Genomic DNA, 57,671 nt, shown 5'->3' with positions numbered 1-57,671 from the left:
GCTGCTTGTAGTGGATTTGTATTTGCGCTTGCGACTGCTGAAAAGTATATTCGCTCTGGCCAGTACAAACGAGGAATCGTTATCGGAAGTGAAACCTTATCGAAAGTGATCGATTGGGAAGATCGGACAACAGCAGTCTTGTTTGGGGATGGTGCTGGCGGTGTTTTATTGGAAGCTTCCGAGCAACAAACTTTTTTAGCAGAAAGTCTGTTTTCAGACGGTTCCCGTGGAGAAGTTCTTCAATCATCATCTGTTGGTTTATCTTCACCATATTCTGATAAGGAAGAAGATAAAAAATATTTGTCAATGGATGGGAGAGCAGTCTTTGATTTTGCCATTCGGGATGTGGCTAAGAGTATTAAAAATACGTTAGCAGATGCTCCAGTGCCTGTTGAAGAGATTGATTTTTTTCTTCTGCACCAAGCAAATGACCGTATCTTAGATAAAATGGCTAAGAAAATCGGGGTTGATCGGGAAAAACTTCCTGCAAACATGATGGAATATGGTAACACGAGTGCCGCAAGTATTCCAATTTTATTATCGGAGTGTGTCGACCAAGGACTGATCAAATTGGATGGAAGTCAAACAATTCTTCTGTCTGGATTTGGTGGAGGTTTGACATGGGGCTCACTTCTTGTTACAATCTAGTTAAACATGTGGTAACACATTTTAAAAATTTTTTATTATTTTAAGGAGGCCAATCATGGCAGTATTTGAAAAAGTACAAGAAATTATCGTTGAAGAACTTGGTAAAGAACCATCAGAAGTAACACTTGAGTCTACTTTTGAAGATCTTGAAGCTGATTCATTGGATTTGTTCCAAGTGATTTCAGAAATTGAAGATGCATTCGACATTCAAATTGAAACTGAAGAAGGATTGTCTACTGTAGGTGACCTTGTTGCTTACGTAGAAGAAAAAACTAAATAATAATGGATGAGAGTATCGAAAGATATTCTCTCTTGTTTAGGTAATAGTTTGACGCTCAAAGCAAAGAACCGCTTTCAAACTATTACTTAAGCGAAAATGAGGAAGGTACTATGCAAACACGAATTACAGAATTATTAAACATTAAATATCCAATTTTCCAAGGTGGTATGGCTTGGGTAGCAGATGGAGATCTTGCTGGAGCTGTATCCAATGCAGGTGGTCTTGGGATCATCGGTGGAGGAAATGCACCTAAAGAAGTTGTCAAAGCGAATATTGATCGTGTCAAATCCATTACTGACAAACCTTTTGGAGTGAATATCATGCTCCTCTCTCCTTTTGCAGATGACATTGTTGACTTGGTTATCGAAGAAGGGGTTAAAGTTGTTACCACTGGTGCAGGGAATCCTGGGAAATATATGGATCGTTTCCACGAAGCTGGCATTACCGTTATTCCAGTTGTACCTTCAGTAGCTTTAGCAAAACGGATGGAAAAACTAGGTGCGGATGCTGTGATTGCTGAAGGAATGGAAGCAGGTGGGCATATTGGTAAATTGACTACCATGACCCTGGTTCGTCAAGTGGTCGAAGCTGTTTCTATTCCCGTTATTGGTGCTGGTGGTGTGGCTGATGGTGCTGGAGCAGCTGCAGTCTTCATGCTTGGAGCAGCTGCTGTTCAAGTGGGAACACGATTTGTCGTAGCTAAAGAATCAAATGCTCACCAAAACTTTAAGAATAAAATCTTGAAAGCTAAAGACATTGATACAGTAGTGTCTGCGTCAGTTGTTGGCCATCCAGTTCGTGCGATTAAGAATAAATTGGCTTCTGCCTATAACCAAGCGGAAAAAGATTTCTTGGCAGGTAAGAAGACTCAAGAAGAAATTGAAGAATTAGGAGCAGGTGCTCTTCGCAATGCTGTTGTGGACGGAGACGTTGATAACGGATCTGTGATGGCAGGACAAATTGCAGGTCTCGTAGGTAAAGAAGAAACCTGTGCTGAAATCTTGGAAGATATCTATTTTGGAGCTGCTAAAGTCATTCAGAAAGAAGCAGCTCGCTGGGCAGATGTCAAATTCTAACAAGTAAAGGAAAGGAAGAGGACAGTGACAAAACGTGCTTTCTTATTTGCTGGTCAAGGTGCCCAAAAATTGGGGATGGCTAGTGACTTGTATGCAACTTATCCGATTGTTAAGGAGACATTTGATACTGCAAGTCAGATTTTGGGCTATGATTTACGAGAATTGATTGATTCTGATGAAGACAAGCTCAATCAAACACGCTTTACCCAACCGGCTATTTTGACAACTTCAGTAGCTATTTATCGTCTATTAGCAGAAAAGGGCATGACACCGGATATTGTTGCCGGTCTTTCTCTAGGAGAATATTCTGCTTTGGTTGCTGCAGGTGCTCTTTCTTTTGAAGAAGCAGTCGCTTTGGTAGCCAAGCGGGGTGAATTTATGGAAACAGCTGCGCCTGCTGGAAGCGGGAAGATGGTAGCTGTCATGAATACTGATCCTGCCTTGATTGAAGAAATCTGTCAACAGGCTTCTGAAAAGGGAGTTGTAACACCAGCTAACTACAATACTCCTGCCCAAATTGTGATTGGTGGAGAGGTTGAAGCTGTGGATTATGCAGTTGAATTATTACAAGAAGCGGGCGCTAAGCGTCTAATCCCACTCAATGTCTCTGGTCCCTTCCATACAGCTTTACTCGCTTCTGCTAGTGAGAAACTAGCGACTGAACTTGAAAAAGTTACTTTTAAGGACTTTACCTTGCCTTTGGTTGGGAATACAGAAGCGCAGATTATGAAATCAGACGAAATCAAAACATTATTGGCTCGCCAAGTGATGGAGCCCGTTCGTTTCTATGATTCGATTGCGACGATTCAAGAATTTGGAGTAGATGAAGTGATTGAGATTGGTCCAGGGAAGGTCTTGACTGGCTTCTTGAAAAAAATCGATAAAACTCTTCCAACAAAAAATGTTGAGGATCAGGCTAGCCTTGATGCTCTACTGAACGAATAGATGAGGTGACTATGGAACTGAAGAATAAAAATGTATTTGTTACTGGCTCAAGTCGAGGCATTGGATTGGCTATTGCTCGTAAATTTGCTTCAAAAGGTGCTAACATTGTCTTAAATAGTCGTGGAGAGCTCCCAGCAGGCCTAGTAGATGAATTTGCCTCTTACGGTGTGAAAGTTGTTGGCGTTACTGGGGATGTATCCCAAGCTGCGGAAGCGAAGCGAATGGTGGCGGAAGCGATTGACGCACTTGGGTCAGTAGATATTCTTGTCAACAATGCTGGGATTACCAATGATAAGCTCATGTTAAAATTGACGGAAGAAGATTTTGAGCAAGTCTTGAAGGTGAATTTGACTGGTGCTTTTAATATGACACAATCAGTCTTAAAACCGATGACCAAAGCACGTGAAGGTGCTATCATTAACATGTCGAGTGTTGTCGGTCTGACAGGAAATGTTGGACAAGCTAACTATGCTGCCTCAAAAGCTGGATTGATCGGTTTTTCTAAATCGGTAGCGCGTGAAGTAGCCGGAAGAAATGTTCGAGTCAATGTCATTGCTCCGGGCTTCATTGAGTCTGATATGACAGAAGGACTTCCGGAAAAAATTAAAGAAATGTCTCTCGCTCAAATTCCAATGAAACGATTTGGAAATACAGAAGAAGTGGCAGATGTTGCAGTCTTTCTTGCAACTCAAGAATATCTAACAGGGCAAGTCATCGCAATTGATGGTGGCTTAACCATGCAATAAAAAGAGGTAGGTTTTGAAATGAAATTAAATCGTGTTGTTGTAACAGGCTATGGCTTGACATCTCCAATCGGAAACACTCCAGAAGAATTTTGGAATAGCTTAAAAGAAGGAAAGATTGGAATTGGTCCGATCACAAAATTTGACCACAGTGACTTTGCTGTTCATAATGCAGCTGAAATCCAAGATTTTCCATTTGATAAGTACTTTATCAAAAAAGATACAAATCGCTTTGATAACTACTCTTTATATGCCTTGTATGCAGCTCAAGAAGCTGTGAATCATGCAGGTTTAGACGTAGAAGCTATTGATAAAGATCGTTTTGGTGTCATTGTTGCTTCTGGTATCGGTGGCATCAAAGAAATCGAAGATCAAGTGATTCGTTTGCATGAAAAAGGACCAAAACGTGTCAAACCAATGACCCTTCCAAAAGCTCTGCCAAATATGGCATCTGGGAATGTTGCGATGCGTTTTGGAGCTAATGGAATTTGTAAATCAATCAACACAGCTTGTGCCTCTTCAAATGATGCGATTGGGGATGCTTTCCGCGCTATTAAGTTTGGTTTCCAAGATTTGATGTTGGTAGGTGGTTCAGAAGCTTCTATTACGCCATTTGCAATCGCCGGTTTCCAAGCCCTAACAGCTCTTTCAACAACAGAAGATCCAACTCGTGCTTCTATTCCATTTGATAAAGATCGGAATGGATTTGTAATGGGAGAAGGGTCAGGAATGTTGGTGCTTGAAAGTTTGGAACACGCTGAAAAACGTGGTGCAACCATTCTTGCTGAAGTCGTGGGCTACGGAAATACCTGTGATGCCTACCATATGACTTCTCCACATCCAGAAGGCCAAGGAGCTATCAAGGCAATGAAGTTGGCTTTGGATGAGGCAGAAATTGAACCAGCTCAAGTTGATTATGTCAATGCCCATGGTACCTCTACTCCAGCAAATGAAAAAGGAGAAAGTGGTGCAATCGTTTCTGTATTTGGTACAGAAGTTCCAGTATCTTCTACAAAATCATTTACAGGTCACCTCTTGGGAGCAGCAGGAGCAGTTGAAGCCATTGCAACGATCGAAGCAATTCGCCATCAATATGTTCCAAAAACTGCCGGAACACAAGAGTTATCAGATTATATTGAAGCCAATGTCATCTTTGGTGAAGGCCAAGAGCGTCCGATTTCTTATGCTATTTCCAATACATTTGGATTTGGAGGACACAATGCTGTCTTAGCCTTTAAACGTTGGGAGGGATAAAGTGAATATTCAAGAAATTAAAGACTTGATGAGTCAATTTGACCAATCCAGTCTTCGTGAATTTACCTATCAAAATGCAACTGATGTGCTATCATTTAGTAAAAATTCTGGCAGTGTAGCTAGCCCGCAACCGGCTACTCCAGCTCCTGTCGTTCAGGAAGCAGCACCCACTGTTGAGAGCCCTGTGGTTCTTGCAGAAGAACCGGTTGCTCCTTCAGTACCAGCTCCAGAAGCTGCTCCAGCAGTGGTAGTAGAAGGGGAAGTAGTTGAAAGTCCTCTTGTCGGTGTAGCTTATTTAGCTTCAGGTCCAGATAAACCAGCCTTTGTTCAGGTTGGAGATAGTGTCTCAAAAGGGCAAACTCTATTGATTATTGAAGCAATGAAAGTTATGAACGAAGTTCCTGCACCAAGGGATGGAATTGTAACTGAAATCCTTGTTTCAAATGAAGAAATGGTTGAGTTTGGGAAAGGATTGGTACGGATTAAATGATCGATATTCAAGCTATTAAAGAGGCTCTTCCGCACCGCTACCCTATGTTATTGGTGGACCGCGTCCTTGAAACAAGCGAGGATACGATTGTAGCCATCAAGAATGTTACGATCAATGAGCCCTTCTTTAATGGGCACTTTCCAAGCTACCCAGTTATGCCAGGTGTTCTCATTATGGAAGCCTTGGCACAAACTGCGGGTGTCTTAGAATTGTCCAAACCAGAAAATAAAGGGAAATTAGTCTTTTATGCTGGAATGGATAAGGTTAAATTTAAAAAACAAGTTGTTCCGGGAGATCAGCTCGTGATGACAGCTACCTTTGTTAAGCGTCGTGGCTCGATTGCGGTCGTAGAAGCAAAAGCGGAAGTCGACGGGAAATTAGCTGCTAGCGGAACCCTAACATTTGCAATTGGTAACTAGGGAGGTTTCTATGTTCCGAAAAATTTTAATCGCGAATCGTGGTGAAATTGCGGTCCGGATTATTCGAGCTGCTCGTGAATTAGGAATTGAAACAGTCGCTGTCTATTCAACGGCTGATAAGGAAGCCTTGCATACCTTACTTGCGGATGAAGCAGTTTGTATTGGGCCTGCCAAGTCAACAGAGTCGTATTTGAATATGAATGCCGTCTTATCTGCGGCAGTTCTAACTGGTTCAGAAGCTATTCACCCAGGTTTTGGATTTTTAAGTGAAAATTCGAAGTTTGCAACCATGTGTGAAGAAGTCGGAATTAAGTTTATCGGACCATCAGGATCTGTCATGGATATGATGGGAGATAAAATTAATGCCCGGGCGCAAATGATTAAAGCAGGTGTGCCTGTTATTCCAGGATCAGATGGAGAAGTTCATTCTGCTGAAGAAGCCTTGAAGGTTGCAGATCGGATTGGTTATCCTGTCATGTTGAAGGCCTCAGCTGGAGGTGGAGGTAAAGGAATACGTAAAGTGGAACGGGCAGAAGACCTGGTTCCAGCCTTTGAATCTGCTTCAACAGAGGCTAAGGCAGCCTTTGGCAATGGTGCGATGTACCTAGAACGCGTCATCTATCCTGCTCGTCACATTGAGGTGCAAATTTTAGCTGACCAATTTGGACATGTGGTTCATTTGGGTGAGCGGGATTGCTCGCTTCAGAGAAACAATCAAAAGGTTCTTGAAGAATCCCCGTCCGTTGCAATTGGAAAGACGATTCGAGACCAAATAGGCTCTGCAGCCGTCCGAGCAGCCGAATCTGTTGGTTATGAAAATGCTGGGACGATTGAGTTTCTTTATGATGAAGGAAAAGGCGAATTTTACTTCATGGAGATGAATACTCGGGTTCAAGTTGAGCATCCCGTGACGGAATTTGTCACAGGAATTGATATCGTGAAAGAGCAAATTAAGATTGCTGAAGGCCAAGAATTGTCTGTGCGTCAAGAAGATATCCAAATTTCCGGTCATGCCATTGAATGCCGGATCAATGCGGAAAATCCTGCCTTCAACTTTGCACCAAGTCCAGGAAAGATCACCAATCTCTACCTTCCAAGTGGAGGGGTTGGCTTGCGCGTGGATTCTGCAGTCTATCCTGGCTATACGATTCCACCTTACTACGATAGTATGATTGCCAAAATCATTGTCCATGGAGAGAATCGTTTCGATGCCTTGATGAAGATGCAACGCGCCCTCTATGAGTTGGAAATTGACGGTGTAATGACCAACAGTGATTTCCAATTGGATTTGATTTCAGATTCGAATGTGATTGCTGGAGATTACGATACCGCCTTTCTGATGGAAAAATTTTTACCAAATTATCAGAAAAATCAATAAGCATTGAACTTTGTAAATGTGAGATTCATTTTCACAAGGAATGAACGCGCACAATTACAAAGTTCTTTTACCAAGTAAGGAGAAGTTGATGGCTTTATTTTCTAAAAAAGATAAGTACATTCGAATTAATCCCAATCGGTCGGCCATTGAAGCACCTCAGCCGAAACCAGAGGTTCCAGATGAGTTGTTTTCTCAGTGTCCGGGCTGTAAACATACCATTTACCAAAAGGATCTAGGAAGTGAACGTCTGTGTCCTAAGTGTGGCTATACCTTCCGTATTTCTGCTGTAGAACGGCTTCAATTGACAATTGATCCAGGAAGCTTTATTGAACTGTTTACGGGTATTGAGACCAAGGACCCGCTTAAGTTTCCAAACTACAAGAAGAAATTGGCGACTGTTCGTGAATTAACAGGGCTTGATGAGGCTGTGTTAACAGGAACTGCAAAGATTGGGGGCCATAAAGTCGCTCTTGGTATTATGGATTCCAATTTTATCATGGCTTCTATGGGCTCTGTGGTCGGTGAAAAGATTACCCGCCTATTTGAATTGGCGACAGAAGAAAAGCTCCCAGTCGTGCTCTTTACAGCTTCTGGTGGTGCTCGGATGCAAGAAGGAATCGTCAGTTTGATGCAGATGGCTAAAATCTCTGCAGCTGTTCAAAGACACTCAAAAGCAGGCTTGTTTTATCTTACCGTTCTAACAGACCCAACAACAGGAGGGGTAACGGCGTCATTTGCAATGGAAGGGGATATCATCATTGCAGAGAGTCAAGCCCTTGTGGGATTTGCAGGTCGTCGAGTGATCGAGTCAACCGTGCGGGAACAGTTGCCGGATAATTTCCAAAAGGCTGAATTTTTACAAGAGCATGGCTTTGTGGATGTGATTGTCCAGCGTAGTGATATGCGTTCAACAATCGCAGACTTGTTAGCCTTTCATGGAGGGAAGTAATGACAAGAATAACACAAATTATTAAAGAAGCTCGTGACCAAGGACGTTTGACAGCTCTTGATTATGCTCATGGAATTTTTGAAAACTTTATCGAACTACATGGAGATCGGAATTTCCGAGATGACGGTGCAGTGATTGGTGGAATTGGTTGGCTTGGAGATCAAGCGGTAACGGTTGTCGGGATTCAAAAAGGAAAGAATCTTCAGGATAACCTAAGTAGAAACTTTGGTCAACCCCACCCTGAAGGTTATCGAAAAGCTTTGCGTCTGATGAAACAGGCGGAGAAGTTTGGTCGTCCAGTAGTAACCTTCATCAATACCGCGGGTGCTTATCCGGGTGTTGGCGCTGAAGAACGGGGACAGGGTGAGGCTATCGCGCGTAACCTCATGGAAATGAGTGATTTAAAGGTTCCGATTATTGCAATTATCATCGGAGAAGGAGGCTCAGGTGGCGCCCTTGCTCTGGCTGTAGCGGACAAGGTCTGGATGTTGGAGAACTCTATCTATGCCGTCTTGAGTCCAGAAGGATTTGCTTCTATTCTATGGAAAGATGGAAGCCGTGCCATGGAAGCTGCTGAGTTGATGAAGATTACTTCGCATGAGTTGTTAAATATGGATATTGTGGACAAGGTGATTCCGGAGCATGGTTTCTCAAATGGAGAACTACTAGCTCAAGTGAAGAAGGAAATTCAAGCAGAATTGAAGGAACTACAAGCTTTGTCTCTCGAAGATCTGCTAGAGCAACGCTACCAGCGTTTTCGTAAATATTAAAAAAACTGGGCTTGCAGATGCAAGACTCAGTTTTTTTATCTTATCTTATCTTATTTTGGTGCAATAACTTCAGCTCCACCCATGTATGGACGAAGGACTTCTGGAATGGTTACAGAACCATCTGCGTTTTGATAGTTTTCAAGAATAGCAGCGACGGTACGTCCAACAGCCAATCCAGAACCATTCAAGGTATGAAGAAGTTTCACTTTACCATCTGCTTCATCACGGTAACGGATTTGCGCACGACGGGCTTGGAAATCTTCTGTATTGGAACAGCTTGAGATTTCACGGTAGGTGTTTTGAGCAGGAATCCAAACTTCCAAGTCATAAGTCTTAGCAGCTGAGAAGCCCATATCTCCTGTAGAAAGAGCAACGACACGGTATGGCAAGTTTAGTTTTTGAAGGATGTTTTCAGCGTTGGCTGTCATTTTCTCCAATTCTTCGTATGATTCTTCCGGTTTGGCAAATTTGACCATTTCAACCTTATGGAATTGGTGTAAACGGATCAAGCCACGAGTATCTCGACCGGCAGAACCAGCTTCTGAACGGAAAGATGGGCTCATGGCAGTAAAGTAGATTGGCAAATCTTTGCCATCGATGATTTCATCACGGTAGTAGTTCGTTAGAGGCACTTCAGCAGTTGGGATCAAGACATAGTTAGTATCGCTGAGTTCAAAAGTATCTTCCTTAAATTTTGGATATTGCCCAGTACCAAACATAGAGTCATGGTTGACCATGTAAGGGGTGATGACTTCCGTATAGCCTTCCTTACCGTGCTCATCTAGCATAAAGTTGTAGATGGCACGTTCCAAACGAGCTCCCAGGCCTTTATAGAAAAGGAAGCGTGCACCAGTAACTTTCCCACCACGTTCCCAGTCAAGGATGTCTAAGTCCTCGCCAAGATCCCAGTGGGCTTTTGGTTCAAAGTCAAACTCACGAGGAGTTCCCCAACGGCGAACTTCTACGTTATCGTCTTCGTCTGCTCCAATAGGAACACTGTCAGCTGGGATGTTTGGAAGAGTAGTGGTAAATTCTGTCAATTTCGCATCGATTTCTGCCAATTCTGCATCGAGTGCTTTGACTTCTGCAGAAAGAGTTTGCATGGCAGCAATCTTATCATCTGCATTTTCTTTGTTGCGTTTGGCTTGGGCGATTTCAGCAGAAACGGTGTTACGCTCAGCCTTGAGGCCTTCTACTTTGACCAAGATGTCACGACGCTTGGCATCGATTTCTTTCATTTCGTTCAAGATGGCAGCATCTACACCGCGTGTCGCTAATTTTTCAGCAACTGCATCAAAGTCTGTACGAATCCGTTTAATATCTAACATAGCTTCTCCTTTAACAAAAAACACACCTGTCAGAGTGTTGGAGTGGCAGAGCCACGGTTCCATCCAACTTCACAGGTGTGCACTTGATTCGATATTGTATTTTAACTAAACGGTAGAATTCAATTAAGATTTCTATCTGCTCGCAGCAACCGCAGACTTTCTGAAAGATTTTCTTAATTTACTTATCCGTTTTCGTTTATTATACAAGAAAAGCAATTATTTTGCAAATAGATTTTTAATTTTAGCTACGATGGTTTGGATCAAGGTCGGTAGCTTGACAATTTTATCATTTCCTAAATGTTCTCGTGCAATTTTCAAGATTTTTCCCGAGTCTTTAGAAGCAAAGAGAAATTTTGATTCTTTGGTATAGATTTCAAAATGGCGGCTAATTTTACGTCCGGATACATTAGCTCCGATTTGTTCGATATCCTGCCAGGGAATTTGGATGTAGTCTTCAACATTTGCATCCGCATAAAATTCGAAAGCAGCATTCCCAACTAAAATTTTTCCAACCTTTCCTCCAACCCCTAGATAAGAGACACCAGTGGTATGGAATTCCACGGTTTTATTCTGTGATTGCGCCATGTGCTCCTCCTGTAACTATGTTCATTTCATTATATCATAATAAAAAGAAGGTCGAAACCTTCTTTTTTGTTGATCTTTGCTTACATCAAGCCCGCAACGTGTGCCAAGACACCGATGACAAAGAGGGCGATGATGATAGTGATAGGAGATACTTTCTTCTTAAGCAACCACATACAAGCAAAAGTAAGAAGTAAGCCCATCAAACCAGGAATCAATGAATCCAAGTTTTGTTGGAAAGTCGTAACTTTTTCCGGTGTTTGAGATAGGCCTGAACCAACTTGAGCGAAGGCTTCTTGGATTCCCTTGTATCCTTCAGGAAGTTTATCCCAGTGGATATAAGCTTTATCGTCTAGCTTAACTGATGAGACATTGAAGATAAATTTAATCGATACCCAACGTTCTACTAAGACAGCGAGGATAAACATCCCAAGGATAGAAGCTCCTTTAGTGATATCTTGCAAGATTCCACCAGACATATCTTTGGTAATTTCAGAACCGGCTTTGTATCCAAGTTCTTGGGTATACCACAAGAAGGACATACGAATTGCGTTCCATGCAAGGAAGAAGATGAGTGGACCAAGGATATTACCAGTCAAGGCAAGAGATGCACCAAGTGCTCCAAGGATCGGACGAACTGTAAACCAGAAGACTGGATCTCCGATACCAGCCAAAGGCCCCATCATACCAATTTTAACCCCTTGGATAGCAGCATCATCAATAGCAGCACCGTTTGCTTTTTCTTCTTCAAGGGCAAGAGTAACCCCGATGATTGGAGCAGCTACGTATGGGTGAGTGTTGAAGAACTCCATGTGACGCTCAAGAGCAGCCGCTTGGTCTTCTTTCTTGGTGTAGAGTTTTTTGATAGCTGGGATCAATGAGTAAGCCCAACCCAAGTTTTGCATCCGTTCGTAGTTCCAAGAACCTTGCAAGAAGGTTGAACGCCACCAAACTTTTTGACGATCTGATTTAGATAATTGTAATTTTTCAGTCATGATAGTGTCACACCTTTCTTAATAGTCTTCGAGAATATCGCCGATTGGGTCATTAGAAGTAGCGACTCCGCCACCTCCGTTGCCACCTTTCTTAGAAAGTGAAAGGTAAATCAAGGCAAGGGCAACACCAATCGCTCCAAGAGCAATCAAAGTTAATTCGCTGACGGCAGCAAGTGCAAAACCAATGGCAAAGAATGGCCAAACTTCACGGCTTGCCATCATGTTGATAACCATAGCATAACCAACGGCTACAACCATACCTCCACCGATTTGCATACCGTCTGACAACCAAGCAGGCATCGCTTCAAGCGCACCTTTAACAGTTTCAGCAGGGATCATCAACAAGAGGGCTGCAGGAATAGCGATACGAAGACCTTGAAGAAGAAGAGCTACAAAGTGAGCGCGTTCTACCCCTTTGATATCACCTTTTTTAGCAGCAGCATCGGCAGTGTGGACCAAACCAACAGAGAGAGTACGGACGATCATGGTCAAGAAAAGACCAGCGACTGCAAGTGGAATAGCCACACCTTGAGCCACAGCGATTCCTTTAGAACTAAAGTCACCACCAAGAACCAAGATAATCGCAGCAGCGACAGATGCAAGAGCAGCATCGGGTGCAACGGCAGCTCCAATGTTTGCCCAGCCAAGTGCAAGTAATTGAAGGGAACCACCAAGCATCACACCGGCAGTCAAGTTACCTGTTACCAAACCGATTAAGGTACAAGCAACAAGTGGTTGGTGGAATTGGAATTGGTCAAGGATACCTTCAAGACCTGCTAAGAAGGCAACAACGACCACTAATACCATAGAAATAATAGACATGTTTAAAATCCTTTCGTAAGTAATCGATTATTGAACGTTAGCTTTGTTAATTAAGTCAAACAAATCTTTCTTAGAGTCATTTGGCACTTTACGGACATCAAATTCTACTCCAAGATCACGCATTTTTTCAAATGTAGCCACATCTTCTTTATCCATTGACAACACATTGTTAACCATGGTTTTACCAGTTGAGTGGGCCATTGAACCAACGTTCAAGGTTTTAATCGGAACACCACCTTCGATGGCACGAAGAGCGTCTTGAGGTGTTTCAAATAAGATCAAAGCATGTGTTTCACCAAAGCGTGGATCTTTTGCGACGTCGATCAATTTTTGAATTGGGACTACGTTTGCTTTTACACCATTTGGTGCCGCCTGCTTAATCAACTCTTTACGGAGTTCATCTTTGGCAACTGAGTCTGAAGCAACGATAATGCGATCTGCTTTTGAATCAGGAGTCCAAGCAGTAGCGACTTGTCCATGAAGGAGACGAGTATCGAGACGAGCAAGGTTGATTTTGAGTTTGCCATCTCCAATCACTGTTCCCTCTGGAATAGCAGCTTGGGCAACAGGAGCAGCTGAAGCAGTGCTTGCTTCTTCGACAGGATTCAATTCTTCTGGAAGAGCTTTGATTCCATCTTTAGATTCTTTGATGATGTTTGCAGCGATTTGATCAACGCCTGCATTTGCATCCATCAAACGCTCTGTATAAGCTTGAATCAACATCGGAAGGTTTAATCCAGTGATGATCGCAAATTTACGATCTGGATTTTCCCCCATGACACGACTAGCTTGGTTAAATGGAGAACCACTCCAAAGGTCAGCCAAAACCAAGATTTCATCTTCTGCATCAAATGCGGCAACAGCAGCATTGAATTTAGCATAGAGATCATCTGGGCCTTCACTTGGCATGAACGTAACCACTTGAACTTTCTCTTGATCCCCAAAGATCATCGAGCCGGATTGGTGGATTCCAGCTGCAAATTCACCGTGGCTAGCAATAATGATACCAATACTCATTATTGACATTCCTCCTTATAAAATTTGTTTGACTTTCAGTTTAAGAAAACTTTAAGCTAATTTATTATAAAACGTTTTCATCATAAAGTCAATTTTTCAGTACTAAATTAAAGGAAAAAGAAGGTTTTTAATATATTAATTTGTTAATATTTATCTTCGAGTGCTAGCAGAGTTTTTTACGACTGAACTCGAAAAGCCTTTGGAAATCCTTGACAAAATGGGAGTGAAGGGGATTCGAAGTTTCTGAAAAGATAAGTAGTAGCTTCTGAGGGGTAAAATAAAGATATAGAAACTCCTTGTAGGCCCTGCTTATGAGAAAGTGAAAAAGACCAGCCCAATTGGGTTGGTCTCAGATTGAAGCCATAGTCTTATGAAAAACTTTCCTTAGGTGAGTACGGACGTCAGCGAACTTCCTCGAAGTTCCATAACTAATTATTGAGCCTAAGGTCTCAATAATTCCGAGTGTCTGAAACAATTGTGTTTCAAGCACTTTTCCCACAGCGGAAAGTTTTTTCCTTTTCTTAAATGACTAAAACGTAAAAGTCATTTAAGAAAATCATCTAGCTATTTTATGTAAAACAATAGTTTGTCTAAATTCAAAGACCAGCCCTCTTGGACTAGTCTTGTAGGTTCGTTTATTTAGTTAGTGAAGTCAAGTACCATACGTCCTTGAATGGTTCCGGCTTCCATTTCGTCAAAGACCTTAACAGCATCTTCTACTGGACGTTTTTGAACGACTGGCACTACCAAACCTTCTGCACCAAATTGGAAAGCTTCTTCTAAGTCTTTACGAGTTCCAACAAGAGAACCAATGACTTGGATACCATCTAATACTGTTTTCACAATGCTGAGCTCCATCATTTCAGAAGGAAGTCCGACTGCAACAACGCGACCACCCGCACGAACTGAATCTACTGCTTGGTTGAAGGCTACTTTAGAAACGGCTGTTACGACAGCAGAGTGAGCTCCACCATTTGTTTTTTCTTTGATCAATCCTGGGACATCTTCGACTTCACGACCATTAATGACAAAGTCTGCCCCAACTTCTTTCGCCAATTCCAATTTATCATTGTTGATATCGACAGCGATGACATGAGCGTTGAAGACTTTCTTGGCATATTGAACAGCTAAGTTACCCAAGCCACCAGCTCCATAGATAACGATCCATTGGCCTGGTTCAGCTTTGGCTTCTTTGATAGCTTTGTAGGTTGTAACACCGGCACAGGTAATAGAAGAAGCTTGGGCTGGATCTAATCCCTCTGGTACTTTTACTGCGTAGTCTGCAGTTACGATACATTGTTCAGCCATTCCTCCATCAACAGAGTAACCAGCATTTTTTACAGTACGGCAAAGAGTTTCGCGACCAGTTGTACAGTATTCACAAGTGCCACATCCTTCGAAGAACCAAGCAACACTGACACGGTCACCAACTTTTAAACTTGTCACATCTGGAGCAAGTTCTTTAACAATCCCGATTCCTTCGTGTCCAAGAACACGGCCTGGAACTTTACCGAAGTCTCCGTGAGCAACGTGCAAGTCCGTGTGGCAGACACCACAGTATTCGATTTGAACAAGAGCTTCCCCTGTTTCTAATGGGCGCATCTCCTTGTTTGCAACAATTTCAACACCAGTACCTTCTGGATTTACAACAACAGCTTTCATAGTTTTCCTCCTCAAGAGCTTAGTTGAATTAGAGACGGTAATAAAACGAGAAGTAACATCACTTGAATCATTATCGTATGAAACGAGCTAGGCTCCTTTTTTATTTTTGTTATGTTAATTTTATCACAAACTCCATCAGTTAGCAAGCGTTTACATAGAAAAATTTTCTGAAAATAAACTTAACTGGTTAAATTATTTTCAGAAAAAGTCCCTATAAAGTTTCGTATGTTTGAGAAAACAAAAAAGCTTGAATCCTTTCTTGTAAAAGGTGATTCAAGCGATTCACTTTATTTATAGGAAGAGTTTTTCTAGTTGACGAGCAACGCCGTCCTGATCATTTGTATACTCGGTTTGTTTATCGGCATAGGGGAGGAGGACAGGATTGGCGTTTTTCATAGCATAACCAGTTCCTGCGAAAGCCAACATGTCTGTATCGTTTTGCTCATCCCCAAAAGCAATCAAGTCTTTCCGATCAAGTCCGTAAGTCTCGAGGAGATGGTTGAGGGCAAAGGCTTTATTAACCCCTTTTGGAGCGCACTCGAGAATGTTGAGCGGTCCCCCCCAACTATTGATTTCCAATTCATGATGGTAGTAGTCACGCATTTCTTCGGCTAAAGCATACTTATCTTTAGCGCGTGTTTGAAAGAGGATAGCATTTGGATTTTCGGTAACTTTACGAGCTTCAAATTTTGTTTTGGAGGAGATTTTAGAAACCCCAAATAAGGCAGGATCAATAGTATGGTGGTAGGTGTGTGTGACATAGAACTTATTGCGATATTCCCCTGCAATAAAGTCCGCCTGGATGTCATTTTCTCTCTCGACCATATCTAGGAGGTATTTTTTATCAAGGGTCATCGATAGTTCTTTCGACCATTTTTTATTTGGAATATGAGTGAGAGCACCGTTAAAGTTAATCATGGGACTCTCCAAACCCAATTCCTTATAGATATGATCTGCCATTCGATAGGGACGCCCAGTTGTAATAATGACCTGGTGGCCTTGTTCACTGATTTTCTGGATGGTTTCAATCGTATAGGGTGATAATTTACTCTCAGAATTTAATAAGGTGCCATCTAAATCGACAGCGATTAGTTTTTTATTCATAGGAAAAATCCTTTCATTTGTATGGTTTTTCGTACTCTAAACAAGGAATGTTTTATAGAGTAAAGAGCACCATATTTTAAGAAGAATGCTACCATTATACCAGATAAATAGGAAAATTTCAGTCTTTCGAATGGTAAAGGATGTGCCACGAAAGATTGTCCAGATGAATCGCTTGTAAAAGTGAATGATATTTGATAAAATATTGGTATTGTTCGTGATTGAATCGCGGACAGATTTATTTTTTTAAGGAGTTTATTGGAAAAATGGATAAGTTTTTCAAACTATCTGAACACGGAACGACGGTTCGTACAGAGGTATTAGCTGGTTTAACGACATTCTTTGCCATGTCTTATATCTTGTTTGTAAACCCTCAAATGCTTTCCCAAACAGGTATGCCTGCTCAAGGAGTATTTCTAGCAACCATTATTGGGTCAGTCGTTGGAACTCTCATGATGGCTTTCTATGCCAATCTACCTTATGCCCAAGCACCGGGGATGGGCTTGAATGCCTTCTTTACCTTTACAGTGGTATTTGGGATGGGCTATTCTTGGAAAGAAGCTTTGGGAATGGTCTTCATTTGCGGATTGATTTCCTTGGTTATCACATTAACCAATGTTCGGAAAATGATTATTGAGTCAATTCCAAATGCTTTGCGTTCAGCTATCTCTGCTGGTATCGGAATTTTCTTGGCCTATGTTGGAATTAAAAATGCTGGTCTGTTGAAGTTTTCGATTGATCCACATACCTATACAGTAGCAGGAGAAGGGGCTGATAAGGCAAATGCGGCGATTACAGCAAATTCTGCAGCGGTCCCAGGACTTGTTAATTTCAATAGTCCGACAGTCCTCCTTGCATTGGCTGGCTTAGCTATTACTGTTTTCTTTGTCATCAAGGGCATTAAAGGAGGGATTATCCTATCTATCCTTACGACAACAGTCCTCGCTATTGTATTTGGCATTGTTGATCTTTCAACGATTGACTTTGGTAGTACCCATCTTGGAGCAGCTGTCAATGATCTTGGGAAAATTTTTGGTGCTGCACTTGGTTCAGAAGGATTAGGTTCTTTGATTACCAATACTTCTCGTCTTCCTGAAACCTTGATGGCTATTCTCGCTTTCTCATTGACAGATATTTTTGATACTATTGGTACCTTGATTGGAACAGGTGAAAAAGTTGGTATTGTTGCCACAAATGGTGAAAATCACCAATCCGCTAAATTGGATAAAGCCCTTTATTCAGATCTCGTAGCGACATCTGTTGGTGCAATTGCGGGTACTTCGAATGTGACAACTTATGTTGAGTCAGCTGCGGGTATTGGAGCTGGTGGACGGACTGGTCTGACAGCCCTCGTAGTAGCTCTTTGTTTTGCTGTGTCAAGTATTTTTAGTCCCCTTCTTGCCATTGTGCCAACTGCAGCGACAGCACCAATTTTGATTATCGTTGGGATCATGATGTTAAGTAGCTTGAAAAACATCCATTGGGATGATATGGCAGAAGCTGTACCAGCCTTCTTCACTTCTATCTTTATGGGGTTCAGCTATTCGATCACAAATGGGATTGCAGCAGGTTTTATTACCTATACAGTGACCAAACTTGTCAAAGGTGAAGCCAAAGAGGTTCACAGTATGATTTGGATTTTAGATGCTTTGTTTATCCTGAACTTTATCAGTATGGCCTTGCACTAAAATGAGAACTGAGGGAAGAGAGTGGGACAGAAATCGGTCATTCGTTAGAATTCGATTTCGTCGTCCCACCTCCGCACAGTTGAGTAGGGATGTAAAAGCTGATGAAATCAGCCTAGTAGAGCCCACTCAACCACTGCGTCTTGCTCGACAATCCAAAGACAATTGAGAGGCTAGGACTTTTGTCCCAGCCTCTTCTTTTTATTGTCTCAAGTGAGGTAGAAGGATGATTGACGAAAAATGGTGGGCAAGAATCAATTATTTTTGGTATAATGGTGGAATGAAAAGTCAAAATGAACAAGAGTTGATTGCGATTGGGAAACAGTTGGGTCAACGATTAGAAAAACAGGATATAGTGATTCTTACTGGAGATTTGGGGGCAGGGAAAACAACCTTTACAAAAGGCCTTGCTCAAGGTTTGGATATTCGCCAGATGATCAAAAGTCCTACTTATACTATCGTGAGAGAATATGAAGGTCGCTTGCCCTTGTATCACCTGGATGTCTATCGTATTGGGGACGATCCAGATTCGATTGATTTGGATGACTTTTTATTTGGTGAAGGGGTTACTGTCATTGAGTGGGGAGAGTTGCTAGAGACCAGCCTTCCCGCTGGATATTTAAAGGTTGAACTACTCAAGGACGGTGATGGACGTGAGATACGCTTGTCAGCTGTCGGTGAACGTGCTGAACAATTAAGGGAGTCATTTTTGACTTCTGTAGGAGCTTGAAGATGGAACAGGTACTAGATCTCTTTTTGAAAGAGGCTGAAGCCTCGGATGCACAGTCTTTACTCGACTTTTTTAAAGATGTAGCGACTGAATCTGATTTTACGACCTTGGCTCCAGAAGGACTTGGGATGACCAAGCAAGAGTTGGAAATGTTTGTGGAAAAACAAGCGCAAACAGACAATCAATTATGTCTCTTGTTATACTTGGGTGAGGATCTGGTAGGCGTCTTAAATATTGTCGCGGATCAAAATAGAGCCTTGCGCCATATTGGAGATCTCTTTATTGTTATCCGGAAGATATACTGGAATAAAGGCTTAGGTCACCTTCTTCTAGAAGAAGGAATCGCATGGGCGGAAGGTACCAACCTCCTTCGGAAGTTAGACCTCAGTGTCCAAGTTCGAAATGAACGGGCTATCCATCTCTACCAAACGCTAGGATTTGAAATTGAAGGTCTCCGCAAGAGAGGCGTATACAAGGAAGGGGAATATCTGGATGTTTACCTAATGGGCAAACTGATAGATGGACAGAATCTATGATTAAAAAAATTCTATTAATGTTTTTTAGTTTGTTAGCAGTAACGACGATTGGGATTGGGGCGTACGGGCTGACCATCCTTAATCAGTCGACAAATGCGTTGAGTAAGACCTATAAAGGAATCGGCGGTGAAAACAATGTCATTGCAGAAAATAAACCGATGACCATCTTGCTCATGGGGGTCGATACTGGATCAGGCTCACGAGAGGATCAGTGGGTAGGAAACAGTGATACCATGATCCTGGTGACGGTGAATCCACAAACGAGTGAGACAACGATTATGAGTTTGGAACGGGATATCTTAACCAATATTACGCAGGATGGAGAAACGGTTCAAGCTAAGCTGAACGCAGCTTATGCTCAAGGTGGGGCCGAGTTGGCCATTGAAACCATCCAAGATTTGATGAATATTCATATTGACCGTTATGCGATGATCAATATGAAAGGCCTAGTCCAACTGGTTGATAAGGTCGGTGGGATAACGGTAAACAATCCATTTGATTTCGATATTTCGATTGAAGAAAACGAACCAGAATATACAGCTAAAATTCCACCTGGTCGTCAAGAAATTGACGGAGAACAAGCGTTAGTATACTCACGGATGCGTTATCAAGATCCAGAAGGAGACTATGGTCGTCAAAAACGTCAACGAGAAGTCATCGAAAAGATCATCAAGAAAGTATTGACTTTGGATGGTCTGAGCAATTATCAAGGAATTATTGAAGCGGTTAGTGATAATATGCAGACCAATATCTCTTTGGATACGGATAGTTTGATGCAGTTGATGGGGTATCGAGATGCCTTGAAGAACATCCGTATGGAACAGTTGAAAGGTGAAGATGCCACCCTTGCCGATGGCGGTAGTTACCAAATTGTTGATGCAAAACACCTGTTGAAGATGCAGAATATACTGCGTAAAAGTTTGGGTTTATCACCTTTAAGCAAGCTCAAAACAAGTGCGGTTCTATTAGATGGAGACGAAGCTGCGGGGACAGTTTCATCAGAAAGTGGTGAAGCTCCAGTAGAATCGAGCCAGGATACAGGTGGAGGATATTATGAACCTTCCTATGTTCCAGAAACTACTGTAAGCTCAGAAGTGGTTCCACAATACCAACCTACCACTCCTTCTGCGGATACAACGGTAGCTGGTGCTGGAGGAAACTAAATCATTTCTCTTCTAAAAATAAAAAGGTTTTGAGACGACTGTCTCAAAACCTTTTTTGCTTATTCGTGATTAGATTTCTCAGACCAAATAGTTTGGATTTGTTCTACAGAAGCGTTGGCTTGCTGAGAGAAGATCCTTGCTTTATAGGAGAAGTCTTCCAGTAATTGATTTAAAAGAACTCTTTGCTCTTGGATGATTTCAATATTTTTTTTGATGTTAGAAAGGTTTGATTGGATTCCTTCGGTTAGTTGTTTGGTTTCACTGAATTCATTTTTCAGAGGTTCGCGATTTTTAACAAGTTGATAGCTGATGGTTGCTCCAGTCGCAAACCAAAATAGATCTCTTAATTTCATAGTAAGCTCCTTTTTAATGGTTTGAGATATCCTTGGCTAATTGGGCAAGGTGATCAAAATCGGGTTCGTGGGCGATGAAATCAATCTTTAAGTCGTCATCTTGAGAGTAGCGTGGAAGAATATGGACATGAGTATGGAAGACAGATTGTCCTGCGATTTCTTCCATATTACTAATGATATTCATCCCTTGAGGTTGCGTAGCACTTTCCACTTTTTTGGTGACTGTTGAAACGACGTTAAAGAGATCAGCCGTTTCATCTGGTGTCATTTCCAACAGATTGCGGGCATGTTTTTTTGGAATCACAAGGGTATGGCCTGGAGTGACCTGAGAGATATCTAAAAAAGCAAGAAAATGGTCATCTTCGTAGACCTTAGAAGCAGGAATGTCTCCAGAAACAATCTTACAAAAAATACAATCCGAAACCATAAATATACCTCAATTTAGCTAGATTTTGTTATAATATAAGAACATTATACCAGAAAGCAAAGAAAATATGTTAGAAATAAAAAACCTGACAGGAGGCTATGTCAATATCCCTGTCTTAAAAGATGTTAGTTTTGAGGTTGGCGATGGTCAATTGATTGGATTGATTGGCTTGAATGGAGCAGGAAAGTCAACGACCATTAATGAAATTATAGGTCTCCTGCGTCCCTATGCTGGTGAAATCCGGATTGATGGCTTGACTCTAGTGGCTTCTCCAAGTGCTTATCGCAAAAAAATTGGTTATATCCCAGAAACCCCTAGCCTTTATGAAGAATTAACTTTACGTGAGCATATTGAGACAGTAGCTATGGCCTATGATTTGGATCAAGAAGCTGTTTTTGCGCGTGTGACTCCTCTCCTGAAGCAATTTCGACTAGAGGAAAAATTGGATTGGTTTCCTGTCCATTTTTCTAAGGGGATGAAACAAAAGGTCATGATCATTTGTGCCTTTGCTGTTGATCCAAGTTTGTTTATTGTGGATGAGCCCTTTTTAGGCTTAGATCCAGTTGCAATCTCAGATTTAATTCAACTATTGAATGCAGAGAAAGAAAAAGGAAAATCTATTTTAATGAGTACCCATGTTCTGGATTCTGCTGAAAAAATGTGTGATGCCTTTGTCATCCTCCATAAGGGACAGGTCCGTGCTCAGGGGACTTTAGAGGATTTGCGGACAGAATTTGGAATGGCAGATGCAGATTTGAATGAGATTTACCTTGCACTAACAAAAGAGGCTGACCGATGATTGAAGTTTTACAAAAGAGGAAGACGACCTTTCGCAATCAGTGCTTAAAATATTCTCGCTATGTGTTTAATGATCACTTTGTCCTCTTTCTCCTGATTTTTCTAGGCTTTTTAGCGGTTCAGTACAGTCAATTTTTGCGCTCCCTACCAGAAGATAAGAGCCTTCTCCTCCTTGTACTTGCCCTTGCTCCTTTGCTCCTGCTTCCAATTGGTTCCATCGCAACCTATTTTGAGAAGCCAGACATGATTTTCCTTCTGGCAAAAGAAGAGCAATTGAAAGGCTATTTGAACCAACAGATCTTACGAGCGACTATTTTCTGGGGAATTGTACAAACCCTTGTGCTTGTTCTATTTGTCCCTTTGGCTTTGGCTTTAGGACTGTCTCTTACCATTGTAGTGGTTTATTTGGCTATTCTCTTCTTGTTGAAGGTTCTTGTTTTTCAAGGGAAGGGGAAAAGATTCTATAACCAGGCGGGTCTTGATTGGAAGCGAATCGTAGAGCTAGAAAACCAGAGAAAGCAAAGTATTCTAAGATTTTTCGCCCTTTTTACCACAGTAAAAGGAATGACGAATAGCGTGAAACGGCGGGCCTACTTAGACAGACTAACAAGCATGGTTCCGAAAGTCAGTTCCAAGACTTGGAACAACCTATATCTCCGTTCTTATCTCAGAAATGGAGATCTGTTTTCCATGAGCCTGCGTCTATTAGGACTAGCAATCGCTGTCTTTGTCTTCATCCCGCAAACGCTAGTAGCAGTAGCCGTCGCGGGCCTCTTGAATTATTTACTTGTTTTTCAATTGCTCGGACTCTACAAGGCCTTTGACTATCAGTATTTAACGCGACTCTTCCCCTTGGAAATCAGTGCTAAAACACGAGGGCTTCTTCAAACAGTTCAATCGGTGACTTTGTTTGTGGTTCTTGTCGAGGGAGGACTGGGATTACTGGTCTTTGAAGAGAAAATTCTCGTCCTGGCCTTGCTAGCTTTCACAGCCTTTTTAGCCTATGGTTATGCACCTTTCAAGGTGAGACGATTAGTTGACGAAACGCTTTAAAATTAGTAAAATAGATGGGAAACTTTTTACGGAGGAAGAGATGGACTCGAACGAAAAAGAGCTAACGTTAACCCCAATTGCTGGTAAAAGCGGAAAAGCCTTTATGGGGACTTATCCGGATGGGGGGAAAGTATTTGTCAAAATGAATACGACTCCAATATTAGCAGGGTTAGCTAAAGAACAAATTGCTCCACAACTCTTATGGAGCCGACGCTTACCTGACGGAAATGTGATGAGCGCACAAGAATGGTTAAATGGAGAAATTTTAACTCCAAATGGGATGGGAAAAAAGCAAGTGGTTCATATCCTGACTCGTTTGCACCGTTCACGCCCCTTGATGACGCAATTGAGAAAGTTGGGCTACACAGCTGAGTCGCCATTGGATTTATTGAATTCTTTGAGCAGTCAGTTGCCAATTGCTTTGCGTCAAAACAATTATTTGCAATCTGTATTAAAGAGTTTACGACAGACTGTTCCAGCTTTTCGAGAAGATTATGCAACCATTGTCCACGGAGATGTCCGTCACAGTAACTGGATTGAAACGGATAGTGGATTTATCTACTTGGTAGATTGGGATTCTGTCCGCTTAACAGATCGGATGATGGATGTGGCTCATGTTTTAAGTCACTACATTCCAGATTCCCAGTGGCAGGATTGGTTGGTCTATTACGGCTATAAGTACAATGAAACTGTATTTGGTAAATTGTACTGGTTTGGTCAATACTCTTTCCTTTGTCAGATTGTAAAATACTATGAAAACAATGATTTAGAGAATGTGAACCGGGAAATTTATGCCTTGCGTAATTTCCGGTCAAAATATGGGAAGGAAGCATGAGAGTTAGAAACCGTAAAGGTGCAACCGAATTATTAGAAGCCAATCCGCAATATGTCATTTTGAAGCCAGAAGAAGCCAAAGGGAAGTGGCATGAGATTTTTGGAAATGACCATCCTATTCATATTGAAGTGGGAAGTGGTAAAGGTGCCTTTATCACTGGAATGGCAAAACAAAATCCAGACATTAACTATATCGGGATTGATATTCAAAAATCAGTATTAAGTTATGCTTTGGATAAGGTGTTAGAAGCTAACGTTCCCAATATCAAGTTGCTTTGGGTAGACGGGGATAGCTTGACCAATTACTTTGAAGACGGTGAGATTGATCAATTGTATCTCAATTTTTCAGATCCTTGGCCGAAGAAACGCCATGAAAAACGTCGTCTAACCTACAAGAGTTTCTTAGATACCTTCAAACAGATTTTGCCAGAGTATGGGGAGATTCATTTTAAGACGGACAATCGAGGACTCTTTGAATATAGTTTGGTGAGTTTTTCTCAGTATGGAATGACCTTGAAGGGTGTCTGGCTAGATCTTCATGCTAGTGATTTTGAGGGAAATGTCATGACCGAATATGAAAAGAAATTCTCAAGTAAGGGTCAGGTCATTTATCGGGTTGAAGCACAATTTTAAAGTCTAGTTAAGGATTGACGTCTCCTGAAAAGGAGGCGTTTTTCTTTTGGATAAAAGCTGGATGAATGAGGAAGGCGAAATTCTTGCATTTTGACGGAACTTGTGCTAGAATGTTTAAAACGAATAGAAAAGGAGAGGCGAAGACATATCTTCGCCTCTTGTCTGTGAGGAGGTGTTGTCCTATCGCAACAATTGTTGAATTAGTAACAGAAATTCTTCAACCAGCCATCCAAGCTCCATTTGAATTGGTGGATGTGGAATATGGAAAAATGGGAGGAGATTATGTTCTAAGTATCTTTGTTGATAAGCCAGGTGGTATTACCCTGAATGATACAGCAGATTTAACAGAAGTGATTAGTCCTCTGTTGGATCAGATTCAACCAGATCCATTCCCAGAACAGTACTTCCTAGAAGTGACGAGTCCTGGTTTGGAGCGTCCCTTAAAAACCAAAGATGCAGTGGAAAAAGCTCTGGGTCAATATATCCATGTCAGCTTGTACAAGGCAGTTGACAAACAAAAGGTCATTGAAGGAACACTCCTTAAGTTCGAAGATGACCAATTGACCATGGAATACATGGACAAAACCAGAAAGAAAACCATTGAAATCCCCTATAGTCTTGTCTCAAAAGCAAGACTAGCTGTCAAATTATAGCAGAAAAGAAAGGAAGGCTCTTAGTAGCCTAAGAGCAAGAAAAGAATGAGTAAAGAAATGCTAGATGCTTTTCGCATCTTGGAAGAAGACAAAGGAATCAAAAAAGAAGATATCATTGAAGCTGTCACAGAATCATTGCGTTCGGCTTATCGGAGACGGTATGGTCAAGCAGAAAGTGCGGCTATCGAATTTAATGAAAAGACTGGTGACTTCCGCGTTTATACTGTTCGTGAAGTAGTGGATGAAGTATTTGATAGCCGGTTAGAAATTAGTTTGAAAGATGCTCTTGCGATTAGCTCTGCCTATGAATTGGGAGACAAAATCAAATTTGAAGAAGCACCTGCTGAGTTTGGTCGTGTCGCAGCTCAATCTGCCAAACAAACCATCATGGAAAAAATGCGCAAGCAAACTCGTGCGATTACCTATAACACTTATAAAGAACATGAAAATGAAATTATGAGTGGAACGGTTGAGCGTTTTGATAATCGATTTATCTATGTGAATTTAGGGTCTATCGAAGCTCAATTGTCTAAACAAGACCAAATCCCGGGTGAAGTCTTCCAATCTCATGATCGCATCGAAGTCTTTGTCTACAAAGTAGAAGACAATCCTCGTGGGGTCAACGTTTTCGTAAGTCGTAGCCATCCAGAAATGATCAAACGTTTGATGGAACAAGAAATCCCTGAAGTCTATGATGGAACCGTTGAAATCATGAGCGTGGCACGTGAAGCTGGAGACCGGACTAAGGTTGCTGTTCGTAGCCATAATCCAAACGTAGATGCGATTGGAACCATCGTTGGTCGTGGTGGATCGAACATCAAAAAGATTACTAGCAAGTTCCACCCAGCTCGTTATGATCAGAAATTGGATCGTATGGTCCCAACAGAAGAAAATATTGATGTCATTGAGTGGGTACCAGATCCAGCAGAATTTATCTACAATGCCATCGCGCCTGCTGAGGTCGATCAAGTCATCTTTGACGAAGAAGACAGCAAGCATGCCCTTGTGGTAGTACCAGATAGCAAACTATCTCTTGCGATCGGTCGTCGTGGTCAAAACGTGCGCTTGGCGGCTCACTTAACTGGCTACCGGATTGATATCAAATCAGCTAGTGAGTACGAAGAAATGGAAGCAAGTCAAGAACCTGCTTTTGAAGAAGTAGAAAGTGATTTGAATTCTGTAGACGAATAGGGAGGGAATCATGGTAAAGACAAGAAAAATCCCTTTACGCAAGTCTGTCGTTTCAAATGAGGTTATCGATAAACGAGATCTCTTGCGAATCGTAAAAAATAAAGAAGGTCAAGTTTTTATCGATCCAACTGGGAAAGCAAATGGTCGTGGTGCTTATATTAAGCTCGATAACGAGGAAGCACTTCAAGCCAAGAAGAAGAAAGTCTTCAATCGCAGCTTTAGCATGGAAGTGGATGAAGCTTTCTACGACGAATTGATTGCTTATGTGGATCATAAGGTGAAAAGAAGAGAGTTAGGCCTTGAATAAGCAAAAAGTCAGTAATTTATTGGGATTGGCTCAGCGAGCAGGGAAAATCATCTCTGGAGAAGAGTTGGTCATCAAGTCTGTTCAAGAAGGAAAGGCTCGTTTGGTCTTTCTAGCAGATGATGCAGCTCCCAATCTTACCAAAAAAATCACAGATAAATGCCACTATTATGGCATTCCGGTATTAACCGTGTTTTCAACACTAGAATTAAGTACTGCCATTGGTCGCTCACGAAAGGTAGCGGCCGTGACAGATGCTGGATTTTCAAAGAAAATGAGGTCTCTTATGGAATAGAAGAGGAGGACAGCAATTGTCTAAGAAAAGATTGTATGAGATTGCCAAAGAACTAGGCAAGGAAAGTAAAGAAGTCGTCACACGGGCAAAAGAATTAGGGTTGGAGGTAAAGAGTCACGCTTCTAGTATCGAAGGTGAAGCGGTTGAGCGTTTGGTCAATAGTTTTGCATCAAAGGCGCCCCAAACTCCTAAAGTGACGGAAGAAAAACAAGTAAAAGCTGCACCGGTTGCAAAAGAACCTGTTGCAAACCAACCAGAAAAGAAAACGGAAACAGTGGCAACACCTGTTGTGAAGCCAAAGAGTCGTAATTTCAAGGCGGAACGCGAAGCCCGTGCGAAAGAGCAGGCGGAACGTCGTCAGCAACAAGGAAATCGACCTAAGAAACAACAAAACGACCGTCGGGATGGGGATCGTTTCCAAAATCGTAATGAGCGAAAAAATCAAGGAAATGACCGCCGGAACCAAGGGAATGATCGTCGCCGTGACCAAGCTGGCAACGGTCAAGGACGTCCAAATCCTGTAAATGGCGCACCGAAGATTGACTTCAAAGCCCGTGCAGCAGCATTAAAGGCAGAGCAAAATGCAGAATATGCACGTGGTAGTGAAGAACGCTACAAGCAAAACCAGGCAGCCAAGGTAGAGCAAGACCGTCAACAACGTCGTAAGCGCGAAGAGGCAGTTACGACTGAAGTTGTTGCTCCACAACCAAAGGCAGAAGCAGTGAAGGCAACTCCGGTAGCGGCTCCAAGTCCTGCAGCAGTTGATACACGTCGGAAAAAGCAAGCTAGACCAGACAAAAAACGTGAAGATTTTGATCGCGAAGAAGATGGTCCAAGAAAACAACAAAAGAATCGAAGTAGTCAAAACCAAGTGAGAAATCAAAGAAATAGTAACTGGAACAACAACAAAAAGAATAAAAAAGGAAAGAATAACCGCAATGAAGCTCCAAAACCAGTAACAGAGCGTAAATTCCATGAGTTGCCAAGTGAACTTGAGTACACAGATGGAATGACGGTTGCGGAAATCGCAAAACGGATTAAGCGTGAGCCTGCGGAAATCGTTAAGAAACTCTTCATGATGGGAGTGATGGCGACACAAAACCAATCCTTAGATGGCGATACCATTGAACTGCTGTTAGTGGATTATGGAATTGAAGCCAAGAAAAAGGTTGAAGTGGACAATGCGGATATCGAACGTTTCTTCGTCGAAGATGGCTATTTGAATCCAGATGAATTGGTAGAGCGTCCACCAGTTGTCACCATCATGGGACACGTTGACCATGGTAAAACAACCCTTTTGGATACCCTTCGTAATTCACGTGTAGCAACAGGTGAAGCGGGAGGAATCACCCAGCATATCGGTGCTTACCAAATCGTGGAAAATGGCAAGAAGATTACCTTCTTGGATACACCTGGACACGCGGCCTTTACTTCTATGCGGGCGCGTGGTGCCTCTGTTACGGATATTACCATCTTGGTTGTAGCAGCAGATGACGGGGTGATGCCACAGACCATCGAAGCCATCAACCATTCAAAAGCAGCGAACGTTCCAATCATCGTAGCTATTAACAAGATTGATAAACCAGGTGCCAACCCAGAACGTGTGATCGGTGAATTGGCAGAGCATGGAGTTATGTCAACAGCTTGGGGTGGAGATTCTGAGTTTGTAGAAATTTCTGCCAAGTTCAACCAAAATATCGATGAACTTTTGGAAACGGTCCTTCTTGTGGCTGAAATCCAAGAACTCAAGGCAGATCCAACTGTTCGTGCCATCGGTACGGTTATCGAAGCGCGTTTGGATAAAGGTAAAGGTGCGGTTGCAACCCTTCTGGTTCAACAAGGTACCTTGAATGTCCAAGACCCAATCGTTGTTGGTAATACTTTCGGACGTGTCCGTGCCATGACCAATGACCTTGGCCGTCGTGTGAAAGCAGCTGGACCATCTACTCCAGTTTCTATCACTGGTTTGAATGAAGCACCAATGGCGGGTGACCATTTTGCGGTTTATGAAGATGAAAAATCTGCGCGTGCAGCCGGTGAAGAACGTGCGAAACGTGCGCTGATGAAACAACGTCAAGCAACCAACCGTGTCAGCCTTGAAAACCTCTTTGATACTTTGAAGGCTGGTGAAGTGAAATCTGTTAATGTCATTATCAAGGCTGATGTACAAGGTTCGGTTGAAGCCCTTGCTGCTTCCCTTCAAAAGATTGAAGTAGAAGGTGTCAAGGTTACCATCGTTCACTCAGCGGTTGGTGCTATCAACGAATCAGACGTTACCCTCGCAGAAGCTTCAAATGCCTTCATCATTGGATTTAACGTCCGCCCTACTCCTCAAGCGCGTCAGCAAGCTGAAGCTGATGAGGTAGAAATCCGTCTTCACTCAATCATCTACAAAGTGATTGAAGAAATGGAAGATGCCATGAAGGGAATGTTGGATCCTGAGTTTGAAGAGAAAGTCATCGGGGAAGCGGTTATTCGTGAAACCTTCAAAGTCTCTAAAGTGGGTACCATTGGTGGATTTATGGTCCTCAGTGGTAAGGTCACTCGTGATTCCAAAGTCCGTGTCATTCGTGACGGTGTCGTGATTTATGATGGCGCTCTTGCTAGCTTGAAACATTATAAAGATGATGTCAAAGAAGTAACCAACGGTCGCGAAGGTGGATTGATGATCGAAGGCTACAATGATATCAAGACGGATGATACCATCGAAGCTTACATCATGGAAGAAATTAAAAAATAAACTGTTAACTAGGAAAGAAGAGAAGCATTCTCCCATTTCCTAGTTTTAAAGACAGATCAGAAAGGAGTTCCTATGGCAAGTCATTTTCGGACAGACCGAGTAGGGATGGAAATCAAGCGTGAAGTCAACGAAATTTTGCAAAAAAAAGTTCGTGACCCACGTGTTCAAGGTGTCACCATTACGGATGTTCAGATGCTAGGCGATTTGTCTATGGCTAAGGTCTACTATTCGATTATGAGTGACCTGGCTTCAGATAATCAGAAGGCTCAGACAGGGCTTGAAAAAGCAACAGGAACCATCAAGCGCGAATTAGGTCGGAATTTAAAATTATATAAGATTCCGGATTTAACCTTTGTCAAAGATGAATCCATTGAATATGGAAACAAAATTGATCAAATGTTACGAGAGCTTGATAAAAAATAATGAACAAAACGATAGATTTTGTAGAGTCTATCGTTTTTTTAGGACAAAATTCAGAAGAAATTTCAAAAAAAAACTTGTGTCCAAGTGGTGGATGTTTTAAAATAGAGTGAGTAAACTTTTATCGAATGATGATGGAGGAAAGAAATGTCCATTGATTGGCAGAACATTTTATTTAACTTCTTAGGTGGCTTGGGTCTCTTTCTCTATAGTATTAAAACCATGGGAGAAGGCTTGCAACAGGCTGCAGGGGATCGCCTTCGATACTATATTGATAAATATACGAGTAATCCCTTTCTAGGGGTTCTAGTAGGGATTGGGATGACTGCTTTGATTCAGTCTAGTTCAGGGGTTACAGTGATTACGGTCGGTCTGGTGAGTGCTGGACTTCTAACCCTCCGTCAAGCTATTGGTATTGTTATGGGGGCCAATATTGGAACTACTGTTACCTCCTTTATCATTGGTTTTAAATTAGGAGACTACGCCTTGCCTATGCTTTTTATCGGAGCGATTTGTCTCTTCTTTACCAAAAATCGTTTGGTTAATAATGTTGGACGAATCGTTTTTGGTGTCGGTGGTATCTTCTTTGCCCTCAACTTGATGAGTGGGGCTATGGAACCTCTTAAAGATTTGCAAGTTTTTCGTGACTACATGGTGGAGTTGAGTAAAAGTCCTATCTTGGGTGTCTTTGTCGGATCAGGATTAACTCTTTTGATTCAGGCTTCCTCTGCAACCATTGGTATCTTACAAAATCTCTATGCTAGTCATTTGATTGACCTTAAAGGGGCTCTCCCAGTTCTCTTTGGTGATAATATCGGAACGACCATTACAGCCATCATTGCTTCCTTGGGAGCAAATATTGCGGCCAAACGTGTGGCGGGTGCCCATGTAGCCTTTAATGTTATCGGAACCATTATCTGTCTTGTCTTCCTTGTTCCGTTTACATCTTTGATTCAATGGTTTGAAACGACTCTTCATTTGTCTCCCGAGATGACCATAGCCTTTGCTCACGGGACCTTTAATATTACCAATACCATCATCCAGTTCCCCTTCATTGGAGCTTTGGCTTACTTTGTGACGAAATTGATTCCTGGTGAGGATGAAGTGGTCAAATACGAACCACTTTACTTGGATGAAAATCTGATTACCCAAGCTCCTTCGATTGCTTTAGGAAATGCCAAAAAAGAACTATTGCATTTAGGAACCTATGCTGAAAAGAGTTTCGACTTGGCCTATCGCTACATTGTAAATCAAGAAGAAAAGCTAGCTGAAAAAGGCCATAAAACAGAAGAAGCCATTAATACCATCGATGATCAGTTGACCAAATACTTGATCCGCTTGTCTAGTGAAGCTCTGAGTCCAAAAGAAAGTGAATCCTTGACTAATATTTTGGATTCTTCTCGAGATTTAGAGCGGATTGGAGACCACGCGGAATCCTTAATCAACCTGACGGACTACCTCATTCGGAAGAAAGTTGTGTTTTCTGATAATGCCTTGGCTGAATTAGAAGATATCTACCAACAAACTGCTACTTTTGTTAAAGATGCACTTAGAAGTGTAGAAGAGGATAACCAAGAGTTGGCAGCAGAGTTGGAACAGCGCCATCAGGCAATTGAAAAGCTCGAAAAGAAATTGCGGAAGACCCATATTTCTCGTCTAAACAAGGGCGAGTGTACACCTCAAGCAGGTGTCAACTTTATTGATATGATCTCTCACTATACACGTGTTGCAGACCATGCCATGAATTTAGCAGAGAAGGTGCAATTGGAGCAGATCTAAAAAAGCAAAAAATCCAGTTCTTTGAAACTGGATTTTTTATCTCATTTATAAAGAATATTAATATATTTAAATAAAATAGGTCTAGACCATTTACAAATACAGCACAAAGGATTATAATGTGTATGAATATATCGGTAGAAAAAGAAAGGAAATCACCATGACAACCTATATACAAGCAGATCAATTCTTTTATCCCCATGGAATTCGTAAGGGGGGATATCTAGAAATTGTCGATGGCAAATTCGGAAAACATGTGGATCAGCTACCAGAGGGAGCTAGCGTTTTGGACTATACTGGCTATAGTATTGCTCCTGGATTGGTCGATACGCACATCCATGGATTTGGTGGAGTTGATGTTATGGACAACAACATTGAAGGAACCCTTCATACTATGAGTGAGGGGCTCTTGAGCACAGGGGTTACTAGCTTTTTGCCAACAACTTTGACCTCTTCTTATGAGCAATTATTAGCAGTAACTGAAAACATTGGAGCACGATACCAAGAAGCTTCTGGTGCAAAGATCCGTGGGATTTACTTTGAAGGTCCTTACTTTACAGAGAAGTACAAAGGAGCTCAAAATCCAGCCTATATGAAAGATCCTCGGATGGATGAATTCCGTGCATGGCAAAAAGCAGCCAAGGGCTTGCTCAATAAAATTGCCCTTGCTCCTGAGCGGGAAGGTGTAGAAGACTTTGTCCGTACAGTAACAGGAGAAGGGGTGACGGTTGCGCTGGGGCACTCCAATGCAACCTTTGACGAAGCCAAAAAAGCAGTGGATGCTGGGGCTAGTGTCTGGGTGCATGCCTATAACGGAATGCGCGGCTTGACGCACCGTGAACTTGGAATGGTCGGGGCTATGTACCAACTTCCACATACTTATGCTGAGTTAATCTGTGATGGGCATCACGTTGATCCAAAAGCTTGCGATATTCTCCTCAAACAAAAAGGAGTGGAAAATATTGCCTTGATCACCGACTGTATGACAGCTGGTGGCTTGGAAGATGGCGACTACATGTTGGGTGAATTCCCTGTTGTCGTAGAAAATGGAACGGCCCGTTTGAAATCGACAGGAAACTTGGCTGGTTCGATCTTGAAGCTTAAAGATGGATTGAAGAATGTTGTTGAGTGGGGCATTGCTAATCCTCATGAAGCGGTCATGATGGCCAGTCTCAACCCTGCTAAATCTGTCCATATCGATGATGTCTGTGGCCAAATCCGTGAGGGATATGATGCTGACTTCATTGTACTGGATAAAGATTTAGAGTTGGTTGCAACCTTCTTGGATGGCCAAAAACGATTTGAAGCTTAATGGTGAAAAAAGGTTCAAATACGAATCAATTGCTTTTGTTTCCTTTTACCAGTTTTAAAATTGAATTTCTTCCATGAGGCTGGGACAAAAGTCCTAGCCTCTCAATTGTCTTTAGATTGTCGAGCAAGACGCAGTGGTTGAGTGGGCTCTACTACGCTGATTTCATCAGCTTTTACAGCCCTACTCAACTGTGCGGAGGTGGGACGACGAAATCGAATTCTAACGAATTACCGATTTCTGTCCCACTCTCATTTAAATAGGATTCCTTGGCCTAGCCATTTGTCTCATTGCTCTGATACATGGTATAATGAAATTAATTGAATCGCGAGGTAGTTTTATGAATAAGATAAATGTACGTTTTTTGTTGATGGGATTATTTTTCTTTCTCTACGGTATGTTACGCCGTAGTCCCGTCATTCTAGTGGCAGGTAGTGCCTTTTTACTCTATGCCTTTTTTAGTAAATCAATGGTGCAACCTAAGGAAAATATCTTTAAGCCAAAGTTGCGCTTGAATGCAAAGACTTCTAAGTCTGATGAAAAAACAAAGAAAAGTGACGGGAAATAAGATGGAGAGCTACAAACTAAATGACGGACGCCAAATTCCTGTACTAGGTTTTGGTACTTGGAAGGCGAAAGATGGCGAGGAAGCTTATCAAGCAGTAAAAACAGCCTTAGAAGCGGGCTATCGCCATATTGATACGGCAGCCATCTATCAAAATGAAGAAAGCGTCGGAAAGGCTATCCGGGATAGTGGTATTCCAAGAGAAGAGCTTTTTGTAACGACCAAGTTGTGGAATAATCGTCACACCTATGAGGATGCTGACAATGGCCTAGAGGAATCTTTGCACAAATTGGGTCTAGAATATATCGATTTGTATTTAATCCACTGGCCAAATCCTGTGACTCACCGAGAAAATGAGGCCTGGAAAGAACGGAATCGTGAGGTTTGGAGAGCCATGGAAGATATGCAGGCAGTGGGTAAAATTCGCTCTATTGGCGTGAGTAACTTTTTGCCTCATCACCTGGATGCTTTGTTGGAGAGTGCCAAAGTTCTTCCAGCAGTCAATCAGATCCGCTTGGCTCCTGGAGTCTATCAAGAGGAAGTAGTCCGTTATTGCCGTGATAAAGGAATTTTATTGGAGGCTTGGGGTCCATTTGGTCAAGGAGAGCTTTTTCAAAATGAGACAGTTCTTGCATTGGCTAAAAAATATAGTGTAACTCCAGCCCAGCTTCTTTTAGCTTGGAGTTTAGCAGAAGAATTTTTACCTTTGCCTAAATCAGTGACTCCTGAACGCATTGCAAGTAATCTTCAATGCACTACAATCGAATTGGCTCCAGAAGACTGTGAGCTCCTTCGGAAGATCCCAGTAGAAGCGGGAGCGCCAGATCCAGATACCAAAGACTTTTAAGACAGTAAGTTAGTTGATTTATAAAAGACAGTGAGAGTTTGCTCTCGCTGTTTTTTTGTGCAATGAGATAAAAAAACGGATGATTGGTTTTAATTTTCTAATTATTTGAATTATAAAATCACTAAAAACAAACAAAAAACACCTAATTAAAGATATCATGCGGAAATATTACAATTTGATAACAAAGTTAATGTTGAGTGAATTTTCTGAAAAATTAGGAGTATAATAAGAATAATTTAGTATATAGGGGGAATCTTATGAGTAAACAGCGTTTCTCATTGAGAAAATATAAATTTGGTGTTGCATCGGTGCTGTTAGGGTCGGTCCTTGTCTTTGGAGCAGGAAATGTAAGTGCGGATGAAACAAAACAACCAGAGACTGCAGTAATTGCATCTGCAGAAGCAAATCCAGCGTTGCCAAGCGAGTCTGCTTCTCCTGTAAGTGATCAAGCAAATGAGCAGACTAGAGACTCAGTAGTTGAAAATGGTAAAGTTGTTGACGAGCCAGCCTCTTCAGAAAAAGGGGCAACAAGTCCATCTGTCGAATCAGGTAGCCAAGTAGTTGCCCAGGAAGCAAAAACAGAGGATAAAGCTACTGAAAAGCAAGTAGAAGCTGTAACTAAAATTGAGGCTAAACCTGCAGAAAAAGCAAGTGAGGGACAGGAAAAAACAGAAGTTAAACCCTCTTCAACAGAGGAGAAGGCTGAGGCTAACCCTGCAACAGAAGCAAGAGCTGAAAAGAAAGCTGAAGACAAACCATTCAGTATCAGCAGCAATACGATTATTAATGTGCCTCAAACTTGGGAAAAAGGCTACAAGGGTGAAGGGACTGTTGTTGCAGTCATTGACTCTGGTTTAGATGTCTACCATGAAGTATTGCGGATTTCAGACCCGACAAAAGGGAAGTTCAAAAATCAAACAGAATTAGAAGCTGCAAAAAAAGCAGCGGGAATTGATTACGGAAAATGGTACAACGATAAGGTCGTCTTTGCTTATGATTATATGGATGGAGATGACAATATCAAAGAAAAAGACCATGATTCACATGGTATGCACGTAACAGGGATTGCGACTGGGAACCCTGACAAAAAAGCTGGGGATGGCAACTATGTATACGGAGTTGCTCCAGAAGCCCAAGTGATGTTTATGCGTGTTTTCTCTGATCGTAGTGGATCAACCAGTGATGTTGTCTATGTGAAAGCGATTGATGACGCAGTTGCATTGGGAGCGGACGTCATCAACATGAGTTTGGGATCTGTGACAGGTTCTACTGTGAATGCTAGTCCCGCTGTCCGGGAAGCTATCCAACGAGCACGCGCAAAAGGGGTTAGCGTCATTATCGCGGCAGGAAATAGCAATACCTATGGATACGGTTATGACAATCCAAGTGCTGAAAACCCTGATTACGGTGTCGTGGGGAGTCCTTCAACCGTAGAAGAGTCTATTTCAGTTGCATCCGTAAATGATTCGGTTGTAACAGAAGAAGTCTTTACAGTTCGAGGCTTGGAAGACAATGCCGACTTGGATAAAGGAAAATTCACCTATACAGCAGCTGAAACAGATGCCAATTTCGAAAATGGGAAAGAATATGATTATGTAGATGCTGGTTTGGGGCGTGAGAGTGATTTAGACAGTCTCGATTTGACTGGTAAAGTTGCCCTTATCAAACGTGGCGAAATCACCTTCTCAGATAAGGTCGCTAATGTCTATAAAAAAGGAGCAATTGGAGCCCTTATTTACAACAGTGTCGAAGGCGCGAATGTCAAAATGGGCCTCGAAGGGGATGCGAGAAAGATCCCTGCTGTTTTCATTTCTAAGCGCTATGGAGAAGCGATTAAAGGTAAAGACTACAAGCTTGTCTTTGATGGTAGCTTAGACAATCGTCCAAACCCTGATGCAGATAAGATGTCAGATTTCTCCAGTTGGGGAGTCTCAACAGATGGCCAATTAAAACCGGATGTCACAGCACCTGGTGGGTCGATCTTTTCATCTCTAAATGACAATAGCTATGGTAGTATGAGCGGAACCAGTATGGCCTCCCCTCATGTAGCTGGGGTATCGGCTTTGGTGAAGGAATACCTCCAAGCTCATCATCCAGAACTTTCGCCAGAGGAGCTATCTGCAACAGTCAAAGCCTTAATCATGTCAACCGCAAAACCGCACCTCAACAAAGAAACGGGTGCTTACACTTCGGTACGTCAACAAGGGGCGGGGATTGTGGATACTGCTGCAGCGGTTTCAACAGACCTATATGTAACGAATGAAGATGCTTACCCAAGCGTAACTCTTGGCAATGTCGAGGATCGGTTTAGTTTTGATGTGACCGTTCATAATATTTCTGATACTGACAGAGAGTTGAAGATGATTGTGAATACCACTACCGACGATGTAAAAGATGATCGCTTTACCTTGAAGCCTCGGAAATTAACAGAGACGGTATGGCCAAATGTAACTGTAAAAGCCCATAGTAGTCAGACAGTGACAGTGACTGTCGATGCGTCTAAGTTTGCAGAGGAATTGACTAAATTGATGCCGAACGGTTACTTCCTAGAAGGATTTGTTCGCTTTGTGGATCCAGCAGATGACGGCGATGTGGTTAGCATTCCATTTATGGGCTTCCGTGGTTCTTTCCAAAATATCCCTGCGGTTGAAAAACCAATCTACAATTTGGTAAGAGAAGGGAAATCAGGATTCTACTATGATGTTCCAGAAACCAAACATGTGCCATCAAAGACGAATGTAACATCCTTAGTCTCTAACGCTAACGACGTGCTCTATTCGACTGCTAAGAAGGAAACAGCAGAACGAAGCCCAATCGTTCTTGGGACAGTAGAAACTTCAGAAGGTTTGAATGTCCTCCATTTAGATGCGGATGGCAATGTACGTCTGGCTATTTCTCCAGATGGAGATGGAAACAAAGATTACGTGCAGTACCGTGCTGTAGTCTTGCGAAACCTAAAAAATATGAAAGCAGCTGTCTACAAGGCAGATGATCAAGCATTTGCTCAGCCAGTTTGGACAAGTACAGGAGCTTTCTCTGCTCGTAAGAATTATTTTGACGGACGTGGGAAACGATCTTATCTAGTCGACAACACGGCTTGGGAAGGAACTAATGCCAAGGGTGAAAAGGTGGCGGATGGTCACTATATCTATGAGGTTCGTTATACGCCAGCAGTTCCAGGAGCAGAGGAGCAAGTTGTTCGCTTTAACCTCCAAATTGATACCCAAAAACCAGTCTTGACTTCAGGTTACACGACCAAGAAGGATGGGGTAGAAACCTTCTATGCTCGTAAAACAAAAGATGTTGGCAATGGTGGAATCTTACGAGAGCAAGTCTTCTATGTCAAGACCTTTGATGAAGAGGGGACCCTAGTTAAGGAGGGGAAAGACGCCCTAGGGAAGACTAGCCGTTTTGAAAACCGTGTCTATTTAACGGCAAATGAAGATGGAGGCTATACTCTTCCAGAAGGAATCAGTAAAGACTTACTTTACTATGTGGTTGAAGATTACGCTGGAAACCGCGACTTTGCCTCTCTTGCTGATTTTGCTGCTACTGAGGATAGTGGCCGAATTAAGGTATCAGTCCTAGATGCCGATACACATCAAGAATTAGATACTGATTTTGTCTACCGTATCAAAGATGAACAAGGGCAGTATGTCAACTTAGATAAAGGGAAAGAAATCAATTTCCTTAAGTTTGGTAGCTATGTTGCAGAACTCTTTGCCTATGACAAATCAGATCTGAAACTCGTCAGCGAACGAACTCAGAAATTTGAAATCACTGCAGAGGATAGCTTTAAGACCATCGAATTCTTGGCCAAAGAGATTGTCACTGCTCCTTTGAGCCTGGTCTTTGATCAAGCAGTACCTAGAACAACACCAGTTGTCTTGAAGAATCAAGCTGGTGAAACCTTTGTTCTTCCAGTTCAACGCTATGGCAAGAATGCTTTTGGGAAAGATGTCCCAGTTGGAACTTATACGATTTCAGTCAGTCTACCAACAGGCTATGAGTTGTTTGAGGATGCACCGACTGTGACCGTTCTGGCGGATCAAAACAACCTCGCAAAACTTTCTGTTGTCATTAAGACCCAATTGTTGCAATTGCTGGCTCAACAAGCTAACTTGACCAGCACTCCTCAGTACTTTAATGCAACAAGTGAAAAACGTTTAGCTTATGATGCAGCATACCAAGAAGCTCAGAAAGCTCTTGCGACTAAGTTATCACAAGCAGAAGTTGACCAAATCTTTTCAAATCTTGGATTGGTAACCAGTCAATTAGATGGGAAAGAGTCTGATTTCACAGCGCTAAAATCAGCTATTGCTGCCTATGATGCGACTTCAAAAACAGGCCGTTATGCGAACGCTAAGGATTCTGCTCGACGTGCCTTTGATCAAAGCTTTAAGGAGTTGGCTCTCTTGCTCGTCCGCGAAGGTGTGACACAAGAGCAAATCAACCAAGCGCTTGCGAACTACCAGGCGGCTGATCAACAATTAACTGGCAAAACAACCGATTTCTCAAGTCTTAAGAAATTGATTGCAGCAGAACTCCAGTTCCAAGCTAAGAACGCTAAGTTTATCTATGCAGCAGATAAGGTGAAGGTGAATTACCTTCAAGCCTTTATCCGCGCTCAAGCAGTACTGGCTAATCCTGGTGCTAGTCAACAGGAAGTCAAGGCGGCCTTAGCAGAGGTTAAAGCTGCTAAGAAAAAATTAAATGGGAAAAAACCAAAGGTTGCAAAACGCCCATAACCTTACCCTTTCTTTGAAAGGAATTTCTACAAGTCTGAAACAACAGTTTCGGACTTGTTTTTTGTTTACACTCGAATAGAAATCTGCTATAATACTAGTCAAGAAAGAAAGGCTTATGGCGTTTTTTTAGCGAGCTTGGGACAGTGAAAGCCAAGTGGAACAAGATAGGCAAGTGGCGCTTTCTCTCAGTAGATAGCTGAGTACAGTAGAATAAAATGAAGTAATAAATTAGGGTGGAACCGCGTTTCTGACGCCCCTAGGTCACTTGACTTAGGGGGAAAGACACGGTTCTTTTTGTATTCTAGGTCGCAATAAATTATAGAAAATGGAGTAAATAATGTCTAAAAAACTAACCTTTCACTGCGTCAGTGGCAGAGACCTCCTTTCAGTCGGGCTGTCCCACGCTCAGCACTAGGGTGCCTGAGCTAGACGCAGTACTAACTCGTCTTGCCTCGTATGATCGACGAGGCAGACTCGTGTCGCAAGAAATTATAGAAAATGGAGTAAAACATGTCTAAAAAATTGACTTTTCAAGAGATTATTTTGACTTTGCAACAATACTGGAATGACCAGGGTTGTATGCTCATGCAGGCTTATGATAATGAAAAGGGTGCGGGTACGATGAGTCCTTACACCTTCCTTCGCGCCATTGGTCCGGAACCATGGAATGCGGCTTATGTAGAGCCATCTCGTCGTCCAGCAGACGGTCGTTACGGGGAAAATCCAAACCGTCTTTACCAACACCACCAATTCCAAGTGGTCATGAAACCATCACCATCAAACATTCAAGAACTTTACCTTGAGTCATTGGAAAAATTGGGTATCAATCCTTTAGAGCATGATATTCGCTTCGTAGAAGATAACTGGGAAAATCCATCAACTGGTTCAGCTGGTCTTGGTTGGGAAGTTTGGCTGGATGGTATGGAAATCACTCAGTTCACTTACTTCCAACAGGTCGGTGGCTTGGCAACAGGTCCTGTTACCGCTGAGGTCACTTATGGTTTGGAACGTTTGGCTTCTTACATCCAGGAAGTAGACTCAGTTTATGATATCGAGTGGGCTCCGGGTGTAAAATATGGAGAAATCTTCCTTCAACCAGAATATGAGCACTCAAAATACAGCTTTGAAGTTTCTGACCAAGATATGCTTCTTGAAAACTTCGAAAAATTTGAAAAAGAGGCCGGACGTGCTTTGGAATTGGGTCTCGTTCACCCAGCCTATGACTACGTTTTGAAATGTTCACATACCTTTAACTTACTTGATGCTCGTGGAGCGGTATCTGTTACAGAACGTGCCGGCTACATTGCCCGCATCCGTAACTTGGCCCGTGTCGTAGCTAAGACCTTCGTCGCAGAACGCAAGAAACTCGGTTACCCACTTCTCGACGAAGCCACACGCGCAAAACTCCTAGCAGAAGAGGAAGAATAAAGAGAGTTACAAGAATGGAAAAAGGGCGAACAGAGTGAGCCCATATGGTACCCTTTAGCAAGTCAAAGACTTGCTAAAGGGATAGGCGCCGCCGTACTGCTAGATGGGGATTTTTGAAACCTTAGGTTCAAAAATTAGTCGGCTAAATCCACTTTGATGAGACTGTTGGAAATCTATGTCAAGGAGATAGAAGATTTCCCTACAGACTCACAAAGTTAGTTAGCGACGTCCTCAGTACTTAAGGTGCCTATCAAAAAGAAGAAGATGCAAAGGAAAAAACATGACAAAAAACTTATTAGTAGAACTAGGACTTGAAGAGTTACCAGCCTACGTTGTCACACCAAGTGAAAAACAATTGGGTGAGAAAATGGCAGCCTTCTTGGATGATAACCGCCTTTCATATGAAAGCATTCAAACCTTCTCAACTCCACGTCGTTTGGCTGTTCGTGTACTTGGTTTGGCTGATCAACAAACCGATTTGACAGAAGATTTTAAAGGACCTTCTAAGAAAATTGCCTTGGATGCTGATGGAAACTTCTCAAAAGCAGCGCAAGGCTTTGTTCGTGGAAAAGGCTTGACTGTAGATGACATCGAATTCCGTGAAGTTAAGGGAGAAGAATACGTTTACGTGACGAAACATGAAGCTGGAAAACCTGCCAAAGAAGTCTTGGCCGGCGTTCCAGAAGTACTTGCTTCATTGACTTTCCCTGTCAGCATGCACTGGGCTAACAACACCTTTGAATACATTCGTCCAGTTCATACCTTGATTGTCCTTTTGGGTGATGAAGCGCTTGATCTCGACTTCTTGGATATCCATTCAGGTCGTGTGAGTCGCGGACACCGTTTCCTTGGACATGAAGTGGAAATTACCAATGCGGATTCGTACGAAGAAGACCTTCGTACCGTTTACGTCATTGCAGACAGCAAAGAACGTGAAAACATGATTCGTGAGCAAATCAAAGCTATTGAAGCAGAACAAGGTGTTCAAGTCCAAATCGAAGAAGGACTTTTGAATGAAGTCTTGAACTTGGTCGAATACCCAACTGCCTTTATGGGAAGTTTCGATACTAAGTATTTGGACGTTCCAGAAGAAGTCTTGGTGACCTCAATGGAAACGCACCAACGTTACTTTGTTGTACGTGACCTTGACGGTAAGCTTAAACCAAACTTCATCTCAGTCCGTAATGGGAATGCTGAGCACTTGGAAAATGTTATCCGAGGAAATGAAAAAGTCTTGGTGGCGCGTCTCGAAGATGGTGAATTCTTCTGGCGTGAAGACCAAAAACTCAAGATTGAAGACCTGGTTGCTAAATTGGCACACGTGACTTTCCATGAAAAAATCGGTTCTCTTTCAGAACACATGGCCCGTGCTGGTGTCATTGCGGCTTCCTTGGCTGAGCAAGCTGGCTTGACTGCTGAAGAAAAAGCAGCTGTAGCTCGTGCAGCAGAAATCTACAAATTTGACCTCTTGACTGGTATGGTTGGAGAGTTTGATGAATTGCAAGGAATCATGGGTGAAAAATACGCCCTCCTTGCTGGTGAAGATGCTGCAGTAGCGACAGCTATCCGTGAGCACTATCTTCCTGATTCAGCAGATGGAGCCCTTCCTGAAACCAAGGTTGGTGCCATCCTTGCTCTTGCGGATAAATTGGATACCCTTCTTTCCTTCTTCTCAGTCGGTTTGATTCCGTCTGGTTCCAATGACCCTTATGCGCTTCGCCGTGCAACACAAGGGATTGTTCGTATCTTGGATGCCTTTGGTTGGAACATCCCGATGGATGAGTTAATCGATAGTCTTTACGGACTTTCATTCGATAGTCTTTCGTATGCCAATCAAGCAGAAGTGCTCAACTTCATCAAGGCGCGTGTAGACAAGATGATGGGACGCACATCTAAAGACATCAAAGAAGCTGTACTTGCTGGTTCAAACTTCGTGGTAGCGGATATGCTTGAAGCGGCTGAAGCTCTTTCAGAAGCTGCTAAGACTGATGGTTATAAGGCAGCTGTTGAGTCACTCTCACGTGCTTTCAACTTGGCAGAAAAAGCAGATGCTTCAGTAGAGGTCGATGCTAGTCTCTTTGAAAATGATCAAGAAAAAGCTCTTGCTAAGGCGATTGAAGAATTAGAATTGACAGGTTCAGCTAGCGACAAATTGGCTCAACTCTTTGCTCTTAGCCCAGTCATCGATGCTTTCTTTGACAATACCATGGTTATGGCAGAAGATGAGGCTGTTAAAAAGAATCGTTTGGCCCTTCTTGCTAGTCTAGTAGCAAAAGCCAATAAAGTCGCAGCCTTTAACCAATTAAATACAAAATAATGACCTGATGACAGGTAGAAAGTAGGTTTTATTATGACACCTGAAAAAATTGCTCGAATCAATGAGCTTGCCAAAAAGAAAAAAGCAGAAGGCTTGACACCAGAAGAAGAGGTAGAACAAGCTAAACTTCGTGAAGAGTATATTGAAGGTTACAGACGCTCCGTCCGTCATCACATTGAAGGTATCAAAGTTGTTGACGAAGAAGGAAATGATGTGACACCAGAAAAACTACGTCAAGTCCAACGGGAAAAAGGCTTGCATGGCCGTAGCCTTGATGATCCCAATTCATAAATAGACAATAGAAAACTCGATCAGATATTGAACTGATCGAGTTTTCTAATTCTATATGGGCTACTCTGACTCCTCATCTCTATTTTTGTAGTTTTTCCATTGATTTTTAAATATCCAAATGGAGACGGCAAGAACAAAGGTAGCTGTCCAAAAAATCCAAGGGACAGGAGTTCGTAGGAAAAAGTAAACTGCAATAAGATCGGCCACTAGCAGGCCAAGGAGAAGGTATTTCTTATCTTTCATAGGGTTATTGTATCACAATTTGTTTCTCTAGGTCTATTGGTTGATAGAATGAGGTTTTTAAAGAATAGGAACTTTTTATCCCGAAACAGTGTGTGGATAGAGGAAAGAATCTCAAGTGCATCCTGGTCAGATTTGTGGTAAAATAGATAGGATATGAGTAAAGAATTTCATCATGTAACGGTCTTGCTCCATGAAACGATTGATATGCTGGATATAAAGCCAGATGGAATCTATGTGGATGCCACATTAGGTGGAGCCGGCCATAGCGAATATTTATTAAGTCAATTAAGTGAAAAAGGACATTTATATGCCTTTGACCAGGATCAGCATGCGATTGATAATGCGGAGAAACGATTGGCTCCTTACGTTGAAAAAGGCATGGTAACCTTCATCAAAGACAATTTCCGGAATCTTCAAGCGCGTCTCCAAGAATTGGGAGTCAGTGAAATTGATGGCATTTGTTATGACTTGGGAGTCTCTAGTCCTCAGTTAGATGAGCGGTCTCGTGGTTTTTCTTATAAAAAAGACGCTCCCTTGGACATGCGGATGAATCAAGACGCTTCTTTGACAGCTTATGAAGTAGTCAATACCTATGATTACCATGATTTGGTTCGCATCTTTTTCAAGTATGGGGAAGATAAATTCTCCAAACAAATTGCTAGAAAGATCGAACAAGCGCGTGCGATAAAACCGATTGAAACGACGACAGAATTAGCAGAGATTATTAAGTCGGCAAAACCAGCCAAGGAACTCAAGAAAAAGGGGCATCCAGCCAAACAAATTTTTCAGGCTATTCGGATCGAAGTCAATGATGAATTGGGAGCGGCTGATGAATCAATCCAGCAGGCTATGGATTTGTTGGCAGTTGGTGGTCGTATTTCAGTCATTACCTTTCATTCCTTGGAAGATCGTTTGACCAAGCAATTGTTTAAAGAAGCTTCTACAGTAGATGTACCGAAGGGCTTGCCCTTCATCCCAGAGGACTTAAAACCAAAAATGGAATTAGTTTCTCGAAAACCGATTCTTCCAAGCCAAGAAGAGTTAGAAAATAACAACCGAGCTCATTCTGCAAAATTGCGGGTTGCTCAAAAAATTCATAAGTAAGAGGAAATGAACATGGCAGATCAACCATTACGATCTCGTGGCAGTCAATTGCAAGATCGTATTCGTCGCTTTACCAGAGTAGAGAAAGCCTTTTATGGCTCGATTGTCCTAACAGGGATTATCCTTGCTGTCAGTATTATTTTTATGCAGACGCGGATTCTACAAGTGCAAAGTGATTTGACAAACCTCAATACGGAACTAAAAACAAAAGAGACTGAACTAGAAGATATCCGGCAAGAAGTCAATGAGTTGACTCGATATGAACGCTTGTCTAAGTTAGCTAGTTCTCAGGGGATGACCCTCCAAAAAGAAAATCGAAAAGTGGTGAGTTCAAGTAGCGATGAGTAAATTAAAAAAGAAAATCATTCGTTATTCCCTTAAAAAAAGGAAACTTCCAGACCAAAATCGTCGGCAAGTAGCTAAGAATTTAAGTTTGCTTTCCATTCTTGTTTTCTTCATTTTTCTTATTAATTTTGCAGTCATTATAGGCACAGATAGCAAATTTGGAAAAAATTTATCTGAGTTATCGCATCAGGTCCATCAGAAAACTGAGATTGTTCCAGCCAAACGAGGAACAATTTATGATCGAAATGGAGCTGTCATTGCTGAAGATGCGACGACTTATAATGTTTATGCTATCATCGACAAAACTTATAAATCAGCAAAAGGTGAAGTTTTATACGTTGAAGAAAGCCAATACAACCAAGTAGCGGACGTTTTTAATCGTTATTTGGGGATGGAAAAAGATTATGTCGTCCAACAACTGTCTCAAAAGAAGCTCAACCAAGTTTCTTTTGGTGCGGCGGGGAACGATATCAGCTATAGCAATATGGATGCTATCCGGAGTGAACTAGAAGCTGCCAACATTAAAGGTGTTGATTTTACGACGAGTCCAAATCGGAGTTATAAAAATGGGACCTTTGCCTCTCAATTTATCGGTCAAGCTCAATTGGTAGAAGATAAAGAAGGCAATAAAACCCTACAGGGAATAACGGGAATAGAAAAATCCTTGGATCGTATCTTGGGTGGTCAGGATGGAGTTGTGACCTATGAAAAGGATCGTAACGGAAATATTGTGCCGGGATCAGACAAGGTTGCCGTGAAGACAGAAGATGGAAAGGATGTTTATACAACCCTTTCTGCAGAACTGCAAACCTATCTCGAAACCAGAATGGATGTATTCCAAGAAAAGGTAAAAGGCAAATTTGTCAGTGCGACCCTAGTGAGTGCCAAAACAGGCGAAATCCTTGCAACGACGCAACGGCCAACCTTTAATGCAGATACCAAAGAAGGTCTGGATATCAAGAATTTGAGAACTTGGAATACGATTCTTTACCAGGACCAGTACGAACCAGGTTCGACTATGAAGGTCATGACCTTGGCTGCAGCGATTGATCATGGGACTTTCCCAGCCTATAATGAGGTATATTACAATAACGAGCTACAAGTAAAAGACGCGATCATCAAAGACTGGGAAATCAATATGGGCTTGTCAGAAGGTCGCTATATGAATATTGCCCAAGGTTTCGCCTATTCAAGTAACATTGGGATGACCAAGCTTGAACAGAAGATGGGCAATAATGTCTGGATGAATTACCTCAAACTCTTTAAGTTCGGACTTCCTACACGTTTTGGAATGGGAGACGAAGGTTTTGGAGGCCTACCAGGAGATAACTATGTCACTCAAGCCATGTCTTCTTTCGGTCAAGGGATTTCGGTGACCCAAACGCAGATGTTGCGAGCATTTTCTGCCATTGCCAATGATGGGGAAATGTTAGAGCCTAAATTTATCAGTGCGATCTACGACGGCAAACATGAATCCGCTCGTAAATCACAAAGAGAGGTCGTCGGCAATCCAGTATCCGCTTCAGCTGCTCAGCAGACTCGTAATTACATGATTACGGTAGGGACTGATCCTCAATTCGGTACTCTCTACTCGTCGGATGGTCCTATTATTCAAGTAGCTGGACAAAATGTTGCTGTCAAATCAGGGACGGCCCAAATTGCAACGGCTAATGGATATTTGGAAGGCGAAAATGACAATATCAACTCGATTGTTGTCATGACACCGGCTGAAGATCCAGATTTCATTATGTATGTGACGGTTCAACAGCCTGAAGTCAGCTTTAGTCCAAAGAGTTGGCAAGAACTGGTTAATCCAGTTCTAGAAGATGCGGTTGCTTTGAAGGATGAATTGAATCTGGTATCAGAAACCAAGGCCTTGGATGGGGTCACGAAAGAGGATACCTACAAGATGCCGTCGGCAGAATCCTTGTCGAAAGAATTGAAGTTGAAGCAGACCATCAGTCCAGGTGGCTTCGCAGATGAACTGCGTCGCAATCTGATCCAGCCTGTCGTCCTAGGAACTGGAAAGAATATTAAAAAGATGTCTGTTTCAGCAGGAACGAAATTAAAGGCAAATGAGCAAGTGTTATTGTTGACAGATGATCTGGATTCGGTTCCGGATATGTACGGCTGGACCAAGGAAAATGTTGATAAATTTGCTGAATGGACGGGCATTGAGATCACCTATAAAGGAGAAGGTTCTCGTGTGAGCAAACAAAACGTCAAAGTAGAAACTGCTTTAAAGAAGACGAAGAAAATAACAATTACATTAGGAGACTGATATGTTACTTGCTACCCTAGTAGTATCATTTATACTAACGGTTATTGGCATTCCGGCCTTTATCCGTTTCTATCAACGGGCCCATATTTCAGGGCAACAAATGCATGAAGATGTGAAGCAACACCAAGCCAAGGCGGGCACTCCTACCATGGGGGGAGTGGTCTTCTTGATCACTTCAGTCTTTGTCACCCTTGTTTTTAGCTTTTTAACTGGGAACTTTACGCGACCTGTTCAATTAATTCTCTTTATTTTGGTCTTGTATGGAATCGTCGGTTTCTTAGATGACTTCTTAAAAGTTTTTCGTAAGATTAATGAAGGGCTGAATCCTAAGCAAAAATTAGCCCTGCAATTGGTGGGCGGGATCATTTTCTATCTCTTTTCTGAACGCCAAGGAGCTGGTAGTCTTCTCAATGTCTTTGGTTGGGATGTCTATTTGGGACATTTCTATATTATCTTTGCCTTGTTCTGGTTGGTTGGTTTTTCAAACGCAGTCAACTTGACGGATGGGATTGATGGTTTGGCTAGTATTTCTGTGACCATCAGTTTGATCGCTTATTCCATCATCGCTGTTTGGCAGAGACGAATCGATATCCTCTTTGTGACCATCAGTATGATTGGAGCTCTATTAGGTTTCTTCGTCTACAACCACAAGCCAGCCAAGATTTTCATGGGTGATGTTGGAAGTTTAGCCCTAGGTGGGATGCTTGCGACTCTATCCATGGCTCTTCATGTAGAGTGGACCTTGCTCTTGATTGGAATAGTCTACGTCTTTGAGACCAGTTCAGTCATGCTCCAAGTATCCTATTTCAAATGGACAAAAAAACGGACAGGAGAAGGACGCCGGATCTTCCGCATGACGCCTTTCCATCACCATTTAGAATTGGGGGGTCTGTCTGGTAATGGCCCAAAATGGTCTGAGTGGAAGGTCGATGCCTTTCTTTGGAGCGTCGGTGCAGGAATGAGTGCCTTGACCCTCTTGATCTACTTTTTAATTAATTCGTAAGTCATTAAAAATAATAGGTTGGGATGCTATCTCAACCTTTTTCGCTTGCTAGGAATTGCTGTCCAAAAGAAGAGCGGGAAGAAGACTTTTCTGATATAATAGTAGAGATGATGAAAGGATAAGAGAATGAAATTTACAGATTTTAAGTTTAAGGACTATATTCAAGAGGCCTTAAAAGAGATTAATTTTATCGAAGCAACAGAAGTTCAAGAAAAACTCATCCCGATTGTTTTAGCAGGTCGAGATTTGGTTGGTGAATCTAAAACAGGATCTGGAAAGACCCATACCTTCCTCTTGCCTATTTTTCAAACCTTGAACGAAGATAGTAGCCATGTTGAAGTGGTCATCACAGCACCGAGTCGGGAATTGGCAACTCAAATCTACCAAGCGGCTCGTCAGATTGCTAGCCACTGTGAAAAGGAAATTCGGATTGCTAACTATGTCGGCGGAACTGATAAGGCTCGTCAGATTGATAAGCTCCAAGTAGCCCAACCGCATATCGTGATCGGGACACCAGGCCGCATCTATGATTTGGTCGCTTCTGGAGATCTGGCCATTCATAAGGCGCATACCTTTGTGGTCGATGAGGCCGATATGACTCTCGATATGGGCTTTTTGACGACAGTAGATAAGATTGCATCTAGTCTTCCTAAGAAGCTTCAGTTTTTAGTCTTCTCAGCGACGATTCCGCAAAAGTTACAACCCTTTTTGAAAAAATACCTGTCTAACCCTGTCATGGAGCAGATTAAAACCAAAACAGTGATCTCGGATACCATTGATAACTGGTTGGTATCGACAAAAGGGCGTGATAAGAACGAGCAAGTCTATCAACTGACGCAGGCTCTTCAACCTTATCTAGCTATGATTTTTGTGAACACCAAGGATAGAGCGGACGATTTGCATGCTTTTCTGGTAGAGAAGGGGCTTAAGGTCGCTAAAATCCATGGAGGGGTTCCTCCACGGGAGCGCAAACGAATCATGAACCAAGTCAAAAACCTGGATTTTGAATATATCGTGGCGACAGACTTGGCAGCGCGTGGAATTGATATTGAAGGGGTTAGCCATGTCATCAATGATGCTATTCCACAAGACTTATCCTTCTTTGTCCACCGCGTTGGCCGGACTGGTCGGAATGGTCTTCCTGGTACAGCTATCACCCTCTATCAACCGAGTGATGACTCAGACATTCGGGAGCTTGAAAAATTGGGCATCCAGTTTGTCCCTAAGGTCTTGAAGGCTGGAGCTATCGAAGATACCTACGACCGGGATCGCCGGGCTAATCGTGAAAAACGCCAAGAAAAACTCGACATTGAGATGATCGGCTTGGTCAAGAAGAAAAAGAAAAAAATCAAACCAGGCTACAAGAAAAAAATCAAATGGGCCGTGGACGAGAAACGTCGGAAAGCCAAGCGAGCTGAGAATCGTGCTCGCGGTCGAGCAGAAAGAAAGGCGAAACGCCAAACCTTTTAGTGATAAAGAAATTTAAAGATTTCCATAAAAATTAACTATTTGGTCGCTGATTTATTTTGTGATAGACTATCTATAGATAGTCTATTTTTTTGCTCTTAAGGGAGACGCTTGCTTGTTATCCCATCAGACCTGAAGCATGATTTACGAACGATCAGTAGCAAAACTCAGCATTTTAACTGTAAATATGATAGAATGATTCATTATCGAGGGAGGAAGTAACGAAGATGTTTACAACTACTTATCTGGCATCTGGCTGGTACGAAGAGTTTTTAAAATGGATACCAGAAGGAGAAATCTTTAACCTACGCGTCGTTTTTGAAGCAATTCCAGGAATTTTAAAAGAGCTTCCAAATACGATTTTGTTAACCTTGGCAGGAGCCTTTTTTGGTTTATTGCTAGCCCTATTGTTTGCTATTGTCAAAATCAATCGGGTAAAAATCCTCTACCCGATCCAAGCCTTGTTTGTGAGTTTTTTAAGAGGGACACCAATTTTGGTCCAGTTGATGCTGACCTATTATGGAATCCCGCTCCTATTGAAGGCCATTAACCAACAATATGGGACAGCCTTTAATATCAATGATGTACCAGCCCATTTATTTGTCATTGTGGCCTTTGCCTTCAATGAGGCGGCCTATGCCAGTGAGACCATTCGGGCAGCGATTTTGTCTGTTGATGCGGGTGAAATCGAAGCAGCGAAGAGTCTCGGGATGACCAATACTCAAGTCTATCGTCGGATTATCATTCCAAATGCAGCAGTGGTTGCGACTCCGACCTTGATCAACTCTTTGATTGGTTTGACCAAGGGGACTTCTCTGGCTTTCTATGCTGGAGTTTTGGAAATCTTTGCTCAAGCCAAGATTATGTCGGGGAATGACAGTCGCTACTTCGAGCGCTTTATCTCTGTTTCATTGATCTACTGGGCCATTAATATTTTGATTGAACAATTGGGTCGCTGGATCGAACAGGTACTCGCTATCAAAGATCCAAAAGTTGTTACCCAAACCTTGCAAGAGGAGGAACGAGCAGCATGATTCGGATTTCACAATTATCAAAATCTTTTTCCGGTCAAGTGGTCCTAGACCATCTCGATTTGGAAGTTCAAAAAGGGGAAGTTGTTGCTTTGATCGGTTCTTCTGGAGCTGGGAAATCAACCTTCTTGAGAAGCTTGAACTATCTGGAAGCTCCGGATAGTGGCAGTATTGAGATCAATGGGGAGAAGGTGGACTTTGAAACCATCAGTAAGGACGAGATCCTGACCCTTCGAAGAAAGCTAGCTATGGTCTTTCAACAGTTTAATCTTTTCAGTCGCAAGACTGCTTTGGACAATGTCAAGGAAGGACTAATCGTCGTCAAAGGCTTATCCGACCAGGAAGCGACCAAGATTGCCAAAGAAGAACTTGCAAAAGTTGGTCTGTCGGACCGCGAAACCCATTACCCTCGTCATTTGTCAGGAGGGCAGAAGCAACGGGTAGCCTTGGCGCGTGCCCTAGCCATGAAGCCGGAAGTCCTCTTGTTGGATGAGCCAACTTCAGCCCTCGATCCGGAATTGGTCGGAGAGGTAGAAAAAGCCATCGCAGCAGCAGCTCAGGCAGGTCAAACCATGATTCTGGTCAGCCATGATATGAGCTTTGTTTCCCAGGTGGCAGACAAGGTCTTGTTCCTTGATAAGGGGAAAATTATTGAAACTGGGACACCAGAAGAAATCATGAATGCCCCTAAAGAAGAGCGGACAAAAGAATTCTTTGCTAGTTACAAACGAACATTTGTTTGATATAATATATAAGAGCTCGAGTCTGGAACGCGATGTTTCAGACTCGGATTTTTCTTTGAGTAGGTGCCTCAGGAGAAGATGATTAGTAGTCTACTTTTCCGCATAGATAGGTGTTTTAGGTTGACCAACTGTTAACGAAACGAAGTGGCATCTCGTCCCCTCATTCCGATTTTGGATACTAAGGAGATCTTATGTTAAACCAATTGCTATCTCTCTATATTGAGAGCTTAATCATCACTTCAGTTGGGGTGTTTGCTGCTTCAGCTGTTTGGATAGGCTTGCGAGCGGCTCGTAAGACGGATAAAACAGCTAAGGAACGCCAGTTACACCTCTATGATATTTTATTAATTGATATTATGACAATTCCAGTCCTTACCTTTGCAGTCATTGGAGTTCTGTTTATTCTTCGAGCAAGATAATTGCAAAATGGTTCAATTGGAGTTAGAATCAAGATAGTTACAACAAAAGGAGAAGCTTATGTATGATACACTGATTATCGGCGCAGGCCCAGCTGGAATGACTGCTGCCTTGTATGCAGCCCGTAGCAATCTCAAGGTTGCCTTGTTAGAAGCAGGAATTCCTGGCGGACAGATGAACAACACGTCCGATATCGAGAATTATCCAGGCTATGCTAATATCAGTGGACCTGAATTGGCAGAAAAAATGTTCGAGCCTTTAGAAGCACTAGGTGTGGAACACTTGTTTGGCAGAGCCGAAAACATTGTTGATCAAGGATGCTACAAGGAAATTACGACAGATGATGGCCTCCTGCAAGCCAAAACCGTTATTATTGCGACAGGTTCCAACCATCGTTTGTTGGGAGTTCCAGGTGAAGAAGAATTGAATAGTCGTGGGGTTTCTTATTGTGCCGTCTGTGATGGAGCCTTCTTCCGAGATGAAGACCTCATGGTCGTTGGTGGAGGGGACTCAGCAGTTGAAGAGGCAATCTTCCTGACTCAGTTTGCTAAGTCTGTGACTATTGTTCACCGCCGCGATGCCCTACGTGCTCAAAAAGTTCTTCAAGACCGGGCTTTTGCCAATGAAAAAATTCACTTTGCTTGGAATACAGTGGTCGAAGAAATCAAAGGGGACAATCGTGTGACCAGTCTCGTCTTAAAAGATGTAAAAACCGGTCAGGTTCGCGAGCAAGCAGCAGGTGGTGTCTTCATTTATGTGGGCTTGGATCCTGTCAGCGATTTTGCCAAAGACCTCGGTATTCTAGACGATCAGGGTTGGGTGATTACAGATGATCACATGAAAACCTCAGTGCCTGGTGTCTTTGCGGTTGGAGATGTCCGTCAAAAAGATCTTCGCCAGGTCACCACAGCTGTTGGGGACGGCGCTGTCGCAGGTCAAGAAGCCTATAAATATATTACTGAACACGAAGAATAAGAAAGAAAGGAAGGGATGTTCGTCTGATGGAAAGAGACGGATAGCCCTTCTTTTTTACGATGAAAAATGAGGCTTAGCCCGGATTAAACTCATGTGGTCCTGCTTAAAATATGCTATAATGTGTTTAAAATTATTTTGGACTGTGCCAGTTGACGGAGCGTGACTGGTGCCACGACGTAAGAAAAAAGAAGAGGGATCAAAAATGTACCCAGATGATAGTTTAACTCTCCACACTGATTTGTACCAAATCAATATGATGCAGGTTTACTTTGAGCAAGGCATCCACAATAAAAAGGCAGTTTTCGAAGCCTATTTCCGCCAGCAACCCTTTAAAAATGGCTATGCCGTCTTTGCGGGTCTTGAACGCCTTGTCAACTATTTGAAGAATCTACGTTTTTCTGAGTCAGATATTGCCTACTTAGAATCCTTGGGCTATGAAGGAGCCTTCCTAGACTACTTGAAAAATTTCAAAATGGAATTGACCGTTCGTTCTGCCAAAGAAGGGGACCTGGTCTTTGCCAATGAGCCAATCGTTCAAGTAGAAGGACCGCTTGCCCAGTGTCAACTGGTCGAAACAGCCCTCCTCAATATTGTTAATTTCCAAACCTTGATCGCCACAAAAGCAGCTCGGATTAAGTCTGTTATTGAGGACGAACCGTTGATGGAGTTCGGAACTCGCAGGGCGCAAGAAATGGATGCGGCCATTTGGGGAACCCGTGCAGCCGTTATTGGAGGTGCTAGTGGGACCAGTAACGTTCGTGCAGGAAAACTCTTTGATATTCCAGTTCTTGGGACCCATGCCCATGCCTTGGTGCAGGTCTATGGTGATGATTACAAAGCTTTTAAGGCCTATGCTGAGACCCATCGCAACTGTGTCTTCCTAGTGGATACCTATGATACGCTACGCATCGGAGTTCCAGCTGCTATTCAGGTGGCGCGCGAGATGGGAGATCGTATCAACTTCCTAGGCGTGCGGATTGATTCTGGAGATATTGCCTACATCTCGAAAAAAGTTCGCCAGCAGTTGGATGAAGCTGGTTTCACAGAAGCGAAGATCTATGCCTCAAATGATTTGGATGAAAACACCATCCTCAACTTGAAGATGCAAAAGGCTAAGATTGATGTCTGGGGTGTTGGAACCAAGCTGATCACAGCCTATGACCAACCAGCCCTCGGAGCAGTCTATAAGATTGTGGCTATCGAAGACGAAAATGGCCAAATGCGGAATACCATCAAGCTGTCTAATAATGCTGAGAAGGTCTCAACTCCAGGGAAGAAACAAGTTTGGCGTATTACCAGTCGGGAAAAGGGCAAATCTGAAGGAGATTACATCACTTACGATGGAGTCGATGTCAATGAACTGACAGAAATCAAGATGTTCCATCCGACCTACACCTATATCAAGAAGACGGTTCGTGATTTTGATGCCATTCCACTCTTGGTTGACATTTTTAAAGATGGAAAACAAGTCTATGAATTGCCAGCTTTGATGGATATCCAAGCCTATGCTCGGAAGGAATTCGACAAACTCTGGGACGAATACAAACGTGTCCTTAATCCACAACATTACCCAGTGGACTTGGCCAAGGATGTTTGGCAAGATAAGATGGATCTGATTGATCAGATGCGTCAGAAAGCCTTGGGAGGTGATGAGGAATGAGCCTACAAGAAGACATTATTGCTCAATTAGGGGTTAAGCCAGTCATTGATCCTCAAGAGGAGATTCGTCGGTCGATTGAATTTTTGAAGGACTACTTGCAAAAGCATCCCTTTCTGAAGACCTTTGTCTTAGGAATTTCAGGAGGACAGGACTCTACCCTAGCTGGTCGCCTGGCTCAATTGGCCATGGAGGAAATGCGGAGCGAGACTGGAGATGACAGCTATCAGTTTGTTGCAGTCCGCTTGCCTTACGGTGTTCAAGCGGATGAAGCAGATGCCCAAAAGGCCTTAGCCTTCATCCAGCCAGATGTCAGCCTAGTCGTGAACATCAAGGAATCGGTCGATGCCATGGAACGTGCTGTGGAAGCGACAGGAACGGATGTCTCAGACTTTAACAAGGGCAATATCAAGGCGCGGAGCCGGATGATTGCTCAGTATGCCTTAGCGGGTGCCTATAGCGGAGCCGTCATTGGGACAGATCATGCGGCCGAAAATATCACTGGTTTCTTTACCAAGTTTGGAGATGGCGGAGCCGATATCCTTCCTCTCTATCGCCTCAACAAGCGCCAAGGCAAGCAGTTGCTTCAGGCACTGGGAGCTGATCCAGCCTTGTATGAGAAGGTACCGATTGCCGATTTGGAAGAGGAAAAGCCTGGCATCGCTGATGAAGTAGCTCTTGGAGTGACCTATGCAGAAATTGATGACTACCTAGAAGGGAAATCCGTTAGCCCAGAAGCTCAAGCAACCATTGAAAGCTGGTGGCACAAAGGCCAACACAAACGCCATTTACCAATTACAGTATTTGATACCTTCTGGCGTTGATAAGAAAGAAAAAGTCGGTTGAGCCGACTTTTTTTAAACAGATAGGAGGAAAGAGGATGAGAAAATTGGGTTCTATTGAACTGGAGACCAATCGTTTATTATTAAGACGCTTTGTTGTAGAGGATGCAAAGGCAATGTTTGAAAATTGGGCATATGATGCAGATAATCTTAAATATGTGACTTGGGATCCTCATCCAAATCCTAAAGTGACTCGGGCTTCGATCGAAAGGTGGCTCCGTCAGTACCAAGAGGAAAATATCTACAAGTGGGCAATTTGCAAAAAAGATAATCCCGCACAAGTGATAGGAGATATCAGTGTCGTTTCCCAGGATTCACAAAAAGAAATATGTGAAGTTGGCTATATTCTAGGAAAAAAATTCTGGGGTCAAGGTCTGATGACAGAAGCCCTCCAAGCGGTTTTACACTTTTTGTTGGTAGAAGTGGGATTCAAGGAAGTTCAGGCCAAGTATGTCAGTTTGAACCCTGCTTCAGGAAGGGTCATGGCAAAAGCTGGAATGCATTATCTTGAAACTCTCCCAAATGCTGTCGCTAGAAAAGACTATGTCGGAGATCAAATCATCTACACGATCCATTCTTCTGACCTTTAAAACAATTTTTACTTGAAGATTTTGGTCAATGGTCTATAATGGTAAGTAGCTTTACAAAGGAGAATCTTATGTCAGAATTAACACAAGAATTTACAGATCAACTTTATGCAAATTACCAAGCAAATGTGAAATTTGCGGCTCTCGAAAATGCCATCACCCACAATGGGATTCATGCAGCTTTGGAGACACGCAAAAGTGCAGTAGAAAACACGCCCGTCTTTTCTCTTGATTTAACCAAGGACAAAGTAACAGACCAGAAAGCTTCTGGTCGTTGCTGGATGTTTGCGGCCTTAAATACCTTCCGCCACAAGATGATCTCAAACTTCCAATTAGAGGATTTTGAGTTGTCTCAAGCTCATACCTTCTTCTGGGATAAGTACGAAAAATCCAACTGGTTCTTGGAGCAAATCATTGCGACAGCGGATCAGGAATTGACTAGCCGTAAGGTTGCCTTCCTCCTTCAAACCCCTCAACAAGATGGTGGCCAATGGGATATGGTTGTTTCCCTCTTTGAAAAGTATGGGGTCGTACCTAAGTCTGTTTATCCAGAATCCATCTCTTCTAGCAATAGCCGAGAGCTCAATACCTACTTAAACAAATTGTTGCGCCAAGATGCTCAAATCCTTCGCGATTTGCTTGCAAGTGGTGCAGATCAAGCGACGGTTCAGAGCAAGAAAGAAGAGCTTCTACAAGAAATCTTTAATTTCTTGGCTATGTCTCTGGGCTTGCCTCCTCGTACATTTAGTTTCTCTTACCGCGATAAGGACAACAACTACCATACAGAAGCTGGATTGACGCCTCAAAGCTTTTACAAAAAATATGTGGATCTTCAGTTGGAGGACTACGTTTCTGTTATCAATGCGCCTACGGCAGATAAGCCTTATGGTCAGTCCTATACGGTTGAAATGCTTGGGAATGTGGTCGGTAGCCGTGAAGTCCGCTACCTCAATGTTCCGATGGAGCGTTTGAAAGAATTGGCTATTGCCCAAATGAAAGCCGGGGAAACTGTTTGGTTTGGATCGGATGTCGGCCAAGTCAGCAACCGCAAAGCTGGAATCCTTGCAACAGATGTCTACGACTTTGAAGCGGGAATGGATATCCAGCTGACTCAAGATAAGGCAGGGCGTTTGGATTATGCAGAAAGTCTCATGACCCATGCTATGGTCTTGACTGGTGTGGACCTGGACGAAGCTGGACGCCCTCTCAAATGGAAGGTTGAGAATTCTTGGGGAGAAAAAGTGGGAACAGATGGTTACTTTGTAGCTTCCGATGCCTGGATGGATGAATACACCTACCAAATCGTCGTCCGCAAGGCACTGTTGACAGCCGAAGAATTGGCTGCTTATGAGGCAGAACCGATTGTCTTGGCTCCATGGGATCCGATGGGGGCCTTGGCTTCTAAGTAAGTTGAATTGAAA

The 57,671-nt window shown here is 42.5% G+C and carries 55 protein-coding genes (1 of these 55 only partly in view); 46 read left to right on the top strand and 9 right to left on the bottom strand.

From position 1 onward, the window contains the following. From DW738_RS10215 to DW738_RS10165, 11 genes are all read left to right on the top strand, one after another. Positions 1 to 648, top strand: the 3' portion of a protein-coding gene (locus DW738_RS10215) for a beta-ketoacyl-ACP synthase III (RefSeq protein ID WP_123160937.1). The gene continues 327 nt to the left of window position 1, outside the view; 648 of the gene's 975 nt are visible here — the last part of the coding sequence; its start codon lies off the left edge, out of view; its stop codon occupies positions 646 to 648. 55 nt (positions 649 to 703) lie between these two features. Further along, positions 704 to 928 carry an acyl carrier protein gene (locus DW738_RS10210; RefSeq protein WP_003003892.1) on the top strand — a complete coding sequence of 75 codons (225 nt, stop codon included), beginning with the start codon at positions 704 to 706 and terminating at the stop codon, positions 926 to 928. Positions 929 to 1,038: 110 nt separating this feature from the next. Next, positions 1,039 to 2,004 carry an enoyl-[acyl-carrier-protein] reductase FabK gene (gene fabK, locus DW738_RS10205; RefSeq protein WP_023027704.1) on the top strand — a complete coding sequence of 322 codons (966 nt, stop codon included), beginning with the start codon at positions 1,039 to 1,041 and terminating at the stop codon, positions 2,002 to 2,004. A 24-nt stretch (positions 2,005 to 2,028) separates the two neighbouring features. Beyond that, positions 2,029 to 2,949, top strand: a complete 921-nt coding sequence (gene fabD, locus DW738_RS10200; RefSeq protein WP_123160936.1) for an ACP S-malonyltransferase — start codon at positions 2,029 to 2,031, stop codon at positions 2,947 to 2,949. Between the two features lie 11 nt (positions 2,950 to 2,960). Further along, a complete protein-coding gene (fabG, locus tag DW738_RS10195; RefSeq protein ID WP_023022240.1) occupies positions 2,961 to 3,695 on the top strand; it encodes a 3-oxoacyl-[acyl-carrier-protein] reductase in 735 nt (244 codons plus the stop codon). Between the two features lie 18 nt (positions 3,696 to 3,713). Further along, positions 3,714 to 4,946 carry a beta-ketoacyl-ACP synthase II gene (gene fabF / locus DW738_RS10190; protein WP_023022242.1) on the top strand — a complete coding sequence of 411 codons (1,233 nt, stop codon included), beginning with the start codon at positions 3,714 to 3,716 and terminating at the stop codon, positions 4,944 to 4,946. A 1-nt stretch (position 4,947) separates the two neighbouring features. Beyond that, positions 4,948 to 5,436: an acetyl-CoA carboxylase biotin carboxyl carrier protein gene (gene accB / locus DW738_RS10185; RefSeq protein WP_023022244.1), complete on the top strand. Its 489-nt coding sequence runs from the start codon at positions 4,948 to 4,950 to the stop codon at positions 5,434 to 5,436. Further along, positions 5,433 to 5,855, top strand: coding sequence for a 3-hydroxyacyl-ACP dehydratase FabZ (gene fabZ, locus DW738_RS10180; protein WP_006596902.1), 423 nt, complete (start codon positions 5,433 to 5,435; stop codon positions 5,853 to 5,855). Before accB ends, fabZ begins: the two co-directional genes overlap by 4 nt. Positions 5,856 to 5,865: 10 nt before the next feature. After that, on the top strand, positions 5,866 to 7,233 hold the full coding sequence (locus DW738_RS10175) for an acetyl-CoA carboxylase biotin carboxylase subunit (protein ID WP_023022246.1): 1,368 nt from the start codon (positions 5,866 to 5,868) through the stop codon (positions 7,231 to 7,233). Between the two features lie 88 nt (positions 7,234 to 7,321). Continuing rightward, positions 7,322 to 8,182, top strand: a complete 861-nt coding sequence (gene accD / locus DW738_RS10170; RefSeq protein WP_042361364.1) for an acetyl-CoA carboxylase, carboxyltransferase subunit beta — start codon at positions 7,322 to 7,324, stop codon at positions 8,180 to 8,182. Further along, positions 8,182 to 8,952, top strand: coding sequence for an acetyl-CoA carboxylase carboxyl transferase subunit alpha (locus DW738_RS10165; RefSeq protein WP_023022250.1), 771 nt, complete (start codon positions 8,182 to 8,184; stop codon positions 8,950 to 8,952). Before accD ends, DW738_RS10165 begins: the two co-directional genes overlap by 1 nt. Positions 8,953 to 9,002: 50 nt before the next feature. Here DW738_RS10165 and serS read toward each other — a convergent pair whose 3' ends face one another. The 7 genes from serS to DW738_RS10130 form a co-directional block, all read right to left on the bottom strand. After that, entirely contained in the window at positions 9,003 to 10,280 is a 1,278-nt protein-coding gene (gene serS / locus DW738_RS10160) for a serine--tRNA ligase (RefSeq protein WP_123160935.1), read from the bottom strand. 216 nt (positions 10,281 to 10,496) lie between these two features. After that, positions 10,497 to 10,865, bottom strand: coding sequence for a DUF956 family protein (locus DW738_RS10155; protein WP_123160934.1), 369 nt, complete (start codon positions 10,863 to 10,865; stop codon positions 10,497 to 10,499). A gap of 80 nt (positions 10,866 to 10,945) precedes the next feature. Next, complete coding sequence (locus DW738_RS10150) at positions 10,946 to 11,857, bottom strand: PTS system mannose/fructose/sorbose family transporter subunit IID (RefSeq protein ID WP_023022256.1); 912 nt, start codon at positions 11,855 to 11,857, stop codon at positions 10,946 to 10,948. An 18-nt stretch (positions 11,858 to 11,875) separates the two neighbouring features. After that, positions 11,876 to 12,679, bottom strand: a complete 804-nt coding sequence (locus DW738_RS10145) for a PTS mannose/fructose/sorbose transporter subunit IIC (protein WP_023022258.1) — start codon at positions 12,677 to 12,679, stop codon at positions 11,876 to 11,878. Positions 12,680 to 12,706: 27 nt separating this feature from the next. Beyond that, complete coding sequence (locus tag DW738_RS10140) at positions 12,707 to 13,696, bottom strand: PTS sugar transporter subunit IIB (RefSeq protein ID WP_120701222.1); 990 nt, start codon at positions 13,694 to 13,696, stop codon at positions 12,707 to 12,709. 639 nt (positions 13,697 to 14,335) lie between these two features. After that, positions 14,336 to 15,358, bottom strand: a complete 1,023-nt coding sequence (gene adhP / locus DW738_RS10135) for an alcohol dehydrogenase AdhP (RefSeq protein ID WP_048715224.1) — start codon at positions 15,356 to 15,358, stop codon at positions 14,336 to 14,338. Positions 15,359 to 15,649: 291 nt separating this feature from the next. Next, entirely contained in the window at positions 15,650 to 16,462 is an 813-nt protein-coding gene (locus DW738_RS10130; protein ID WP_123160933.1) for a Cof-type HAD-IIB family hydrolase, read from the bottom strand. A 263-nt stretch (positions 16,463 to 16,725) separates the two neighbouring features. Between DW738_RS10130 and DW738_RS10125 the strand changes: the two genes are divergently transcribed. The 4 genes from DW738_RS10125 to DW738_RS10105 all read left to right on the top strand — a co-directional run bounded on the left by DW738_RS10125 (position 16,726) and on the right by DW738_RS10105 (position 20,573). Then, the gene (locus tag DW738_RS10125; RefSeq protein WP_023022264.1) at positions 16,726 to 18,147 is read left to right on the top strand and encodes an NCS2 family permease; all 1,422 of its coding nucleotides are present in this window, start codon (positions 16,726 to 16,728) and stop codon (positions 18,145 to 18,147) included. Between the two features lie 277 nt (positions 18,148 to 18,424). Beyond that, positions 18,425 to 18,874, top strand: a complete 450-nt coding sequence (gene tsaE / locus DW738_RS10115; RefSeq protein ID WP_123160940.1) for a tRNA (adenosine(37)-N6)-threonylcarbamoyltransferase complex ATPase subunit type 1 TsaE — start codon at positions 18,425 to 18,427, stop codon at positions 18,872 to 18,874. A 2-nt stretch (positions 18,875 to 18,876) separates the two neighbouring features. Beyond that, positions 18,877 to 19,410 (top strand): GNAT family protein, encoded by a 534-nt coding sequence (locus DW738_RS10110; protein ID WP_123160932.1) that lies wholly within the window; start codon positions 18,877 to 18,879, stop codon positions 19,408 to 19,410. Further along, positions 19,407 to 20,573, top strand: coding sequence for an LCP family protein (locus tag DW738_RS10105; RefSeq protein WP_123160931.1), 1,167 nt, complete (start codon positions 19,407 to 19,409; stop codon positions 20,571 to 20,573). The genes DW738_RS10110 and DW738_RS10105 overlap by 4 nt, the downstream gene beginning before the upstream one ends. A gap of 59 nt (positions 20,574 to 20,632) precedes the next feature. Here DW738_RS10105 and DW738_RS10100 read toward each other — a convergent pair whose 3' ends face one another. Together DW738_RS10100 and DW738_RS10095 are read right to left on the bottom strand one after the other, a co-directional pair. Further along, a complete protein-coding gene (locus DW738_RS10100) occupies positions 20,633 to 20,926 on the bottom strand; it encodes a hypothetical protein (RefSeq protein WP_123160930.1) in 294 nt (97 codons plus the stop codon). Positions 20,927 to 20,939: 13 nt separating this feature from the next. After that, positions 20,940 to 21,353, bottom strand: a complete 414-nt coding sequence (locus tag DW738_RS10095; RefSeq protein WP_123160929.1) for an HIT family protein — start codon at positions 21,351 to 21,353, stop codon at positions 20,940 to 20,942. Between the two features lie 67 nt (positions 21,354 to 21,420). On the opposite strand from DW738_RS10095, the gene DW738_RS10090 reads away from it, so the two are divergent. The 31 genes from DW738_RS10090 to pepC all read left to right on the top strand — a co-directional run bounded on the left by DW738_RS10090 (position 21,421) and on the right by pepC (position 57,659). Beyond that, positions 21,421 to 22,152, top strand: a complete 732-nt coding sequence (locus DW738_RS10090; RefSeq protein WP_123160928.1) for an ABC transporter ATP-binding protein — start codon at positions 21,421 to 21,423, stop codon at positions 22,150 to 22,152. Further along, positions 22,149 to 23,204: an ABC transporter permease gene (locus DW738_RS10085; RefSeq protein WP_123160927.1), complete on the top strand. Its 1,056-nt coding sequence runs from the start codon at positions 22,149 to 22,151 to the stop codon at positions 23,202 to 23,204. The genes DW738_RS10090 and DW738_RS10085 overlap by 4 nt, the downstream gene beginning before the upstream one ends. Positions 23,205 to 23,244: 40 nt before the next feature. Further along, on the top strand, positions 23,245 to 24,039 hold the full coding sequence (locus tag DW738_RS10080) for a phosphotransferase family protein (protein WP_023022280.1): 795 nt from the start codon (positions 23,245 to 23,247) through the stop codon (positions 24,037 to 24,039). Further along, positions 24,036 to 24,671 carry a tRNA (guanosine(46)-N7)-methyltransferase TrmB gene (trmB, locus tag DW738_RS10075; RefSeq protein WP_123160926.1) on the top strand — a complete coding sequence of 212 codons (636 nt, stop codon included), beginning with the start codon at positions 24,036 to 24,038 and terminating at the stop codon, positions 24,669 to 24,671. Before DW738_RS10080 ends, trmB begins: the two co-directional genes overlap by 4 nt. Before the next feature lie 164 nt (positions 24,672 to 24,835). Then, positions 24,836 to 25,324 carry a ribosome maturation factor RimP gene (rimP, locus tag DW738_RS10070; RefSeq protein WP_193389713.1) on the top strand — a complete coding sequence of 163 codons (489 nt, stop codon included), beginning with the start codon at positions 24,836 to 24,838 and terminating at the stop codon, positions 25,322 to 25,324. Positions 25,325 to 25,369: 45 nt separating this feature from the next. Further along, positions 25,370 to 26,515 carry a transcription termination factor NusA gene (gene nusA, locus DW738_RS10065; protein WP_006596880.1) on the top strand — a complete coding sequence of 382 codons (1,146 nt, stop codon included), beginning with the start codon at positions 25,370 to 25,372 and terminating at the stop codon, positions 26,513 to 26,515. Positions 26,516 to 26,525: 10 nt separating this feature from the next. Beyond that, complete coding sequence (locus tag DW738_RS10060) at positions 26,526 to 26,822, top strand: YlxR family protein (protein WP_006596879.1); 297 nt, start codon at positions 26,526 to 26,528, stop codon at positions 26,820 to 26,822. After that, positions 26,815 to 27,114, top strand: coding sequence for a YlxQ-related RNA-binding protein (locus DW738_RS10055; RefSeq protein WP_048715247.1), 300 nt, complete (start codon positions 26,815 to 26,817; stop codon positions 27,112 to 27,114). The genes DW738_RS10060 and DW738_RS10055 overlap by 8 nt, the downstream gene beginning before the upstream one ends. A gap of 16 nt (positions 27,115 to 27,130) precedes the next feature. Then, positions 27,131 to 29,854 (top strand): translation initiation factor IF-2, encoded by a 2,724-nt coding sequence (gene infB / locus DW738_RS10050; protein WP_123160925.1) that lies wholly within the window; start codon positions 27,131 to 27,133, stop codon positions 29,852 to 29,854. 72 nt (positions 29,855 to 29,926) lie between these two features. After that, positions 29,927 to 30,277, top strand: a complete 351-nt coding sequence (rbfA, locus tag DW738_RS10045) for a 30S ribosome-binding factor RbfA (RefSeq protein WP_123160924.1) — start codon at positions 29,927 to 29,929, stop codon at positions 30,275 to 30,277. Positions 30,278 to 30,421: 144 nt separating this feature from the next. After that, entirely contained in the window at positions 30,422 to 32,053 is a 1,632-nt protein-coding gene (locus DW738_RS10040) for a Na/Pi cotransporter family protein (protein WP_023022293.1), read from the top strand. A 157-nt stretch (positions 32,054 to 32,210) separates the two neighbouring features. Next, complete coding sequence (gene nagA, locus DW738_RS10035) at positions 32,211 to 33,362, top strand: N-acetylglucosamine-6-phosphate deacetylase (RefSeq protein ID WP_123160923.1); 1,152 nt, start codon at positions 32,211 to 32,213, stop codon at positions 33,360 to 33,362. Between the two features lie 337 nt (positions 33,363 to 33,699). Next, on the top strand, positions 33,700 to 33,927 hold the full coding sequence (locus DW738_RS10025) for a hypothetical protein (RefSeq protein ID WP_042361369.1): 228 nt from the start codon (positions 33,700 to 33,702) through the stop codon (positions 33,925 to 33,927). Position 33,928: 1 nt separating this feature from the next. Next, the gene (locus DW738_RS10020) at positions 33,929 to 34,771 is read left to right on the top strand and encodes an aldo/keto reductase (RefSeq protein ID WP_123159657.1); all 843 of its coding nucleotides are present in this window, start codon (positions 33,929 to 33,931) and stop codon (positions 34,769 to 34,771) included. Between the two features lie 257 nt (positions 34,772 to 35,028). Further along, positions 35,029 to 39,519, top strand: coding sequence for a S8 family serine peptidase (locus DW738_RS10015; RefSeq protein ID WP_123160922.1), 4,491 nt, complete (start codon positions 35,029 to 35,031; stop codon positions 39,517 to 39,519). 510 nt (positions 39,520 to 40,029) lie between these two features. Continuing rightward, positions 40,030 to 40,947 (top strand): glycine--tRNA ligase subunit alpha, encoded by a 918-nt coding sequence (glyQ, locus tag DW738_RS10010; RefSeq protein WP_000038760.1) that lies wholly within the window; start codon positions 40,030 to 40,032, stop codon positions 40,945 to 40,947. A 280-nt stretch (positions 40,948 to 41,227) separates the two neighbouring features. Further along, a complete protein-coding gene (gene glyS / locus DW738_RS10005) occupies positions 41,228 to 43,264 on the top strand; it encodes a glycine--tRNA ligase subunit beta (protein ID WP_023022303.1) in 2,037 nt (678 codons plus the stop codon). A gap of 33 nt (positions 43,265 to 43,297) precedes the next feature. After that, positions 43,298 to 43,555 (top strand): DUF896 family protein, encoded by a 258-nt coding sequence (locus tag DW738_RS10000; protein ID WP_023022306.1) that lies wholly within the window; start codon positions 43,298 to 43,300, stop codon positions 43,553 to 43,555. 396 nt (positions 43,556 to 43,951) lie between these two features. Next, positions 43,952 to 44,902: a 16S rRNA (cytosine(1402)-N(4))-methyltransferase RsmH gene (gene rsmH, locus DW738_RS09990; protein ID WP_023022310.1), complete on the top strand. Its 951-nt coding sequence runs from the start codon at positions 43,952 to 43,954 to the stop codon at positions 44,900 to 44,902. A gap of 12 nt (positions 44,903 to 44,914) precedes the next feature. After that, positions 44,915 to 45,250 carry a cell division protein FtsL gene (gene ftsL / locus DW738_RS09985; protein WP_006596866.1) on the top strand — a complete coding sequence of 112 codons (336 nt, stop codon included), beginning with the start codon at positions 44,915 to 44,917 and terminating at the stop codon, positions 45,248 to 45,250. Further along, positions 45,243 to 47,528, top strand: a complete 2,286-nt coding sequence (gene pbp2X / locus DW738_RS09980; protein ID WP_123160921.1) for a penicillin-binding protein PBP2X — start codon at positions 45,243 to 45,245, stop codon at positions 47,526 to 47,528. The genes ftsL and pbp2X overlap by 8 nt, the downstream gene beginning before the upstream one ends. Position 47,529: 1 nt before the next feature. After that, positions 47,530 to 48,531: a phospho-N-acetylmuramoyl-pentapeptide-transferase gene (mraY, locus tag DW738_RS09975; protein ID WP_123160920.1), complete on the top strand. Its 1,002-nt coding sequence runs from the start codon at positions 47,530 to 47,532 to the stop codon at positions 48,529 to 48,531. A 126-nt stretch (positions 48,532 to 48,657) separates the two neighbouring features. Beyond that, positions 48,658 to 50,001: a DEAD/DEAH box helicase gene (locus tag DW738_RS09970; RefSeq protein WP_023027721.1), complete on the top strand. Its 1,344-nt coding sequence runs from the start codon at positions 48,658 to 48,660 to the stop codon at positions 49,999 to 50,001. A gap of 224 nt (positions 50,002 to 50,225) precedes the next feature. After that, positions 50,226 to 51,032: an amino acid ABC transporter permease gene (locus tag DW738_RS09965; RefSeq protein WP_123160919.1), complete on the top strand. Its 807-nt coding sequence runs from the start codon at positions 50,226 to 50,228 to the stop codon at positions 51,030 to 51,032. Continuing rightward, entirely contained in the window at positions 51,029 to 51,772 is a 744-nt protein-coding gene (locus DW738_RS09960; RefSeq protein WP_123160918.1) for an amino acid ABC transporter ATP-binding protein, read from the top strand. The genes DW738_RS09965 and DW738_RS09960 overlap by 4 nt, the downstream gene beginning before the upstream one ends. Positions 51,773 to 51,963: 191 nt before the next feature. Then, positions 51,964 to 52,191 carry a DUF4059 family protein gene (locus DW738_RS09955; RefSeq protein ID WP_023022322.1) on the top strand — a complete coding sequence of 76 codons (228 nt, stop codon included), beginning with the start codon at positions 51,964 to 51,966 and terminating at the stop codon, positions 52,189 to 52,191. A gap of 58 nt (positions 52,192 to 52,249) precedes the next feature. Continuing rightward, positions 52,250 to 53,164 (top strand): thioredoxin-disulfide reductase, encoded by a 915-nt coding sequence (gene trxB, locus DW738_RS09950; RefSeq protein ID WP_123160917.1) that lies wholly within the window; start codon positions 52,250 to 52,252, stop codon positions 53,162 to 53,164. Positions 53,165 to 53,366: 202 nt separating this feature from the next. Beyond that, complete coding sequence (locus tag DW738_RS09945; protein ID WP_123160916.1) at positions 53,367 to 54,824, top strand: nicotinate phosphoribosyltransferase; 1,458 nt, start codon at positions 53,367 to 53,369, stop codon at positions 54,822 to 54,824. Next, the gene (gene nadE / locus DW738_RS09940; protein ID WP_123160915.1) at positions 54,821 to 55,645 is read left to right on the top strand and encodes an ammonia-dependent NAD(+) synthetase; all 825 of its coding nucleotides are present in this window, start codon (positions 54,821 to 54,823) and stop codon (positions 55,643 to 55,645) included. The genes DW738_RS09945 and nadE overlap by 4 nt, the downstream gene beginning before the upstream one ends. 56 nt (positions 55,646 to 55,701) lie before the next feature. Then, entirely contained in the window at positions 55,702 to 56,253 is a 552-nt protein-coding gene (locus DW738_RS09935) for a GNAT family N-acetyltransferase (RefSeq protein WP_123160914.1), read from the top strand. A gap of 68 nt (positions 56,254 to 56,321) precedes the next feature. Continuing rightward, a complete protein-coding gene (gene pepC / locus DW738_RS09930) occupies positions 56,322 to 57,659 on the top strand; it encodes an aminopeptidase C (RefSeq protein WP_023022331.1) in 1,338 nt (445 codons plus the stop codon). The last annotated feature ends 12 nt before the right edge of the window (positions 57,660 to 57,671 follow it).

The organism is Streptococcus sp. AM28-20, from assembly GCF_003603595.1.
Taxonomy (GTDB): Bacteria; Bacillota; Bacilli; order Lactobacillales; family Streptococcaceae; genus Streptococcus; species Streptococcus ilei.
Note: the sequence above shows the minus strand (reverse complement) of the source record. Positions and strands in the feature narration are given on the sequence as shown.

Coding starts and splice junctions, on each gene's coding strand:
- glyS (WP_023022303.1), top strand. CDS start 41,228: ATGACAAAAAACTTATTAGTAGAACTAGGACTTGAAGAGTTACCAGCC.
- trxB (WP_123160917.1), top strand. CDS start 52,250: ATGTATGATACACTGATTATCGGCGCAGGCCCAGCTGGAATGACTGCT.
- DW738_RS10150 (WP_023022256.1), bottom strand. CDS start 11,857: ATGACTGAAAAATTACAATTATCTAAATCAGATCGTCAAAAAGTTTGG.
- DW738_RS10015 (WP_123160922.1), top strand. CDS start 35,029: ATGAGTAAACAGCGTTTCTCATTGAGAAAATATAAATTTGGTGTTGCA.
- DW738_RS10085 (WP_123160927.1), top strand. CDS start 22,149: ATGATTGAAGTTTTACAAAAGAGGAAGACGACCTTTCGCAATCAGTGC.
- fabK (WP_023027704.1), top strand. CDS start 1,039: ATGCAAACACGAATTACAGAATTATTAAACATTAAATATCCAATTTTC.
- DW738_RS10095 (WP_123160929.1), bottom strand. CDS start 21,353: ATGGTTTCGGATTGTATTTTTTGTAAGATTGTTTCTGGAGACATTCCT.
- DW738_RS10040 (WP_023022293.1), top strand. CDS start 30,422: ATGTCCATTGATTGGCAGAACATTTTATTTAACTTCTTAGGTGGCTTG.
- DW738_RS10090 (WP_123160928.1), top strand. CDS start 21,421: ATGTTAGAAATAAAAAACCTGACAGGAGGCTATGTCAATATCCCTGTC.
- DW738_RS10210 (WP_003003892.1), top strand. CDS start 704: ATGGCAGTATTTGAAAAAGTACAAGAAATTATCGTTGAAGAACTTGGT.
- ftsL (WP_006596866.1), top strand. CDS start 44,915: ATGGCAGATCAACCATTACGATCTCGTGGCAGTCAATTGCAAGATCGT.
- nadE (WP_123160915.1), top strand. CDS start 54,821: ATGAGCCTACAAGAAGACATTATTGCTCAATTAGGGGTTAAGCCAGTC.
- DW738_RS10175 (WP_023022246.1), top strand. CDS start 5,866: ATGTTCCGAAAAATTTTAATCGCGAATCGTGGTGAAATTGCGGTCCGG.
- DW738_RS09970 (WP_023027721.1), top strand. CDS start 48,658: ATGAAATTTACAGATTTTAAGTTTAAGGACTATATTCAAGAGGCCTTA.
- DW738_RS09955 (WP_023022322.1), top strand. CDS start 51,964: ATGTTAAACCAATTGCTATCTCTCTATATTGAGAGCTTAATCATCACT.
- rsmH (WP_023022310.1), top strand. CDS start 43,952: ATGAGTAAAGAATTTCATCATGTAACGGTCTTGCTCCATGAAACGATT.
- pbp2X (WP_123160921.1), top strand. CDS start 45,243: ATGAGTAAATTAAAAAAGAAAATCATTCGTTATTCCCTTAAAAAAAGG.
- DW738_RS10125 (WP_023022264.1), top strand. CDS start 16,726: ATGGATAAGTTTTTCAAACTATCTGAACACGGAACGACGGTTCGTACA.
- DW738_RS10080 (WP_023022280.1), top strand. CDS start 23,245: ATGGACTCGAACGAAAAAGAGCTAACGTTAACCCCAATTGCTGGTAAA.
- DW738_RS10145 (WP_023022258.1), bottom strand. CDS start 12,679: ATGTCTATTATTTCTATGGTATTAGTGGTCGTTGTTGCCTTCTTAGCA.
- DW738_RS10025 (WP_042361369.1), top strand. CDS start 33,700: ATGAATAAGATAAATGTACGTTTTTTGTTGATGGGATTATTTTTCTTT.
- DW738_RS09935 (WP_123160914.1), top strand. CDS start 55,702: ATGAGAAAATTGGGTTCTATTGAACTGGAGACCAATCGTTTATTATTA.
- serS (WP_123160935.1), bottom strand. CDS start 10,280: ATGTTAGATATTAAACGGATTCGTACAGACTTTGATGCAGTTGCTGAA.
- accD (WP_042361364.1), top strand. CDS start 7,322: ATGGCTTTATTTTCTAAAAAAGATAAGTACATTCGAATTAATCCCAAT.
- DW738_RS09960 (WP_123160918.1), top strand. CDS start 51,029: ATGATTCGGATTTCACAATTATCAAAATCTTTTTCCGGTCAAGTGGTC.
- adhP (WP_048715224.1), bottom strand. CDS start 15,358: ATGAAAGCTGTTGTTGTAAATCCAGAAGGTACTGGTGTTGAAATTGTT.
- DW738_RS10100 (WP_123160930.1), bottom strand. CDS start 20,926: ATGAAATTAAGAGATCTATTTTGGTTTGCGACTGGAGCAACCATCAGC.
- trmB (WP_123160926.1), top strand. CDS start 24,036: ATGAGAGTTAGAAACCGTAAAGGTGCAACCGAATTATTAGAAGCCAAT.
- pepC (WP_023022331.1), top strand. CDS start 56,322: ATGTCAGAATTAACACAAGAATTTACAGATCAACTTTATGCAAATTAC.
- DW738_RS10110 (WP_123160932.1), top strand. CDS start 18,877: ATGGAACAGGTACTAGATCTCTTTTTGAAAGAGGCTGAAGCCTCGGAT.
- fabZ (WP_006596902.1), top strand. CDS start 5,433: ATGATCGATATTCAAGCTATTAAAGAGGCTCTTCCGCACCGCTACCCT.
- DW738_RS09945 (WP_123160916.1), top strand. CDS start 53,367: ATGTACCCAGATGATAGTTTAACTCTCCACACTGATTTGTACCAAATC.
- DW738_RS10105 (WP_123160931.1), top strand. CDS start 19,407: ATGATTAAAAAAATTCTATTAATGTTTTTTAGTTTGTTAGCAGTAACG.
- tsaE (WP_123160940.1), top strand. CDS start 18,425: ATGAAAAGTCAAAATGAACAAGAGTTGATTGCGATTGGGAAACAGTTG.
- nagA (WP_123160923.1), top strand. CDS start 32,211: ATGACAACCTATATACAAGCAGATCAATTCTTTTATCCCCATGGAATT.
- nusA (WP_006596880.1), top strand. CDS start 25,370: ATGAGTAAAGAAATGCTAGATGCTTTTCGCATCTTGGAAGAAGACAAA.
- rbfA (WP_123160924.1), top strand. CDS start 29,927: ATGGCAAGTCATTTTCGGACAGACCGAGTAGGGATGGAAATCAAGCGT.
- DW738_RS10130 (WP_123160933.1), bottom strand. CDS start 16,462: ATGAATAAAAAACTAATCGCTGTCGATTTAGATGGCACCTTATTAAAT.
- fabF (WP_023022242.1), top strand. CDS start 3,714: ATGAAATTAAATCGTGTTGTTGTAACAGGCTATGGCTTGACATCTCCA.
- DW738_RS10140 (WP_120701222.1), bottom strand. CDS start 13,696: ATGAGTATTGGTATCATTATTGCTAGCCACGGTGAATTTGCAGCTGGA.
- DW738_RS10000 (WP_023022306.1), top strand. CDS start 43,298: ATGACACCTGAAAAAATTGCTCGAATCAATGAGCTTGCCAAAAAGAAA.
- DW738_RS10155 (WP_123160934.1), bottom strand. CDS start 10,865: ATGGCGCAATCACAGAATAAAACCGTGGAATTCCATACCACTGGTGTC.
- glyQ (WP_000038760.1), top strand. CDS start 40,030: ATGTCTAAAAAATTGACTTTTCAAGAGATTATTTTGACTTTGCAACAA.
- DW738_RS10060 (WP_006596879.1), top strand. CDS start 26,526: ATGGTAAAGACAAGAAAAATCCCTTTACGCAAGTCTGTCGTTTCAAAT.
- DW738_RS10020 (WP_123159657.1), top strand. CDS start 33,929: ATGGAGAGCTACAAACTAAATGACGGACGCCAAATTCCTGTACTAGGT.
- mraY (WP_123160920.1), top strand. CDS start 47,530: ATGTTACTTGCTACCCTAGTAGTATCATTTATACTAACGGTTATTGGC.
- fabG (WP_023022240.1), top strand. CDS start 2,961: ATGGAACTGAAGAATAAAAATGTATTTGTTACTGGCTCAAGTCGAGGC.
- DW738_RS10165 (WP_023022250.1), top strand. CDS start 8,182: ATGACAAGAATAACACAAATTATTAAAGAAGCTCGTGACCAAGGACGT.
- DW738_RS09965 (WP_123160919.1), top strand. CDS start 50,226: ATGTTTACAACTACTTATCTGGCATCTGGCTGGTACGAAGAGTTTTTA.